This is a genomic window from Cytobacillus sp. Hm23, from assembly GCF_051842895.1.
Taxonomy (GTDB): Bacteria; Bacillota; Bacilli; order Bacillales; family SM2101; genus Nanhaiella.
The window spans coordinates 1-57,671 of sequence record NZ_JBPXRQ010000009.1 but is presented as its reverse complement, the minus strand read 5'-3'; the positions used below and the strand labels follow the sequence as shown (position 1 = coordinate 57,671).

35 protein-coding genes (1 of these 35 running past the window's edge) are annotated in these 57,671 nt (G+C 36.5%); 22 read left to right on the top strand and 13 right to left on the bottom strand.

Going from position 1 to position 57,671, the window contains the following annotated elements:
* On the bottom strand, nucleotides 1-884 hold the 5' portion of the coding sequence (locus ACSVDA_RS07405) for a nucleoside/nucleotide kinase family protein (protein ID WP_485882089.1). 70 nt of this gene lie to the left of the window's left edge; 884 of the gene's 954 nt are visible here — the first part of the coding sequence; the start codon lies at nucleotides 882-884; its stop codon lies off the left edge, out of view.
* A 298-nt stretch (nucleotides 885-1,182) separates the two neighbouring features.
* A complete protein-coding gene (locus ACSVDA_RS07400; RefSeq protein ID WP_485882087.1) occupies nucleotides 1,183-2,724 on the bottom strand; it encodes a right-handed parallel beta-helix repeat-containing protein in 1,542 nt (513 codons plus the stop codon).
* A gap of 183 nt (nucleotides 2,725-2,907) precedes the next feature.
* Between ACSVDA_RS07400 and ACSVDA_RS07395 the strand changes: the two genes are divergently transcribed.
* The 3 genes from ACSVDA_RS07395 to ACSVDA_RS07385 all read left to right on the top strand — a co-directional run bounded on the left by ACSVDA_RS07395 (nucleotide 2,908) and on the right by ACSVDA_RS07385 (nucleotide 6,731).
* Nucleotides 2,908-4,272, top strand: coding sequence for a flippase (locus ACSVDA_RS07395; RefSeq protein ID WP_485882086.1), 1,365 nt, complete (start codon nucleotides 2,908-2,910; stop codon nucleotides 4,270-4,272).
* Between the two features lie 1,000 nt (nucleotides 4,273-5,272).
* Nucleotides 5,273-6,049, top strand: a complete 777-nt coding sequence (locus ACSVDA_RS07390) for a YveK family protein (protein WP_485882084.1) — start codon at nucleotides 5,273-5,275, stop codon at nucleotides 6,047-6,049.
* On the top strand, nucleotides 6,039-6,731 hold the full coding sequence (locus tag ACSVDA_RS07385; protein ID WP_485882082.1) for a CpsD/CapB family tyrosine-protein kinase: 693 nt from the start codon (nucleotides 6,039-6,041) through the stop codon (nucleotides 6,729-6,731). The genes ACSVDA_RS07390 and ACSVDA_RS07385 overlap by 11 nt, the downstream gene beginning before the upstream one ends.
* Before the next feature lie 201 nt (nucleotides 6,732-6,932).
* On the opposite strand, the gene ACSVDA_RS07380 is transcribed toward ACSVDA_RS07385, so the two are convergent.
* Entirely contained in the window at nucleotides 6,933-7,298 is a 366-nt protein-coding gene (locus ACSVDA_RS07380; protein ID WP_485882080.1) for a carboxymuconolactone decarboxylase family protein, read from the bottom strand.
* A 222-nt stretch (nucleotides 7,299-7,520) separates the two neighbouring features.
* Between ACSVDA_RS07380 and ACSVDA_RS07375 the strand changes: the two genes are divergently transcribed.
* Nucleotides 7,521-8,531, top strand: coding sequence for an NAD-dependent epimerase (locus ACSVDA_RS07375; protein ID WP_485882078.1), 1,011 nt, complete (start codon nucleotides 7,521-7,523; stop codon nucleotides 8,529-8,531).
* A 185-nt stretch (nucleotides 8,532-8,716) separates the two neighbouring features.
* Here the strand turns inward: ACSVDA_RS07375 and ACSVDA_RS07370 are convergent, their stop codons facing one another.
* Nucleotides 8,717-9,982 carry a methyl-accepting chemotaxis protein gene (locus ACSVDA_RS07370; RefSeq protein ID WP_485882076.1) on the bottom strand — a complete coding sequence of 422 codons (1,266 nt, stop codon included), beginning with the start codon at nucleotides 9,980-9,982 and terminating at the stop codon, nucleotides 8,717-8,719.
* 332 nt (nucleotides 9,983-10,314) lie between these two features.
* Nucleotides 10,315-10,749 (bottom strand): GNAT family N-acetyltransferase, encoded by a 435-nt coding sequence (locus ACSVDA_RS07365; RefSeq protein WP_485882075.1) that lies wholly within the window; start codon nucleotides 10,747-10,749, stop codon nucleotides 10,315-10,317.
* Between the two features lie 821 nt (nucleotides 10,750-11,570).
* Between ACSVDA_RS07365 and ACSVDA_RS07360 the strand changes: the two genes are divergently transcribed.
* The 3 genes from ACSVDA_RS07360 to ACSVDA_RS07350 all read left to right on the top strand — a co-directional run bounded on the left by ACSVDA_RS07360 (nucleotide 11,571) and on the right by ACSVDA_RS07350 (nucleotide 13,239).
* Nucleotides 11,571-11,729, top strand: coding sequence for a YwzD family small protein (locus ACSVDA_RS07360; RefSeq protein ID WP_320207470.1), 159 nt, complete (start codon nucleotides 11,571-11,573; stop codon nucleotides 11,727-11,729).
* A gap of 343 nt (nucleotides 11,730-12,072) precedes the next feature.
* Nucleotides 12,073-12,591: a VanZ family protein gene (locus ACSVDA_RS07355; protein WP_485882073.1), complete on the top strand. Its 519-nt coding sequence runs from the start codon at nucleotides 12,073-12,075 to the stop codon at nucleotides 12,589-12,591.
* A 453-nt stretch (nucleotides 12,592-13,044) separates the two neighbouring features.
* On the top strand, nucleotides 13,045-13,239 hold the full coding sequence (locus tag ACSVDA_RS07350) for a hypothetical protein (RefSeq protein WP_485882071.1): 195 nt from the start codon (nucleotides 13,045-13,047) through the stop codon (nucleotides 13,237-13,239).
* Between the two features lie 423 nt (nucleotides 13,240-13,662).
* Here ACSVDA_RS07350 and ACSVDA_RS07345 read toward each other — a convergent pair whose 3' ends face one another.
* Together ACSVDA_RS07345 and ACSVDA_RS07340 are read right to left on the bottom strand one after the other, a co-directional pair.
* The gene (locus ACSVDA_RS07345) at nucleotides 13,663-16,506 is read right to left on the bottom strand and encodes a DEAD/DEAH box helicase (RefSeq protein WP_485882070.1); all 2,844 of its coding nucleotides are present in this window, start codon (nucleotides 16,504-16,506) and stop codon (nucleotides 13,663-13,665) included.
* Entirely contained in the window at nucleotides 16,499-18,127 is a 1,629-nt protein-coding gene (locus ACSVDA_RS07340) for an SWIM zinc finger family protein (protein ID WP_485882068.1), read from the bottom strand. Before ACSVDA_RS07340 ends, ACSVDA_RS07345 begins: the two co-directional genes overlap by 8 nt.
* A gap of 219 nt (nucleotides 18,128-18,346) precedes the next feature.
* Here ACSVDA_RS07340 and ACSVDA_RS07335 point away from each other — a divergent pair, with 219 nt between their 5' ends.
* From ACSVDA_RS07335 to ACSVDA_RS07325, 3 genes are all read left to right on the top strand, one after another.
* Nucleotides 18,347-18,673 (top strand): hypothetical protein, encoded by a 327-nt coding sequence (locus tag ACSVDA_RS07335; RefSeq protein WP_485882066.1) that lies wholly within the window; start codon nucleotides 18,347-18,349, stop codon nucleotides 18,671-18,673.
* 125 nt (nucleotides 18,674-18,798) lie between these two features.
* Nucleotides 18,799-20,073: a nucleotide sugar dehydrogenase gene (locus ACSVDA_RS07330; protein WP_485882065.1), complete on the top strand. Its 1,275-nt coding sequence runs from the start codon at nucleotides 18,799-18,801 to the stop codon at nucleotides 20,071-20,073.
* A gap of 349 nt (nucleotides 20,074-20,422) precedes the next feature.
* On the top strand, nucleotides 20,423-21,130 hold the full coding sequence (locus ACSVDA_RS07325) for a WecB/TagA/CpsF family glycosyltransferase (RefSeq protein ID WP_485882063.1): 708 nt from the start codon (nucleotides 20,423-20,425) through the stop codon (nucleotides 21,128-21,130).
* A gap of 580 nt (nucleotides 21,131-21,710) precedes the next feature.
* Here ACSVDA_RS07325 and ACSVDA_RS07320 read toward each other — a convergent pair.
* Together ACSVDA_RS07320 and secA2 are read right to left on the bottom strand one after the other, a co-directional pair.
* Nucleotides 21,711-22,601: an accessory Sec system S-layer assembly protein gene (locus ACSVDA_RS07320; protein ID WP_485882061.1), complete on the bottom strand. Its 891-nt coding sequence runs from the start codon at nucleotides 22,599-22,601 to the stop codon at nucleotides 21,711-21,713.
* A 45-nt stretch (nucleotides 22,602-22,646) separates the two neighbouring features.
* Nucleotides 22,647-25,007, bottom strand: coding sequence for an accessory Sec system translocase SecA2 (gene secA2, locus ACSVDA_RS07315; protein WP_485882060.1), 2,361 nt, complete (start codon nucleotides 25,005-25,007; stop codon nucleotides 22,647-22,649).
* A gap of 677 nt (nucleotides 25,008-25,684) precedes the next feature.
* Between secA2 and ACSVDA_RS07310 the strand changes: the two genes are divergently transcribed.
* From ACSVDA_RS07310 to ACSVDA_RS07295, 4 genes are all read left to right on the top strand, one after another.
* A complete protein-coding gene (locus ACSVDA_RS07310) occupies nucleotides 25,685-29,212 on the top strand; it encodes a S8 family peptidase (protein WP_485882058.1) in 3,528 nt (1,175 codons plus the stop codon).
* Between the two features lie 214 nt (nucleotides 29,213-29,426).
* A complete protein-coding gene (locus ACSVDA_RS07305; protein WP_485882056.1) occupies nucleotides 29,427-32,963 on the top strand; it encodes a S8 family peptidase in 3,537 nt (1,178 codons plus the stop codon).
* Between the two features lie 202 nt (nucleotides 32,964-33,165).
* Nucleotides 33,166-34,620 carry an S-layer homology domain-containing protein gene (locus tag ACSVDA_RS07300; protein ID WP_485882055.1) on the top strand — a complete coding sequence of 485 codons (1,455 nt, stop codon included), beginning with the start codon at nucleotides 33,166-33,168 and terminating at the stop codon, nucleotides 34,618-34,620.
* A gap of 606 nt (nucleotides 34,621-35,226) precedes the next feature.
* Complete coding sequence (locus tag ACSVDA_RS07295) at nucleotides 35,227-37,686, top strand: S-layer homology domain-containing protein (RefSeq protein ID WP_485882053.1); 2,460 nt, start codon at nucleotides 35,227-35,229, stop codon at nucleotides 37,684-37,686.
* Between the two features lie 377 nt (nucleotides 37,687-38,063).
* Here ACSVDA_RS07295 and ACSVDA_RS07290 read toward each other — a convergent pair whose 3' ends face one another.
* On the bottom strand, nucleotides 38,064-39,062 hold the full coding sequence (locus ACSVDA_RS07290) for a C40 family peptidase (protein ID WP_485882052.1): 999 nt from the start codon (nucleotides 39,060-39,062) through the stop codon (nucleotides 38,064-38,066).
* Between the two features lie 620 nt (nucleotides 39,063-39,682).
* Between ACSVDA_RS07290 and ACSVDA_RS07285 the strand changes: the two genes are divergently transcribed.
* The 4 genes from ACSVDA_RS07285 to ACSVDA_RS07270 all read left to right on the top strand — a co-directional run bounded on the left by ACSVDA_RS07285 (nucleotide 39,683) and on the right by ACSVDA_RS07270 (nucleotide 46,197).
* Entirely contained in the window at nucleotides 39,683-43,225 is a 3,543-nt protein-coding gene (locus tag ACSVDA_RS07285) for an S-layer homology domain-containing protein (protein ID WP_485882050.1), read from the top strand.
* Between the two features lie 855 nt (nucleotides 43,226-44,080).
* Nucleotides 44,081-44,464, top strand: coding sequence for a hypothetical protein (locus ACSVDA_RS07280; protein WP_485882048.1), 384 nt, complete (start codon nucleotides 44,081-44,083; stop codon nucleotides 44,462-44,464).
* A 307-nt stretch (nucleotides 44,465-44,771) separates the two neighbouring features.
* Nucleotides 44,772-45,623, top strand: a complete 852-nt coding sequence (locus ACSVDA_RS07275) for a hypothetical protein (protein WP_485882046.1) — start codon at nucleotides 44,772-44,774, stop codon at nucleotides 45,621-45,623.
* Between the two features lie 232 nt (nucleotides 45,624-45,855).
* A complete protein-coding gene (locus ACSVDA_RS07270) occupies nucleotides 45,856-46,197 on the top strand; it encodes a hypothetical protein (protein WP_485882044.1) in 342 nt (113 codons plus the stop codon).
* 446 nt (nucleotides 46,198-46,643) lie between these two features.
* Here the strand turns inward: ACSVDA_RS07270 and ACSVDA_RS07265 are convergent, their stop codons facing one another.
* The 3 genes from ACSVDA_RS07265 to ACSVDA_RS07255 form a co-directional block, all read right to left on the bottom strand.
* Nucleotides 46,644-49,838, bottom strand: coding sequence for an S-layer homology domain-containing protein (locus ACSVDA_RS07265; protein ID WP_485882042.1), 3,195 nt, complete (start codon nucleotides 49,836-49,838; stop codon nucleotides 46,644-46,646).
* A gap of 123 nt (nucleotides 49,839-49,961) precedes the next feature.
* The gene (locus ACSVDA_RS07260) at nucleotides 49,962-50,459 is read right to left on the bottom strand and encodes a competence protein ComK (protein WP_485882040.1); all 498 of its coding nucleotides are present in this window, start codon (nucleotides 50,457-50,459) and stop codon (nucleotides 49,962-49,964) included.
* A 91-nt stretch (nucleotides 50,460-50,550) separates the two neighbouring features.
* Complete coding sequence (locus ACSVDA_RS07255) at nucleotides 50,551-50,808, bottom strand: helix-turn-helix domain-containing protein (RefSeq protein ID WP_485882038.1); 258 nt, start codon at nucleotides 50,806-50,808, stop codon at nucleotides 50,551-50,553.
* A gap of 583 nt (nucleotides 50,809-51,391) precedes the next feature.
* Between ACSVDA_RS07255 and ACSVDA_RS07250 the strand changes: the two genes are divergently transcribed.
* From ACSVDA_RS07250 to ACSVDA_RS07235, 4 genes are all read left to right on the top strand, one after another.
* Nucleotides 51,392-52,672, top strand: coding sequence for an MFS transporter (locus tag ACSVDA_RS07250; protein ID WP_485882036.1), 1,281 nt, complete (start codon nucleotides 51,392-51,394; stop codon nucleotides 52,670-52,672).
* Complete coding sequence (locus ACSVDA_RS07245) at nucleotides 52,629-53,246, top strand: TetR/AcrR family transcriptional regulator (RefSeq protein ID WP_485882035.1); 618 nt, start codon at nucleotides 52,629-52,631, stop codon at nucleotides 53,244-53,246. Before ACSVDA_RS07250 ends, ACSVDA_RS07245 begins: the two co-directional genes overlap by 44 nt.
* A gap of 271 nt (nucleotides 53,247-53,517) precedes the next feature.
* Complete coding sequence (locus ACSVDA_RS07240; protein WP_485882033.1) at nucleotides 53,518-54,015, top strand: hypothetical protein; 498 nt, start codon at nucleotides 53,518-53,520, stop codon at nucleotides 54,013-54,015.
* Nucleotides 54,016-54,671: 656 nt separating this feature from the next.
* Entirely contained in the window at nucleotides 54,672-57,368 is a 2,697-nt protein-coding gene (locus tag ACSVDA_RS07235; protein ID WP_485882032.1) for a M4 family metallopeptidase, read from the top strand.
* Nucleotides 57,369-57,671 lie beyond the last annotated feature (303 nt).

Genomic DNA, 57,671 nt, shown 5'->3' with positions numbered 1-57,671 from the left:
TCTATAACTGTTGCTTTTTCATTAAATTTTAATGAACTAATGTCTTTGACCCTCTTTTGAAACTCCTCAAACTTCATATCTTTTTTTCTTTGAAATGCGATATCAGCTGAGACATTTAATCTAACAATGAGATCAGGCGGCTTCATATGTGCCTCTTTATAAGTTCTACTTTCCCATCTAGCCAAATACTGAATGATTTTATTCTTATGTTGTATCCAATCATGTAAGAGCGGTCCATCATTACGACCCATAATTTGATATTGAGGATAGCGGTCTGTAATGATAACGTAGCCAAGGCTCCTTAGCTTTCGAATTTTTTTCAACTTTTTTCTTTTTTCGAATGAAAGTGTTAAAGCCCATGTAAACTTTGCAAGGGCGATTAGTTTGCTGCGAAATTTTCTTACATGTAGGTGTTCTTGTGTGAGTGGTTGTCCTTTTTTTGCATGTCGTTTATCTGTCCATTGCTTTAGTACCTTTAATGGATATCTAATGAGAGAGCTTGTACCATCACCACTCCCTAAATACATGTTATAAGTGTCTATTTTACTAGATAAAAAAGAGGTTACTTCTGATGTAATAGTAGATTTTCCAGATCCATCACAGCCAATAAAGGAGATAATTAAACCACCAGCTGGCAGTGTTACTCTACTAGGAGTAGTTGTTACCCTTGAAGTTGTGCTAGTGACAGAGTTATAAGGTGTACCAACGTGTAAATGCTGGTCTAGCGTTTTCTTGTTTTTTAAGCTTGTTAATAACTCATGCGTACGGAGAAGTGGACTATCGTTGTATAATTCGTCAAAGAAGATATTATCGGCTACTAATGAATTGTGGATAGGTGTTAATTGCTTATATTCTTGATGTGTAAACAGCCCTTTTAATTTCAAAGAATCATTGCTTCTAGTTAGTTTATGTAATGGCTGTGTCCTAGTCAGATTCTTTATCCTATACCCGTTGCTTTGAAGTTTACCGTATATAATGTTTTCATGGTCGTGTATTTTGAGACACCCCTTTCTGTAGTATTCTACAATCTTAATGAGCAAAAGTTCTACCTTAATCAAACTCCCCAATTTTATCTACTAGATTACTTATAAATATGCTGACCTTTCATACTATGATAGAATTGTAAAAGTTATTACTTTTGAATCAAAATGATAAGTTTGGGGAGTTAAATTGAACTAGAGATTATATGCCGGTAATGATTAATTGCCCGTTATTATCAACACTTATTGTGAATCTACTGCCGTCAGGTGATTTAAGGATGTAAGCATTCTCTCCTAAATCATGTTCGCTCGGCATTGGAAATGAACTCATGTCGAATGCACCTTCAACTACTTTTACACCCCCAATCCAAAAGGTTCCAGACCCTTCTCTTGATCTGATCCGTAATGAACCTGTTGGATTACCTCCGGTCGTAAATTGAAAAGCTAAAAACCTCATATAAGGACTAGGATAAATATCTTGATCTGCTATTCTGTTATTATCCGGATCTTGAAGAAATACTCTAATTTCATTTTTTAAAAATATACCTATTGTATAGGTAGTGTTTGGTTTAAATGTAGCAGTGCTATTAATTCCCTGATAGGTTGAAGTCATGGTAATTTCCTGAACATATTCTCCTATTGCTTCAGTATTTGAAGGTAATAGTTGTGCTTCACCGACTCCTTTATCGACATCAGGAATCCAATTTTCAGCGATGCCTGGATAACTTCCTTCCTCGTTGAAAAAACCATATCCATCAAGTACATCTTGATCAGGTTTACGGTCTCTTAGAAAATAAACTTTAGATAGATCCTCAATGACCATAGGTACTGATTCAATGGCACCAACAACAATATCTTCACAGTCTTCGGTAATCCATACTCCAACATTTCCATACTTATCCCAACCATATGACCCTAATGCTCCACCTGCTTGTCTTCCTGTTAACCCACTTAGCTGTATGTTTCTTGAGCTTCTAATCATCAGCCCAATATCTATATTTTTAAGGGCATCTTGACCACTTAAATGAACTCCATTCGTATCTTCAACTAAAATATGATAAACATTTCCAGCTGAAGGATCGCTATAATTACCTTTTCCTTCAAAATAATTTCCAGCAACACTAACCCCTGCACTGCCAACATATATACCACAATACTCATTAGATTCAAGTGTACAACCATGTACGAATGATTCTACAGCTGCTACTACACCACAGTTTCCATTGGAGAGTGCCCAACAATTCAACACATTGGTAGTTTGAGATTCAGAGCCTGCATGAAATCCGTTTTGATCATTTTGATTTGACATACATGCAATGAAGATTCCCTTCCATGATTTTTCATGATAAAAACCATGCCTCCCACATTGGTCAACAATAATATTTTGAATCACCCATTGATGCACGTCTACGATATGGATACCGTCTCTTGGTGCATTTTGAACACGAAAATCGGACCATGTAAAATTGTCAGTTCTTGATCCATTAGACAAATAAATTAAATCCTCATTACCTGTGTTTGATGTTTCCTTCCATATTAATTTTGAATATTCTTTTCCATCCCCGACTATATTAATTGATCCCTCAACTAGTAACGAATCATAGATGGAATAATTTCCATTTGGAATATATACTGTTTTAACATCTCCGCTGACAGCAGCGTCAAAAGCAGACTGTATTGCTCCAGTTGAATCGCTGTTACCAGTAGGATCAGCACCATAATCTAAAATGTTAACAACATTCATTTTTTTATCATCCTTTTTTTGTTATTTATATATTCTGTGTAACACTTACTTAAAATGATTGGACAAAATTACTATTTTTAATAAATATCAACGTCTAATCAGCTCTAAAAAAATTGGAATACAAGATTCATATAAACATAGGATGTAATAGTGTAGGTAGATTAATCAAAAGGGAAGGAATCTATGAGAGTATTTCAAATCAAGTTTGGATCAAAAATCAGTCATTACACAAAGAACAGGGATTATTTAGAGTTAATAAAGGGTTCTAGTATGACATTTATATTGCGCCTTTTGTCATTTATTCTGTTATATGTATTAAACTTTATGATTGCAAAAGTTTATGGCGCTGAAGCATTAGGTATATACACGTTGTCATTTACCTTATTAACGATCTGTCTTACGCTCGTTTTACTTGGAACAGATACAGCAATCATTAGATTAATCACAGAATATCGTAGTCAATATTCTATGAAGCAAGCAAATATCGTTTTTACTAAAGTTATGAAATTGCTAATACCACTCTCTGTTTTATTTAGTGTTTTACTTTTTATCTTAGCTGAGCCAATTGCTATCCTATTATTTCAAGAACAACTGCTCATACAACCATTTAGAGTAGTCTCCATCGTCTTACCCTTTATGGTTATGACAAGAATGTATTCAAAAGCATTTAGAGCGATCAAATCTATCACAAAATCTATATATTTTGAAATTATTGGAATACGTTTTGGGAACCTTTTAATATTAGTTTTTTTCCTGCTTTTATTTACAAAAGACTTCATGCATATCATATATGCGCTTTCAATCGCTATTACGATCACCGCATTTATGAGTATGTTTTCTTGGCATAAGTACATTCGAAAAGATGAGGAAAATCAGCAGCTTTTATTTAATCAAATAGAAACGAAAGGTTTAAAGGAAATACTTCAAATTTCAATTCCAATGTATTTAACGTCAGCTATGTCACTCATCTTAAATTGGACAGATGTCGTTATGCTTGGTATTTTTCAAAGTACTAGTGTTGTAGGGATTTATAGTATCGTTCTAAAACTATCACTGTTAATTAGCTTTTCATTATCTTCTATTAACATGATTATTTTGCCTAAATTTTCTGAGCTATACTGGGAAGGGCGAAAGGATGATTTAATAAAGATTTTTCATTTTTCATCTAGACTCATCGTTTGGACTTCAATTCCACTGTTATTTATAATTATTCTTTTCGCACCGGTTCTTTTGGCTATTTTTGGAGAGGTCTATATCGAAGGGGTAATCCCACTCATCATTTTATGTATTGGTCAGTGTATAAATGCATGTGCTGGTAGTGTAATGCAACTGCTGAATATGACAGGGAATGAAAAATTAGCTAGGAATGCAATTGTTATTTCTGCAGCTACGAATGTATTGGGAAACTTAATTTTAATACCTATCTTTGGAATGATCGGTGCAGCTGTTGCTACATCTTTAAGTATCATTATTCGAGAAACGATGGCTTCCATTTATGCTTATAAAAAATTTAGCTTTCGTACATGGTACATTCCATTCGTGAAATAAAATGAACACGTCGTTGAAAAATCTTTAATGTCCAACTTAGGAGCCAATTATTGATTTAAATAGTTTTTAAGTATATAAGCTCAAATATTTTAGATGGCGGTTTTCTCATATTGTTGCTTTTCGTTCAAAAATATAAGCACGTATACATCTAGCGTTCGTGGCATCTTTTCGTCAAATTGTTCATTGTTAATAAAATAGTTTAGATAGAAGAGTTTATGTGGAAGGTTACTAATAAGAGCTTTTATTCTAAACGATTTTCTAGTAATAATGAGTAGGTTATTATTTAAAACACTCGCAATTCCAATAATTGCTATTTTACTAATCGATATAGTAGAGAAGGTTTTATGAAAATCTTATTGTAAAGTAGCAAAAGTGCCACGCACTCTAGTTAAATTGATAAATATTTATGTAGTATAAAAACAATCAAAGTGAAAATAGAGATAGTAGGAATATTTAAAAGTTATGAACATAGAATCTAATATCAACAAATACATGTAAAACAACAGTGCTTTTGTAAAAAATACTGTTCATAAGTTTTTTGTTTTCGCTACTGCATTAGAACTAAAAGGTATGTAAGTAATAGTTTTTAAAGAGGACAAGGTGTCATGAACATTCATTGTATTGCCTTAGTACGAAAAAATAGGATAACAGTAAAAAAGTAATAGTTTCTTCAGTACGTACATGTACAAGGTTTCACCGAGGTAGAGACAGACTGTTGATTGGTGGAAATTTTCGATTGTTACAAGTAAAGTGATGTGTGTAATTGATTATGGTTTGGAGATGTATTTTTTAACAAAGGCTGTTTTTGCATAGATGTGCGAATAACACGACATCTATCCCTTCTAGTTTAGGGAAGATAGCAACATAGTTTTAAAAAAAGAGCAATTAGCATAGCTAACTAATGTACGGTCATGGGTGGTAGAGTAAGAGATCATTTATTCGAGAAAGGATTTTTAATAGTTTACTAGTTTATAAATTGTACAAGTTATTGGCAATAGTGATGAAAAAAATGCAAGTAAATATATTATTGGAGGAAGAGATGGAAGCAGAAATCGATTTTAAACAAATACTTTATATCGTTATTAAAAAAATATGGATTGTAATCTTCATGATGATAGTAGCCATTGTTATTAGTGGATTAATCAGTTTTTATGTTCTCACTCCTACCTATAAATCATCTGCACAAATACTAGTTTCACCGACTAATTCTCAAGTACAGCCATTCAGTTCAAATGACATACGACTTAGCATAGAGTTAATAAATACTTATAGCGAAATTATAAAAAGTCCGTTTATTTTAGAACAAGTAGTGGAGGAACTAGAATTAAATGACTCTATTTCAAGTTTGAATAAGTCGATTACAATTCAAACGGAAAGTCAATCACAAGTCTTTTCAATAGAAGTGACTAATGAGGATAATGAAATGGCTGCTCAAATTACAAATACCATTGTGCAAGTTTTCAAAGAAGATATTTACGAGTTAATGAATGTAAACAATGTAACAATCTTAGCTGAAGCTAAGACATCAAGTAATCCCATTAAACCTAAACCATATCTTATTATTGCACTCTCCGCTGTAGCTTCCATTTTAGTTTCACTAGTACTCATTTTTTTAATAGAGTTTCTTGATAATTCTGTTAAATCTGAACAAGATATTGATGATTTAGGCATGAATATATTAGGTACTGTGAATAAAATAAAAAAGGTAAAAGTCAAGAAAGCTCTAGTAAAACTGGAAGTTCAACAAGAAAGGGGAGTTAATAACCTTGAGGTCTGAAAAAGGAAAAGCAAAAAGTAGATTGCGAGGTATGGAGGCTTATTTAAAGCCAAAAACAATCGTATCCGAACAGTATCGATCTATACGGACAAACATACAATTTAGTATGAATACTCACGCCAAGCAATCGATCGTTGTTACATCTTCGATACCTAATGAAGGAAAGTCTACTACTATTACTAATTTATCAATCTCATTTGCACAACAAGGAAAACGCATATTAATTGTTGATGCTGATCTCCGAAAACCAACATTGCACAATATATTTAGAATCTCTCAAGTGAATGGACTAACAAATTATTTAGCTGGATTTTATTCTTCAATAGAGGATATCATCTATAATACTGACATAGATCATTTATCTATCGTACCGTGTGGCCCAGTCCCAAATAATCCTGCTGAACTACTTAGCTCAAAGCGGATGAATGATTTTATGGAAGAAGCCATCCAAAAATTTGATCTTGTTTTGTTAGATACTCCTCCTGTTTTAGCAGTTACTGATGCACAAATTGTTTCCAATTTATGTGGTGGTGTTCTTCTTGTAGTAAAAAGCGGGAAAACAGATAAAAAACAAGTGAAAAAAGCTAAAGAATTACTGGAGCAAACGAATGCAAATATTTTAGGAGCAGTACTAAATCAAAAGATAGCATCTAAAAATAAGGACTTTCATTATGTTAAATAACATCAAATTCCTTATGGGTGTATAATTAAGTAAAATTGTATCTGTTTTTAAAAAAAATGGACAAGATATATCCGAGCTCCATCTTTTACCCATATATGTTTATAATCAATTGATAGCAATTTAAGTGGGAAAAATATTTATGATTATTTCATATGATTTGAAAAAGGCACAATTTATTAACTGTGCCTTTTTTAGTGTATATTAATGTTCCAATTGATTTAACTCCTGTATACACTCTTGGACAAGGGTGACAGCTTGACTCATTGAAGCTCCGCCTCCAAACGCTGCAGTCACTCCACAAGCTTCTAGTATTTCTTGTTCAGAGCACCCTTGATCCAAACACCCTTTTATATGGTATATAATACAATATTCATCTTGAGCATATAAACTAATACCTAATGCAATCAATTGCTTTTCCTTCTGTGATAAGCTGCCTTCCTTAAAACATTCTTCAGTAAAAGAAATATACTCTTTAGCTAGATTGGGCATCTTTTCAGTAAATAAACCGAGTCCAGCCTTATAATGATGAAGTGATGCTTCCGTTGAATTTCTAGCTTCAAACTCCATTCCTTATCAACTCCATTTCTAATTTGCAAAGGTCAAAAGTTATTATAAGCTAATTGATAAGTAATTAAACGAAAGAAGATGACTATTTTCTTTTTAGTTATGGTTGGTTTAAAATAGAATATCTAATATAAAGAGCTTAGACCTTTGAACGAACTAGGTATTATTGTACATCCATTTACGATCCTAATGGTGAGTGAGTGTGATGAAAGGAGGGTGAGATGATTGAAAACTATTCTAGTAACTGGAGCTGCTGGCTTTATAGGAGCACATGTATCAAGAAGGTTATTACAAGATGGCTATGATGTTGTAGGGGTAGATAATTTAAACGATTACTACAATGTTTCGTTAAAAAAAGATAGATTAAAATTTTTGGAACATAAAAATTTCTTGTTTAAGAAGTGCAGCATTACTGACGAACATGCGATCATGAATGTGTTTCGTGAATATGAGCCAACTGTAGTCATTCATCTAGCTGCTCAACCAGGTGTGCGGTATAGCTTAGAAAACCCTCATGCCTATATTAACTCTAACATCGTTGGATTCGTTAATATACTTGAAGCTTGCCGCCATCATGCTATAGAACAGCTAATTTATGCTTCATCAAGCTCGGTTTATGGTGCTAATACGAAGCAACCATTTTCTGTGCACGATAATGTCGATCATCCTGTAAGTTTATATGCAGCAACAAAAAAAGCTAATGAGTTAATGGCACATACGTATAGCCACCTATACAACCTTCCAACAACAGGTTTACGATTCTTCACTGTATATGGGCCGTGGGGTCGTCCTGATATGGCACCATTTTTATTTACTGAAGCAATTTTGAATGGTGAACCTATTGATGTTTATAATAAAGGGAATATGAAGCGAGACTTTACATATATTGATGATATTGTAGAAAGCATAAGTAGATTATTACATAAAATACCTGAGCCAAATGAACATTGGTCTGGAAACAATCCTGATCCTGGTACGAGCTACGTACCATACAAAGTTTTTAATATTGGCAATAATAACCCGATTAATTTGACTGATTTTATTCAAGCTATTGAACAAAAGTTAGGTATGACGGCAAAAAAGAATTTTTTGCCTCTACAATCAGGGGATGTTGTAGAAACATATGCGGATGTAGAGGATTTAATAAATGAGATCGGCTTTAAACCACAAACATCGCTTAAAGATGGAGTAAGTAAATTCATTGATTGGTATTTAACATATACAAATAAAGATTAAGGCATTTGGACATCAGGTGAAGAATATACTCCACCTGATTGCTCATTTCTTGCATGTACATTTTGGTTGTTGCTTTTCGTTTTAGGCACGTACATCTAACGTTCATTGCATCTTTGCTACTTTTACAATGGTTGAGCTCTCATAAAACTCATCAACTGTCCATTTTTAGTGAAAACGAATAGAAACTACACTTTAAAACGCCCAACCATACCTTGTAATTCTGCTGCGGTATTTGCAAGAACTACTGTCGCATGAGAGATGTCTTCCATCGTTGCGCTTTGTTCCTCTGTAAGTGCAGCGACGTTTTGTGTATTTGCTGAAGAGTGCTCTGCGATGTTAACAATTTCTTCCGAAGCTAATACAATATTATTAGCGCTTGCATTTACATGCTCAACGGTTGTTAATACCTCTTTTGATTGTGTAGCTATTTCTTCAATCATTTTGGTGATCTCTTTGAAAGCTTGTCCAGTCTGGTTAATTAATAAAAGACCGTCCGTAACATCTGTCTTGCCTTCAATCATCGATTGCACTGCTTTATCTGCTTCTGATTGAATTTCTTCAATAAGCTTTCGAATGTCTTCTGTAGCACTACCAGATTGTTCAGCTAACTTTTTCACCTCATCTGCTACAACAGCAAACCCTTTCCCATGCTCACCAGCCCTTGCTGCTTCTATAGCTGCATTTAATGCTAATAAGTTTGTTTGTTCAGCAATTTCAGTAATGAGTGTAACAATCTTGCCAATCGCTTTTGATTTTTCCCCGAATTTGTTAACAATTTCTGAAGCGAAAACTGCTTGCTGTTGGATTTGAGTCATTTGTGCTGCTGTTTTTGTGACAGCATCAGTTCCTAAGTTTGCTTGTTTGCTAGTAGTTTCTGTTAAACTCGCTACTGACTGGATAGATGAAGCAACTTGGTTAATGCCTGATGAAACGTCTGACATGAATTGTGATGTAGAGGCTGTTTTTGATAGTTGATTTTCTGTTCCTGATGCGACGCCTTGAAGAGCGAGGGCGAGTTGCTCAGTTGCTTTGTTGTTCATTTCGGTGCTTGAAGACAATTCCTTTGAACGCTCTGATACTTGAATTGATACATCATAGACTTTTTTAATAAGCTGGTGCCATTCATCACTCATTTCATTTATTGATAGGGCAATTGGCTTTAAGCTTCCGGTTCGGCTTTCATCTAGACGAGATGTTAAGTCACCTTCTGCAAGCCGATTCGTATGTTTAATGATCATTGTCATTGGACGGAAAAACTTTTGATAATTTAAAAAGCTAATGAGTGAACCGATGATTGCACCTCCAATGATAACACCAACTACATTAGTAACAAAAAGGGTACGTTCTAAGCCCATCATGTAACTTAATGATATACCTAATATTGAAGTACCGATTGCAGCAAACAAAATGGTCCGAATTAAGTACCTTGCAAGTGAAACAGGACTGGACATACGCTGTTCTCCTCTCGAAAATATATATATATTTTACATATTATACTAATATTTGCTTGGTTTGTCATGAATTAATTGAATATTTGAACTGATAGATCAAGAAGGATAGTCGTATGCTCATTGATAATATTTAGCACGTAAAACATCAATTCAATGCATAGAAAGGAGGCGGTTTTTTATAGGAGTATAAGACTTCTGTATAAAGAATGTGTTCACAGTATTTGTTGCTTTCGTAAAAGAGGCTAAATACCAATATTGCCAATGTCTGAGGCATTTTTCTTCTACTATAAAATATCGTATTATACACTCAAAGTTTCCGATAAGAGCCTTTATTAAAGCTTGATATGCATTGTGTGAATGAGATCTTCAAAACCAAACTCCTCATAAAGATTTTTGGCGGGGTTTTTAGCAAAAACATTTAGTTGAACGTATTTATAACCATGTTGCTTACATTTATTTAAGCCAGCTTGTAATAATTTATTTCCGATACCTTTTTTGCGATGTTCTTCAAGCACATATAAGTCTGCAATATAGCCGATATACGTATTTTTAATTGAATCTATCGTCCCTGTAACGAGTACCCAGCCTAATAGTTTTTGGTCTTCCTTTGCAACTAAATAATAGCCATTACTTAGGGCCATTCTGATGCCATTCACAGCATGCTGTTCATGACCTTTTGCGTAGCCCATCGTGCTTTCGACAGCTACTTTCTTCGCATACCGAAATATTGTTTGCACATCACTATTTGACGCTTTCACTATTTTCATTTTGACTCTCCTCGCACCTTAAGTTATTTACTGTATATTCACCGTAAATTTGAAAGTGCATGTCACGGCCCTAAAAACGTCAGAAATCATGCTAGTATATAAAATGGTATTTTTTGTGAATGTACTGGTTATTATTTGAATTTGATAGAGTAATAGTATATAAAGATAGAAAGGGTTAAGAGTGATATTGTGGCTATCACGACTAAAATGACAGCAAAATAAGTAGGGTTTAGTTTATGAAGCTGTTATCATTCTATTGAAGAAAGGGTGGCAAGAATACGAGTTATATACGTATTCTTCCTGCGTTCCAAAAGTACCAATCACCCTTAATGAATGGGGGCAGTTAGTGAAGGTTTCTTGCGATTGTCATCGCTGTTAACATTGGATAGCTTGAAAGCTAATTTGTATTCGACTATATTTTTTAGCAAGGGCTATTTTCACAAACTTTGTTGCCATAGTTCATAAATTAATAAGGCTCTTTTCGTAACCTCTGTTGCGATTGTTATCAAATTAGTACATAAAAAGTGATTTTATATGTTAGCGATCTTTGTACAGAAGAAAAGATGCCACGAATGTTAGATATTACGTACTTATACCTTAGAACGAAAAGCAACAATTAATGCGAAAACAGCCATTAATAATAAAGTTGTCAGTTTTACTCAACAGTCAGCATTTTAAAGAAGCAATGGTGGCTTCCCTACTAGTTGTTGAATACAATAGAAAGAAAAGGCTTCGCAATTGCGAAATATCTAGCGAGCTACTCTGTAACTGTAATCATTGCTTAATGATGAATTGGAAATAAGACTTATGGAAGGTGTATCATGTTGAAAACAGAAGGAATAAAACCGATCATTTCTACACAACAATTTCTAGACATTTTAAAGTATGCACACCAACAAGGCAACAGCTCTGAAACGATAACAGCGAAGGAATTAGTTAGTAAATTATCAGCAAAAATAACAGGAGAAGGTGTAAAATAACAACTCCCATAGAATTTAAAGGTGGGAATAACTTATCTCGCTTGTTAAACTGTCAAGAACACGTTATGACTAAACGGTGTCATAGGACTTAGTGAAATGAGTATAATGAAGAAAGATATAATTTTTCAACATTTTGGCTATAAATGGTATTTGAATAACTTTTAATGAAGGATGGAAAAGTTCAGGGTGAGGAAGTTCAATGCACTAAGGAAGGGCAACTGTAAATAGCAAAACTGGATGGTGAAAACCCCACGCATGTATGGGGGCGGCACTTCCTCTGTCGGTTGTTTCCCACGCTTGTTACCAACCTTTTTAAGGATATGCATATAGAAGGGGATTATGAATGAAACAAAAAGCTGTACTTATACTCATTTGGCTGTCTGTTATTAGTTGTGCCGCCGTCATTTTTTACTTTTCATCACAACCATATTCACAGCAAGACTTAAGACCACAACTAGCAAAATATATCGACAAGCAATGGATTATCGATCATTTTTCACATATACAATTTACTTATAGTGGGTCAGAAATTAGTGTTGCAAGTAAGGGACCTTATTCATTTCTTGAGTTTTTCATCCGTAAAGGTGCTCACTTTTTTATTTATTTTTTATTAGGCTTTTTAACATTCAATGCGCTTGCGATGATTTTCCGAAATAAATGGAAATGCATGGTCTATGCGATGTCATTTATCATTATTTATGCTGCAAGCGATGAAATTCACCAAATGTTTACAGGCAGTCGTTCCCCACTTATAGCTGATGTCCTTTTAGATAGCTTTGGTGGTTTAGTAGGAATCGTAATAGCTGTAGTATTTTTCAGAAAATCTGTGAAAATAACGGGTTTCTATGTCTTCAAGAAATAATTATCGTTCAGTTCTAAGTTTTTTAGATGATGTACATAGGGAAAGTAGCAAACGATTCACCACTTGGTTGAATCGTTTTAATTATGCGATTCATTAAAGATGTCATGTTAAAATGGTGCTATTAAGTATATGTGGTTATATTTTACAGTGTAAGGAGTTGTCTTTTCCTCAGGCTCTTTTCGTAAACTATGTTGTTATGACAATAACTTATAAAACCAAAGCGAGATAATTCGGATTGAAGGGCGCACACCAACTATTCTGAAAGGTAAGATAGGGGACATGGGCTATAGAAAATGCAATATAGAAAAAATAGTTACTATAATTGAAAGCCCTTTGCAATAGAAGGCTATGCATCAATCTGTTGGTCAATGGATAGATCCATAATTGTAGGGACATAATCAGGAAATATCCAGCATTGTATAAATAATTCGTTAATAGAAAGAGGGTGAGTGCTTGGACAAGCATATGCCACCAGCATTTTATTTATTTACTGGAATTGGATTATTGTTTATTGGTATCGGGAATTCAAGCCGTTTTATCCAACCTCAAGGAATACTTGATTATATTGTGGGGTTCTTTGGTATAGTAGCAATATGTTGTTCAATATTCTTGTTAATGCAATTCAAAAAGGTGAATGGTCGTCATTGAATAAGTTTAAGAAATAGAAACGAATAAAAGAAAGACTTGTAGATTGTCAATTAACTCTCGTACTGATGATAAGGTATATGTAAGGCAAATACTTAGTCATTGTTTTTCTTTCCTATCATACGTCACTTCTTTAGTTTCTTCTCCACTAATTGTAATAATTGCTGCCACTGTTCAGCTTTTCCCTCGTGTTTTGGGTTTACTTTAGTTTTCTTTCTTCCTCTCGTTCGTTTAGGCTTTTCCAACCTTCCTACCTCCTTGATTGATGTTTAAGTCAGCTATCAGATGGGGCTCCCCTATATACCAAAGTAGGGGGGCTATTTATAAGGAGCAGCCAATGGTAAACTGGTCGCCCCTATATCTACAATAGCTCATTAGGTGAAGCAACTTTATAGCTGGTTAGTTAAGCATATACAGTTCACCAACTTACAGGAGCAAGTTTTGCAGTTCTTCTGTAGATAGTTCTGTAATCCATGCTTCAGTTTGAATAATCTGATCGTTTAGCGCTTGTTTTTGCTCAAGCATTTGATCAATTTTTTCTTCAAGCGTACCTGTCGAGATAAATTTGTGGACGTGCACGAAGCGTTTTTGCCCTATTCGGTGTGCCCGATCAGTTGCTTGATTTTCTACTGCAGGATTCCACCAACGGTCAAAATGAATGACGTGATTAGCAGCAGTTAAGTTTAAGCCGGTTCCACCAGCTTTTAATGATAATATCATGATGTTTACTTCTTTGTTTTGAAAGCGTGCGATCATTTGATCACGCTTTGTTTTAGCTAAGCTACCGTTCAAGAATAATATTTCTTCGCCGAGCTCATCTTCTAACAATTTTTTAATCATATTACCCATACCAATATATTGTGTGAAAATGAGACAACTTTCATCACTTTCACGAATATTGTCGATAAGCTCTCGTAGCTTACCAAGCTTTGTAGATCGATTCAGTACATCAAGCGGTTGCTCCTCTTTTAAATAGAGAGCAGGGTGATTACATAGCTGTTTCAATTTACTGAGCATAGTTAATATTAAGCCTTTGCGTTTGATCCCTGTTTCTTGCTCAATCTTTGTAAGCGTGTCTTGAACGAGCTGTTCATATAATGATGCTTGCTCAACAGTAAGCGGGCAATATTCCTTCTGCTCCTGTTTATCAGGTAAATTCAGTGCTACATCTTTATCGGTTTTTGTGCGGCGCAATAAGAAGGGACGAATTAATTTTTGCAGCTTATTGATTTGTTGCTCAGATTGATCCTTTTCAATCGGGTTCACATAGTCTTTTTGGAACTTACCTAGGCTCCCTAAATAACCTGGGTTACTAAAATCAAATATTGACCATAATTCCGATAGTCGATTTTCCATTGGTGTACCTGTTAACGCAATATGGTGCTGACCTACTAATTGGCGAATCGCTTTAGACTGTTTCGTATCCGCATTTTTAATGTTTTGTGCTTCATCGATGCAAACCGTTCCCCACTGTACACTTGAAAGATCTTCAAAATCAAGGTGTGACAATCCATATGAAGTGATCACAACATCGGCATTGTGAACAGTAGGCTCAAACTTGTCACCCTTTGCACGGTGAGAACCATAGTGCAAATGAATACGTAACGAAGGTGCAAACTTTTCAAGTTCTTTTTGCCAGTTTCCTAATACGGAAGTTGGACAAATTAATAAAGAGGGCCTATGGTTGTTTTCTTCCTCTTTAACCTTTAACAAATAAGCAATCATTTGAATCGTTTTGCCGAGTCCCATATCATCAGCTAAACATGCACCAAAGCCGAATTTACGTAAAAATAACAGCCAATCAACACCTTGATGCTGATAAGGGCGCAGCTCACCACAAAATGTAGCTGGAATAGTTGCTGAAGGAATTTCTTGAATTTCATTTAGCTGCTTTAACATGTTTTTTAAATGACGATTCAATTCAATTTGGATCATTGCGAATGGTCGGTCATCTGCAGAGGATTGACCGTCCGTTAACTCATCTCGTAATAGCTCTTGTTCAAGAATGTCACGAAAATGCAAGCCTTCTTTGTTTGCTTTCTCAAGAACGCTTTGTACTCTTCTAATAAATTCTGGATCAAGCTTTACCCATTTTCCCCGTATGTTGACAAGACGTCGTTTCTGGTCGACGAGTGTCAAAAATTCGTCTTCAGATAAATCGATACCATTTGTCGAAAATCGCCAATCGAAATCTATTAGCTGTGTTAAGCCGACAAAAGATTTTCTACCGTTGGATGATGTCGATTTAACCTTCGCTTTCATCGAGAGGTTCGTATCTTTTAATGCTTGCCACCATGATGGCAGCAAAATTTCAACACCTGCTGAGAGCAATGTTTCACTTGCTTCGGTTAAAAATTCCCATGCATGCTGCTCTGTTAGCTTTGCCAATAATCCTCTTTCTGTTTGTAGCCAAGGAATAAGTTTTCCCCACAATGTTTGTTCTCTTTCTATGCGATCAATATATGGGCTCCATTTGGTTGGCAGTTGATCTTCATTCAAAATAATGAGCTCATCTTTATTGTCCTTTGAGCGCAAAAACGTTTCTAACTGCCAGATTCCATCATCATGTTCTGGTTCATCAAGCCGTAACCCAACAGTAAAGGGTGTTGTATCTAATTTCCAACCGATTTTTTCTAACCAGTCATCTTCACTAAAGATGATCGTCTGAGGGTGATTTTGATCATGATTTGGGTCGATTTCACTAGGCTGAAGGCTTTGATGTTCTGTTTGTGCGTAGAGGCTAATGAGCGGGAATGTTTGTTCAATTTCATTCCATACTTCTTTTAGTTCATCATCTGATTGTAGCCAATTTGTTAAAGCACTAGAGAACCATGCTATAGCAATACTTTCGTGCTCTTCATTATGATTGACAGCTTCCTTGATCTTCGTATGCCAATCATCAGTTAGTTTCCACCTAAATTGTTGATGAAGCTTCCACGTATGATAGTCTGGTAAAAAGTCCGTATCCGTAAGAGCTTCTTTTAGCAGAGGTGCAATTTTTCTATATAGTTGGCTTTCCTCACTCCATCCGACATGTATAAATGAGTTATGAACATCCTTAGCAAAAAAGTCGAGTGCTTCCCAAGGAGAAAGAATAACTCCTTTCACGTCTTTTACAGTTTGCATTTTAAGAAATGATCCATAAAAAGAGGCTTCATGCCAGAGAAATAGCTTCTCATAATCGTTGTCCTCAACGACGGAACGATCGTATATAAAAAACTGATCTTCAACTATTAACGTGTCGATGTGCAACGCTAATGTACTATTCATGAAGCAACTTTCCTTTCCTTAGCTCTTCCTGAAATGCACGCAGTCTTTTATTGGACGTGGCGAGCTTGTTTATATATATATTCCAATCATTTTCTCGCTTAAGTTTACGATAATGTGCGCGCAGCTTTTTTAAAAATTTTATAGCTTGCTTATAGCTTTGACGATTTTTCAGCTTCACCATTTTCATGATGGAATAGTGATAGTAGGGGAGTAGCACTTCGCGATCCTTTTCCTCAATTTCCTTTAACGTATATCTGTCATGCTCATCAACAGCGAAACCTACTAAAATTTGTAGATCTACCCATTTCTTATATTGTTCATGAGTGTACAAATAATCATCATATTCATAGTAGCTATAAGGTAACAGCTTTTCCATCGCTTCTACATATTCATCGTCTTTATTAGACTCTGAGCTGTACTCAGCAAGTAAATGTAATATTTTTCTTGTCATCGTTCGACTATGGTCATATGAGTGGGAAGAGGCTATATACTCATCTAGCTTTGTTAACATGTCGTTAACCCAGGGATCCATTCTTGCCCATGCTTTTTTATCAGCTAACTGTATGAGCCAGGTAAAGCTGTAAGGTAAGGCAGCAGGGTCATCAAGCTGTGAATATAAGCTAATTGCATCCTTATCGTTTTTGTCTAGAAATGCCATATGTGCAAGGGCTATCACATATAAATCAGCTTTCGTATCCTCATTTTCTCGCTCGTCTAGTCGTGTTTGTAGCCATAATCTTTCTATGTCAACCCATTGTTTTTTCTGCAATAGCTTAGACCAAATGACACGATAAACAGTCATTCGATCATATTTAAAATGATTTATTGGAATAAAGAGCGTATGAACCCTTTCAATGCTCTCTTGTAATAAAGAATCAAAAATAAATGGTAAAGTAACGTTACCAAGTAGTTCTGCTTGTTCTATGATGTCATCAACGAGGTGGTGTATATATGGAGTTACATAGTTATCCATGCCGTAACTTGACATACTAATGTCGATTAAATGTTCGTTCATCTTTGCCAAAGTTGTTAATCCTGCATGCATGGTGAATAAGCGCTTTAATTCTAGTTGTGTCGGTGCTTCGCTTTTTAAGTTAGCGTAATAACGATGATAAAGGCTAGCAAAAAAATAATTGTCGTCATGTGTACGCTGCTGTAGAAACGAAGTATATTCTTTTTCAAAGAAGTCAATCCAACTAGCAATAGATTTTTCTTCATATTTCGCAATGATTTTGGTATTTGGCGTGCGTATAGCTATATTTTCGACACTCTTTGTTCTACTTCTCTTCCATTCCTCTAAGAAGCTACCTACACGATCGACGGCAGCATAAACAGAAAAAAAGACAGCAAGCTGATGTCTACAAAACCCTTCAGCTGTACAAGTACATTCACTGAATTGCATAAAATCCATATCAAGGCTGACGTCAAAGGGTGTGACATCTTGCACTCGTGCATTGACTACGTCCTCTTCGACGTTGACGTTATATACGTTTCCTTGGCGATAAAGTAGAAGACCTTTATTCACTAAAATTCTGTCCTTCTCGTTGTCAGGGGCAAGTAAATCTTTAATTTTTTCTGCACAATTTACAACTTGCTCCTTAGCAAGCACATCCTGAAGCATACAAACCCTCCATTATGACAAATTCACACCGTAAAACACCATATCCTATCATTGTAAACTACCTCATACAGCACTGTCGACCACTTTTAGTAAAGCAAAAGTATTTGGGCTTTTATTCACCAATTAACGCATGGGGAGATAGTTTTCGTTACGTTAAAGTTGTGAGGAAGCTAGGTTTCATATGTACAATGTTAGTATTTCAGAAGCTCCATTTTTATTATGACCGAGTGGGCTAATATAACACAATTTCGACTAGCAGAGGGTGTGAAGCTAAAGGAACACCTTCCCATCATGATGAGAGGAATTGTTATGTTATTAATGACATTCTTGAATCAAATAAGTATTATCGGAACAAGACTATTACGGGATTTCCAAACTCCGTCATTTACTATACAAACTCTGTCATTTACTGTCCAAAGTAAGTGGTTTACTGTCCAAAGGACGTGTTTTACTATCCAAACTCCATCTTTTACTATAAATAAAGGTCTAACTAAACAGTTTGTAAAAAAATTGTCTAATCTTCATATAGGGATTTACTTATTTTAGCTTTTTTAGCAAAATATTATTGTTACAATTTCATTATTGATTTGTTTCAAGCTATCATCATTTTACATTTTTCGATATAATAAATGTTAACGTGTTATTGATTATGTAAAGGAGCAATTTTTGACATGACGAAAAAGCTATGTGTAGTAGGCTTAGGATATATTGGATTACCAACAGCTGTGATGTTTGCCAATCATGGCGTTCGTGTTCATGGTGTAGATATAAATGAAACAGCTATATCCATGATACAAAATAAACAGTTACATATTGAAGAAGAAGGGTTACAAGAACGTTTAAACGAGGCGATTGACAGTGGGAACTTTACTGCTTCAACAACACCCGAAGAAGCAGATGTATTTATTATTGCAGTTCCTTCCCCTATAAATGACGATAAGACAGCGAATTTAGATTATGTAAGGGCAGCAACGAAGTCAATCGTTCCTTACGTGAAAAAGGGTAACTTAGTTATTTTAGAATCGACAGTGCCTCCTAGAACTGTTGAGGATGTGATGATTCCCGTATTAGAAGAAACGAATTTACATATCGGTAATGAACTATATATCTCACATTCTCCTGAAAGAGTTATTCCAGGAAGAGTATTTGAAGAGCTAACGAATAACGATCGTATCGTCGGTGGTATTAACGACGAATCAAGTCGCTTGACTGTTGAGCTATACGAGGTTTTTGTAAAAGGGACACTCCATGTAACAGATGCAACGACTGCGGAATTGGTTAAGGTCATTGAAAATACTTACCGTGATGTGAATATTGCATTTGCGAACGAATTAGCGAAAATTAGTGAAAATCTAGGGGTAAATGCGTGGGAAGCCATTAAGCTAGCGAACTACCATCCGCGTGTAAATATCCACTTCCCAGGACCGGGTGTAGGAGGGCATTGTATCGCTGTTGATCCTTGGTTTTTAGCTGAGTTAGAGCCAGATCTTGCGAAACTAATTACACTTGCTCGTCAAACGAATGATGGCATGCCGCAGCATACAGCCAAGAGAGTAAAAGATATCATCAGCCAACAAGGAATCCAACACGGTCGCGTAGCAGTGTTTGGTCTTGCTTTCAAAGGGAATATTGATGATATGAGAGAAAGTCCGTCATTGGAAGTTATCCATCATTTACGTGAATTAGGTCTCGATTGTTCAGCGTATGATCCTCATATTAAAGAGAATAAATTGGACATTCAAACGCAAAGCATTGAAGAAGCAGTTGAACATGCTGATATCATTCTTATTTTAACAGATCATAATGAATTTAAAGCTATCCAACCGGACTTGTTTGCAGAGCGACTACGTACGAAAATAATACTCGACACAAAAAACTGTATTCAAGAACAAGCATGGAAAGACCAAGGCTTTGATGTATACCGTTTAGGTGATTCAAAAAACTAATTCATTTTTTTCGAAGACACTGATTGTTAGGCTCTTTTTTGACAACTTTGTTACTAGAACTTCTTACGAAGTACAATAATCGATGTGACAACAGTACTAAAGCTTCTTTCATCGTTGTACAGAAGAAAAGAGGCTAACGTATTGTACGAAATACAACAATCCATCTAATAAACTGGCTAGTTAAAAAAACTAAAAAGCTCAAAGATTATGCTTGTCTATTGTGCGTTGTAAACGAATGTCGGTAATAGCATGAATTAGTATGTTGGACGTATTGCCATCTTGTATTATTAATATATAGATTGATAGGGGAGAGCATTTCTTTCCGAACTTCATATATAAAGGTGATAACATGAAAGAAACCATTTTAGGTATAGACGTATGTACGCACACGTACGAACAGCTTATTAATGAATTAATGTACAACATAGATCAAAACAAAAAATCGTTTATCGTTGCGATTAACCCTGAGAAAATTATGAAAGCTCAAAGCGACCAATCGTTACAAGAATTATTGAATCATGCCACATATCAAATTCCTGATGGCATTGGTGTTGTTCTTGCTTCGAAAATTAGAGGTGGCCGCATTAAGGATCGAGTAACAGGTATAGATATGATGCTGAAGCTGTGTCAGGAAGCAACTGAGCAACGTAAAAACATATTTTTATATGGTGCGAAGCCAGGGGTTGCTGATCAAGCAAAGGAGAAACTAGAGGCTAAATTTCCTGGAATCCAAATTGCGGGTACACTTCATGGTTATGAAAAGGATGAAGAGGTCATTATTAAAGCAATTAATGATTCAAAGGCAGATATCGTATTTGTTGCACTAGGCAGCCCAGCACAAGAAAACTGGATCGTTAAACATATGAATGATCTTCATCCAACAGTGTTTCAAGGAGTAGGTGGTTCTTATGATGTTATATCAGGTAACATCAAACGTGCCCCTAGCACTTTTCAGAAACTTGGGTTAGAATGGTTTTATCGTCTATTGAAGGAGCCATGGAGAATAAAGCGTCAATTATTGTTGCCAATGTTTTTATTAAAGGCGGTAAAAAAGTAATTTTTTGTAGAATTTTTTTGATTCTTGACTACTTAAATTATTTCATAAAAAAAGCGTGAAACTAGGACAAAAATCATTTGTTATTGAAGCGTTCGAGTGGTAATATATACTTGTAGGATCTATTTGTTCCTTTTGCTTTTGAGAATATAATATCTCGGTTGGTAGCCCAGTGAGAAAAGCGCCTATCCTCGGATGGGCGTTTTTCTTTTCAGCAAGTAATTGATCCCTTAATTTGTTAAGCTGGTTAGATATGAGTTTACATGGGTCATAACATCCGAGAATGCTTCACCCCAAATGCACTTTAACATGGCTTAGCTTGTTGTTATTGTTACTAAGAACGCTCATTGTAGGCGTGATTAGGAAAAACAACAATCATACACGAGCCAGCCTTTGTCATTTGGGGTTTTATATTTATAGAAGGTTATCCATACTGACAGTTGGATGAGTTTTATGATAGCTTAATTTTTATATGCATGGACGCTATGTGTATACGTGTTTATATATGAACGAGAAGCAGCAATCCAACATGATAGAAAAAAGTTCACCGTCGCTTTTAATAGGCGACGGTGAATGTTAGTTGTTATTTATTTTGTTGAGGGATGTATGCCTTCCATGAACTTAAATCGATGTCTTCTTTTAATAAAAGTGATGAAGGGAAGATAAATGTCCACGGCTTACTCGTATTCGCTTTAACTTGAAACGAATCTAGTTCAAAGCCTCCTTTGGCAATAACTTCGCCTGAAGCGTCTTCAACGATCAATGGCATCTTTTGAAAGGTTACGTCCTTGTTGCTACCATTTCGGATCAGCATAGTCACGTGCAAGCTATTGTCCTCTGTCTGTCTTCCTTGTAATGACATGAAATTAACTTCACCTTCTTTTGGAGCAGGCGTTTGTTTAATTAGTTGTTGAAGCTTCTCTTTATCTTCATCTGCTAAGCTTTTTTCCCAGCTTTCTTCTAAATCTAGTGCATGTGGCTTTTTAATTTCAAATGCTAGCTTCCAACCAACACTAGGTAACTCTGAAGCTGTAATAAAACTATCTTCGAAGATAAATTTCCACGGTCTACTACTCTTTGCAGGGATTGCTCCTAATGCGCTGAGGTCAAACACTTTGCGAGCAAGGTTTTCACCATTTGGCCCAAGTAATAATAAAGGCATGTCCTTCAAATCGATCGGTCTGTTTAAGCTATTGCGGACAAATGCAGTAACAGCAGTACCTTTCTCCTCTTTTTTTAACTCTATTCCCGATATTGATACTTGATTTTCCTTTAATGGTGGCAGCTCATTATTAAGGAACTGAAAATAGTATTTTTCTTCTACACCGATATTTGATAAAGGATGAAAGCTTAGTTCCGTTGTCACTGCAACTCCTGCTTGAGAAGTGACGTTACCACCAAGCACATCACCTGCATTAACCGTACTGTCTTTACCTTTTTTCTCTGGTTTACCCTTCTTCTTAAAAAAAGCCATATTATTTATTCCTCCTAATTGCTTTATCACTTAAAGCGATGGGGGTCAGACCCCCTTAGCGACTTCGATGATGAGCTGGCCAAATTGGTGACTCATGTTACGTTCCAGTTTGTGGAACATGATCGTAAATAGTTCAAGACCTTCACGTTGGTATTGGCGCATTGGGTCTTCTTGACTATAATGTCGTAACCCGACACCTTCCTTCAAGCGTTCCATTGTATCAATATGCTCTAGCCAAAAGTGGTCTGTGACAGAAAGAAGCGTTCTTTGGACAACAAATCTTAGCTTTATGTTGTCTTTATGATCTTCAAGTGACTGAACAAAGGCTTCATACGCTTCGTTAACGATGTCACTTACTTCACTACGGTCAGAGATGTCCTGTGGGAATGATACGACATTTTCACCAAATACGACGTTTAAGTCAGCTGCAAGCTTAGATAACTCCCATTCCTCAGGCACTATATCTTCTATACATGTTTGCTCAATTTCATGCTCAATATAAGAAGAGATCATTGGAAGTGTGAGCGATATTGGATCATCTGTATGAAGAATTTGATCTCGCAGATCGTACACTGTATTACGCTGCTCATTCATAATGTTATCTAGCTTTAAATTATATTCTCTAATTGAAAAGTTACTACCTTCGCATATGCGTTGAACACGCTCAACGAACTCATCAACCTTTTTATTCGTGAGTAAGCCGTCCTGATCAGCATCCACAGCTTTTTGTAATTTCTCTAGCTCTTTCTTGGCAAAGCGATTGAACATATCATCCTCTAATGATAGGAAGAACTGTGAACAGCCTGGGTCACCTTGACGCCCAGAACGACCTTTGAGCTGATTATCTATGCGGCGTGCTTCATGCTTCTCTGTACCAAGTACATATAATCCGCCTAGCTCTTCAACACCTTCGCCGAGCATGATGTCTGTACCACGTCCAGCCATGTTCGTTGCAATCGTTATTTGATCTTTTTGCCCTGCTAACGAGATGAGTTGAATCTCTTGCTCAATACTCTTAGCATTCAGTAGCTGGAAGTCTAAGCCTTCCTCTTTCAAAAAGTCAGCAACCTTTTCTGATTGTAAAATGGATGTCGTACCTACTAAGATTGGTTGCCCTGTTTGATGGATGCGTTTCACTTCGTTTGCAACAGCACTGTATTTATCATTAAGTGTTGCATACACTTTATCTGATAAGTCTTGACGTTGGATCGGTTTGTTCGTTGGAATTTGGACAACGTCCATACCATATAAATCTTGAAATTCCTTTTCTTCTGTTTTTGCTGTACCCGTCATGCCTGACATTGTTGGGTAGAGCCTGAAATAGTTTTGGATCGTTACAGAGGCTTGAGTTTTGTTCTCTTCAGTGACCTCTAACCCTTCCTTCGCCTCAATAGCTTGATGAAGTCCGTTGCTCAAGGAGCGTCCTTCCATTGGGCGACCTGTAAACATATCAACTAATAAAATTTTGCCTTCTTTGACGATGTAGTCAACATCTCGCGTAAACATTACAGAAGCGCGTAATGCTTGGATGACATAATGATAAAGTGTTTGATGCTCAAGGTCATACAAATTGTCAATGCCGAAGCCTTGTTCAATTTTTGAGATGCCATCATCAGATAAATTGGCTGTATTCGTTTCTTCATCAAATACAAAATCAACATCTCGTACAAATGTTTTGACGATGCGAGCACACAAATAGCTAAGGTCTGAGCTCACACCAGTTTTCCCTGCAATGATCAGTGGGGTTTTCGCTTCATCAATTAACACGCTATCTACTTCATCGATAATGGCATAATGGTGCGGTCGCTGCACACGTTGAACAATATCAAAAACCATATTATCACGGAGGCTATCGAAACCAAATTCGCTACCAACACCGTAAGTGATATCTGCTTCATAAGCTGATAGTTTTTGATCAGGAGTGATCGTCGGTACATTTAAGCCAACGGTAAGACCGAGAAACTCATGGATTTTTCCTATTTGATTTTGGTCACGTCTAGCTAAATATTCGTTAACAGTGATGACGTGAACACCTTTACCTTCTAATGCGCGAAGATAACTAGGAAGTGAGGCAACTAACGTTTTACCCTCACCTGTAGCCATTTCAGCTATGTTTCCTTCAGTAAGAACAAGTCCACCGATTAACTGAACATCGTAGTGGCGAAAGCCAAGTACGCGCTTGGCAGCCTCTCTTACAGTAGCAAATGCTTCAACCTGAATGTCATAAATCGTTTTGCCATCAGCAAGCTGGGATTTAAATTCAGCTGTTTTTGCCTTTAGCTCTTCGTCTGTTAAAGCTTCAAAATCGCTTTCTAACGCATTTATTTGTTCAACTAATTGATAGTATTTTTTCAACTGCTTTTCTTGTTTATTATTTCCAAGTACTTTTTTTAAGTACGTTAACATGTAATCTCTCCTTAACCTCTAGCTCAATATTTATGAAGGGTATAAGACTACCAACATGATGAGTGGATTTCTGAGGAATCTTCTAATGTTTAACTATATTTTGTTAGAGTTGAATTTTCACATTAAATGTTTGAGAAAATTTTCACTAGAAACAGTATATCATTGTTTTCTTATACTTTCATCTCATGAATTATACATGTTTTAACAATGTTTTCCTTATAGTGGCTGTTCGAAAAGTCCATGAAAAATGACTATATGCATAAGCTTGACACGGTACTCTGATCCCACGTTGACGATTGGACGCGTCACAAGCTAACAATATTTCCTTGCATAGAAGTGCTGATTTAATATGCGTATGATATACAACACTATTCAGAAATGTATCAAGATTACTCAGGTCACTTTGTGAATATCTAACCGACTTGTTTTGAACTTTTTCCATCTAAAACTTCTATTTAACGGAAATGCTTAATAGTTTAGTAGTGTTGATAATAAAAATATGGCTGTTTTCGTATTGTTGTTGTTTTGCGTACTAAGATATGTGCACGTATACATCTAGCGTTCTTAGCATCTTTTCTACTTTCATAATGATTAAGTTCTCATAAAACATTGTTAGTAAAAATAGCAACAAAGTTTACGAAAAGAGCCAAAAATATTTACAAGGGGGAAAAGAAACAATGAAAAAATGGCAACAACAAGCGTTGTCACTTGGGCTGGCATCAACCTTGCTCATGCCAAGTCTAGCTTCCGCTTCTACGACGGTAGATAGCGGACAAGCAATGACAGCTAAACAGCCGGTAGACGTATTTAGTCACTTAAATGGTACAGAGAAAGAACAGCGTATGCTGGCATATGAGCAGCAACAAGCGCAAGAGCAAATGAGTGATGATACACTAGTTATCAAATATAAGAATAAGCTATCTGACAAGGTACATAGTCGTGCGGGAACGAGGGTGACACGATCGATTCCTTCGCTTGGCTATGATGTCGTAAAGTTGAAAAAGGGACAACTTCTTGAGGATACGATGAATTTCTATGCCTCTCAACAAGGGGTAGTAAGTGTATCGCCAAGTTATAAATATGAAACACTGAGCAATGATGTAGATCCGAAAGTGAGCAATATGTATCATCTCTCACTGCTACAAATGGACAAAGCATTAAGCCTAGCTGGTGAACACGATGTAACTGTAGCAGTTGTAGATGCTGGAATTGATGTGAATCACCCAGAGCTAATAAACCAAATATTAGCACCATACAATGCTGTCGATCCAGCTAATCAAGGTGTGACAGACATCCATGGCACACATGTATCAGGCATTATTGCAGCTGAAAAAAATAATGGCATTGGAGGCTACGGGATAAACCCTCGCGCGACGCTTATGCCTATTGATGTGTTCGGTGGAGAGTTTTTTGGCAGTGATTACATTATTGCTGAAGGCATCTTGTATGCGGTGGAAAACGGAGCAGATGTTATTAATATGAGCTTAGGTGGCTATATGTCAAGCCCGATTATGGAGGAAGCTATCGAGAAGGCAATTGATGCAGGGATCGTAGTCGTTGCAGCCGCTGGTAACAGTGCGACTGACGAGTATCATTATCCTTCAGCAATCGATGGTGTCATTAGTGTTGGAGCAACAAATAGCGCAAATGAGCTCGCTGATTTTTCAAATTATGGGCCTTCTGTAGATATTGTTGCGCCAGGGGAAGGTATTTATAACTCAATCTATGATGCAGCTAAGAACGGTTCTTCCTTTGCCGCATTAGATGGTACATCGATGGCATCACCGATTGTGGCAGGAGTTGCTTCACTTATTTTGTCAAAGCATCCAGACTTAAAGCCATACGAGGTTGAAGCAATTCTTGAGCGCACAGCGATTGACTTAGGGACGGAAGGCTATGATGCAACGTTTGCTCATGGCTTGGTCAACCCTGTAGCAGCATTGCAATACGATATAAGCCACTTACCATCCCTAAGTGAATGGGATAACGCCAAAGTGTTAGCAGAAGGTGAAGCGTTAGCAGTTACTGAAGAAGGGGTGACGATAAATGGTGCGCTCACTTCACCTGAGGAAATAGATTGGTTCAAGCTAGATGTTCAAGCTGGACAATCGGTACAAACGACGTTAACGATTCAAGAAGACTATGATTACGAGCTTCAATTACGCTTCTATTCAGCAAATAGTACAGAGGCTACTGACATGATTGAAGTGAATGACGTATTAGCTGGTGGAACAGAGGGTGAGTTATTTACGGCGAGTGAGAATGGTACGTTGGCAATAGGAATTACAGACGTAAACGGGAATTACAGCCTACAAGGTAAATCCGCATACGAAGTGACAGTTCAGCGCTACAATGAATTACATGAAGATGGCGTGACACAAGATCAACCAATCACTATAGCATCGCTTCCTTTTAATAGTAGTGAAGAGGAAGTTGCGCCATTTACGTTCTTACCAGAACTAGATGCTGACGGTGACATGACGGCTGATCAAGACTATTTTGCATTTTCCGTTACAGAACCACAAATTATAAATGTAGAACTGTCAGCTTTAGCAGGCATAGATTCCTCTATTAGTGTATACTTTGCAGATGATTTTAACCGAGAAATTCCAGCAGGTGTTCCAGAAGAAGAGTATGGTTATTATGAGCCATGGCCATTTGAGACAGCAAACGAAGGACGTACAGGCGATGGAGAAATCCTTACATTTGAAGCGATGCCAAATATAGCATATATAATAGAAGCTTCTAGTGAAGCGAGGTTTAATTATTTCTACTTTGACCCATTCTTCTTTGAACAAACGAGTGAGGACGTTCCTGCCTCTGCGCTGCCTTATAACATTACAGTCGAAACGCTTGAACTACCAGCTGATGAAGATCAATATCCGATCATGTATGACATAGAATTTTTCGGAATAGAAGCAACGACTTCAGAAGAAATGAATGAAATGAAGAAAAATGAAATAGAAAAAGATCTCATTATAGTATACGAGGATGAATGGCGAGAATTTGCTGAGGAAGATGTTGATTATTTATTGGCGTCTGCACTTCCTTTCAGTATGAATGATATTACAGAAGGATACTTCCAATCTAGCTTTGATCAAGATTTCTACTCATTTACAGCTGAAAAAGATGCTGTATATCAATTTGCGGTTAATCAAACAAAGTCAATGATGCCTCGCACGATCATTTATGAATATGATGAAGAAGATCACGACCTTTTTCGCATAGGATCATCGATGTACAGTACAAATGGTATGCCTGAAACGAAAACGACGATTGCACTAGAAGGTGGGAAGCAATACTTCATCAGTGTACAAAATAGAATGTATCGCCCAGCTAAGGATGCATATGAATTATCAGCAAAAGTGTTAGTCGAAGTTCCGTTTGATGCAAATGAAAAAAATGATGAAACGATACAAGCGACAGTATTACAACAAAATGAGCCAGTTCGTGGACATTTCATTTTGCCGAATGATATTGACACATATTATTATAAGCATCGTAGCCCAGATGAAATCCTAGGCTTTACATTGCAAGCGAACCCATTATCTATGGAAGAAAAAAAGAACTTACCGATGGAATTACAAAATCCATTAATGGTGTATGCTGAAATTGTTGAAGATACGAATGGCAATATGTTTATTGATGAAGAAGAGATAAGAAAGTCACGCTCCTATTGGCCTTATTTCTTTGCAGATACAAATTTAACAGGTTCATTCAAAGCGCGAGAAAATGTAGGCTATTTTATCCTTACAATGAATGATAGCTGGTTCGGCTTATCAGTGAAGTCATATGATGTGTCACTTAACAATTTAAATAGTCAAGATGAAGATGCACATTCTGTTGTCACGAATAACATCCCTTCAAAACCGCTTGCTTTAACGAAGCATGAACAAGCATATGAAGCAACAGGCTATTTTAACACAGGTGTCGACTTCGGTGATAAGGACTTCTACGAATTTAACGTAGCAAACGACGCAAACTTTGATATGTCACTCAAAATACCAAAAGGCATTGATGGTGTTATGACGATTTACAACAGCAACGGAGCCACTGTTGCGGAATTTGATCATTACGGTGATGGTGACGAAGAACTGTCAACTGTTTCGTTGCAACAAGGAATATACTATGTTGAAGTGAAGGATGTACACTCAAGGTATAGCAATGAACCATATACACTGCGTATAGTAGAAGCAAAAAACTAACGAAAAAAGAGCTGGCTCTTAATTTAGGGTCAGTTCTTTTTTGTAAACAAAGTGGAAAATCATGCAAATTCATAGAGTCATATGTTATAGTAATATATGTATAATAATGGCACTATATATAATTCATAGATTTATTACTAGATTTATGAAACTTTTCTATTCTATTTGTCGTAGTATTTAAAGAAGGAACACTTCAAAAGGAGGAAAAATCTATATGAAAAAATGGAAAAAATCAGCATTGTCAATAGGGTTGGCTGCAACGCTAGTCATGCCTAGCTTTGCAGCAGCCTCGACGACTGTTGATCATGTACAAGCTTTCAAAGATAGAGAACCGATTAATGTCCTTAATCAATTGAATCTTACTGACAAAGAACAGCGCTTACTAGCATTAGAGCAGCAAAAGGATGCTAATGATCTAGTAAGTGAGGATACACTCATCATTAAATATAGCGAAAAGCTATCTAGTAAACTACATAATCGAGCGGGGATGCAAGTTGTACGTTCATTCCCATCACTAGGCTATGATGTAGTGAAGCTAAAAAAAGGTCGCAGCATGGAGGAAGCATTACGTTCCTATTCATCTGAAGCTGCTGTAGTCGGTGTGACGCCAAGTGTTTCATTCGAATACCAAGAAATAGCAACTACTGACCCGAAAAAAGATAGTATGTATCATTTATCATTGCTTGAAATTGATGAAGCGTTAAGTCTTGCTGGAGAGCACGAAGTGACGGTTGCGGTAGTAGATTCAGCTATCGATGTCGATCATCCAGAATTAAAATCGAAAATATTACCTCCATACACTGTTGGTGATCCTGCTACAATAGCAACACCATATGTTCATGCTACACATGTTGGTGGAATTGTTGCAGGTGAAGCGAACAATGGTGTTGGTGGCCATGGAATTAATCCAAATGCAACGATTATGCCTGTAGATGTATCTCAGTTAACTGATTATGCGATTGCTGAAGGTATTTTATATGCGGTTGATAATGGAGCAGATGTCATTAATTTAAGCTTAGGGTTCTTTTACCCAAGTCCAATCGTAAAGGATGCTGTTGAGCGAGCAATTGAGGCAGATGTTGTTGTCGTTGCTGCGGCTGGTAATTACAGTACAGATGAGTACTTTTATCCGGCAGCATTCGAAGGGGTCATTGGAGTAGGTGCAACAAATGATCAAAATAAACTTGCAAGCTTTTCGAACTATGGCCCATCAGTTGATATTGTTGCTCCAGGGGAAGATGTTTATAACTCAACATTTGACCTTATCAAAGGTTCTTCTTTTGGTAATTTAAGTGGTACATCCATGTCATCACCTGTTGTAGCTGGTGTCGCGTCACTTATTTTATCTAAATATCCAGATTTGAAGCCTTACGAAGTAGAGGCAATCTTAGAAAGAACAGCGCTAGACTTAGGTGATGTAGGCTATGATACAAAGTTTGCACATGGGTTAGTGAACCCAGTAGCTGCATTGAAATATGATATTAGTCAATTGCCAGAGCTTAATGAATGGAACGATGAAAAGATCTTAGCAGAAGGTGAAGTTGTTGCCTTAGTTGAAGAAACCTTTATGAAAAAAGGGAAGCTGACATCGCCTAAGCAAGTTGATTGGCTAAAGGTAGATTTAGAAGCCGGTCAATCATTGCAAACTGTACTAGATATTTCAGCGGATTATGATTATAAAATGGAGCTTCGATTCTATCCAGAAGGAGCTATGGAAGCTAGCGAAACGCTTGATGTAAATGCATTATTTGCTGGTGGTGCAGAAGCGAAGCTATTTACAGCAAGTGAAAAAGGAACACTTGCAATAGGAATTTCGGATGTTAATGACAATTATAGCTTAGGAGGAAAATCCTCTTACGAGTTAACAATGCAACTTTTTAATGAACTTTATGAGGATGGTGTGACAAAATACAGTCCAGTAGCCATCACATCACTTCCGTTTAATAGTAATAAAGTTGATGTAGCACCGCTTACATTTTTACATGTTGATGAAAATGGTGAACAAGTAGCTGATAAGGATTATTTCTCTTTTTCAGTTGAAGAACCTCAAATGATCAATATTGCATTGTCTGGTGTAGCGGGCATAAATTCTTCATTAAATGTTTATTTTGCTGAAAATTTCTACATGGAGATTCCGCCAGATGTGCCAGTGGAAGAATATTTCTTCTATGAGCCGTATCCAGTGGAGTTTGCAAATGAAGGCCTTGCGGGAGATGGTGAATCATTAACGTTTGAAGCAATGCCAGGTATGGAATATGTAATTGAAGTATCAAGTGAACCACGCTCAATGTTTTCTATCTATGACATCTTGTTTGGATTTGGGGTAATGTTAAATGAAAGCACAGACGTACCAGCGTCGGCACTTCCATATGAAGTGACGATGAAAACTGTCGAGATACCTGCAGATGAGGACGGCTATCCGATGATCCCGCAGTTTGACGAAGCGCTAGCAGTAGCTATCTCAGAGGGTACGGAAGACATCGACCTCAATCAATATTTAGAAAATAAACAAGCAGCTATTGAAGATGAGTTATTCTATATGTTCGGAGGCTCGTTTAGTTATTTTTCTGAAGAAGAGGTAGACCAAATTTTAGCATCAGCATTACCATATAGCATTGGTGACAAAGCATCAGGCTATTTCCAATCTAGCTTTGACCAAGATTTCTATACGATAACACCTGAAAAAGACGCGATATATCAATTTTCATTTGATGACGCGAATACAATAAGACCTATGTTAGAAATTTTCGAATATGATGAAGAAGCGCATGAGCTATACCCACTAAATATTTTTGGTTTTGGTTTTGGTATGGAAGAATCAGGTACAACGATTGCACTAGAAAGTGGCAACACGTATTATGTTAGTGCGCGAAATGGAATGTATCGTCCTAGTGAAGAAGCATATAAGCTCATTTCAAAAGAAATATTAGAAGTACCTTATGATGAAAATGAAAAGAACGATGAATTAATTCAAGCAACAGTGTTACAGCCAAACAGTCCTGTAAGAGGCCAATTTATTCTGTCTGGTGATGTTGATATGTATTATTACAAGCATCGTAGTGCAGATGTGAATTTAGGGTTTGATTTAACAATCAATCCATTATCTAACGAATTAGAGAGTACATTACCTACTTCTGTGAAGAACCCGTTAATTGTATTAGCTCAAATTGTTGAAGATACAGATGGAAATATGTCCATAGATGATGATGAAATTAGTAGGTCTATTCCATATTATCCGTATTCATTTGAGGGATTATCTGGTTCCTTCGAAGCAAAAGAAGATGTTGGCTATTTTATCGTAACGATGAATGATAGTTGGTACGGCCTATCAGCTCAATCATATGATATTTCGGTCAATCAATTGAACAGCCAAGATGAAGACGTAGCAACAGTTGTAACGAACAATATTCCGTCAGAGCCACTTCAATTGACGAAAAGTGACCAAGGGTACGAAGCGACAGGTTACTTTAATGCAAATGTTGACTTTGGTGATAAAGACTACTATGAATTGAACGTCGAAAGTGATGCAACATTTGATGTCACTCTTGACATGCCTGAAGGAATAGACGGTGTCGTAACTATCTATAATAGTGATGGCTTAGTTGTCAAAACGCTTGATAACTACGGTGCTGGTGACCAAGAGATGGCTACAGTTTCACTATCGACTGGCAAATATTATTTTGAGGTGAAGGAATTTAGCTTCAAATATAGCAATGAACCGTATACGCTACGCGTATCGATGGGTGAATAATACTGTATAACGAGGAAAGCCTAGTTTACTAGGCTTTCTTTTGATATTAACAATATTGTTTTTTCAAACGGTTAGTTAATCAATTTAGTAGCGTGAGTAAACAAATGCTCGAGTAAATACATAGTTTCAAAGATAAAGAGATTAGTACATATTGCTTTAATACATTAATGCGTTGGGGGTCAGACCTCAGGAGGTATAAGGAATGAAAAAATTAGTGTCGGCTGTTTGTGTTTCTTCATTAATATTAGGTGCATGCTCACAAGTGACTACGTCTGCACAGACGATGCCGTCAGAAGCGAATAACACAGGTGTTGAAGAAGTAGCTGAAGTGAATGGACCATCAATTGTTGAAATGAAGAAGCTTCTATGGGAGGTAGCTGTTGAGAAAGGCATTCCACCTGAAATATTGAAGGCAGTTGCCCAAACTGAATCAGCGATGAAGCAGTTTAATGCTGATGGTAGTCCTTTTATTTCACCTGATGGTGGTATTGGACTTATGCAAATTACGTTAACAACGGCTCAAATCGATCAAGGTCTTTATGATATGGAACGGTTAAAGATTGATACGCGCTACAATATTGAAGTAGGTGCAGATATCTTATTAGAGAAAAAGAGCTTTGATCTACCTCTTATTAATGAGAACGATCCAACAACAATTGAAAGCTGGTATTTTGCAGTAATGGCATATAACGGCTTATCGAAGCGCAATGATCCACAAGAGGGCAAGAGCGCCTATCAAGAAAGAGTGTTTGATGAGATTCGAAATCGTAGTGGGCTGTATTTGCTAGAAACACCTGCTGTTGAAATTAATTATCCAGACCCTGATCGCCCTGAGCTGATGAGCTTTCCAGATAAATCTTATCAATGGGATGGAATGTCAACACAATCCACTCAGCTTTTAAGCAAAGGTGATACAGCTTATACATATAATCATGTATATACGTATTCGAATATGCGTGATGCTGCTGATGGGGAGGTAAGTGGCAAAGCTCTTCACTACACACCGTTACAAATTGTTGATGGACCGTTTGAAAGTACGAATGAAGCAAATCATTACGTGTTTTATCAAGTAAAAGGCAACGGCATTGAAGGGTTTATTTCTTCTGGTAACCTTATAAAAGGTGATGTCATGATTTTTCCAGATATCGAAGACCCTGATACGGCAGCTGCAGTAGCGTTTTTACAACAGCGACAAATTATTAATGGCTATCCTGATGGTACGTTTAAGCCAACGAATCAATTAACGCGTGGGCAAGCTGCAGCGATGTTAACGAGAGCACTTGACCTTCCACTACCAGAAGGCTATGTGATGAAAGCGACAGATATGAGCCAAGGTAGTGACTATTACGATGAAATGTTACTTATGGAAGCACATGGCTTAATGGGTAAGGGTGGAGAGCTTCGACCGAACGAGTCATTAAAACGAGCACAAATTGCTTCCATCCTTGCACGTGCGTATGACCATGTTTACGGTGAGGCAGCCACAAATATAGATTTCTCAGATGTGAACGAAGCTGAAGAAGCATATGCTTCTATTAACCTCTTAGCGAATAACGACATAGTTGATGCAGGAGCGTTTCGTCCGTGGGAGAATGTTACACGAGCTGAGTTTTCGTTATTTGTTAAACGCACAATTGAAAAAGAGGAGCGTAAATAGTTTAGCGTTAATTAAAACATAAGTACCATAGTACTCACAAAGTCTAGTTGAAATTTACTAGGCTTTTTCTATTATTTTCGTATCATGTGAAAGTGTAGTAGAATAATAGCAACTACATATGAATGTTCAAAAGGTCTAGGAAAAATGATTGTGGAATAAACTTGAACAGGGTGTTCGGATCTGGACGTTTACTATTGACGTTGCAGCTATTAGTAGGACTACTTGCACACACATTGCTGATCCTATGTTTGCATTAATGTAGCGGAACTTAGTAGGACTTCCTTAATACGTTGTACTCGAATGTATTAGACATAGGAGTAAATTCCTCGATACAAAGGAGCGATTTTGCTTCGCTGTATAGTCATCTGACTCCAATGGTCAAATAACTACGCCGCTTTTTTGTCCTCCTTGTTGAACAAAAATTAACAAAGGCTGTTTTTGCATACGTTGTTGTTTTCAAACTAAGACATAAATACATATATATACAGTACGTGGGATCTTTTCGTCTGTAAAATGCTTAGCATGTTATAAAACTATGTATATATGATCTAATATCGTAAAGATAGCAACTAAGTATGAAAGAGCCTTTTAAAAAAAGAGGGTGTAATGAAGTTGAAGAAGCTACTAAGAATCACGTTCGTGTCATCACTATTAATGATCTTCATGACAGTACATGCGGAAGCAAAAGTATTTGATGAGACGACGACTACAACAGCAGCACAATTTCAATATGAAGACTACTATACGATTATCCAAAGGTATGAAGGAGCTAGCGGAGTTACAATTGAGAGCTACAGTCCGAAATGGAAATCTGTCGATCAGTTACGTCAAGTCGAACAAGAGCTACTTCGTAATAAGCACGGGGAAGAGTTTGAGCTATTAGAAAAGATCGTTATTTATCCAGATTATCCTGCTGGTGTAGATGTAGTCGGCCAATATTACGCTCAGTATCAATGGGGTACGGAATGGAAGCTACTACCAGAGCGTAAAATCGAATTGTATGGTGGAGATGATTACACTACGGTTAGTGACATCGCCCATACGTTATCACATGAATACGGACATCATTTCAGCTTTTATCATTTAATAGAAGGAGAAAATGAAAAACCTGCAAATTGGAAAAATAGTTCGTATGCAGAAGCACGTCAGTTATCTAAAAATTCAAACGCCCATTCTGATGGGGTTGGAGAATACATTTGGAGTTTAGCAGAAATCTTTGCTGAAGATTATGTGCAGCTGTTTGGTTCTGAGCTTGCGATTAAAAACCATGCGCAAATGAATGGACTTATTGACACACCCTTTGACCAAATTGCAGCACAACAATATTGGGTCGATAGGCTAGATGAAAGCGAGTATAGTGTTCGTGAACCTATTCAACTAGATTTATTAAACTATGAAGAAAATACATTTGACTCTGCCTATTACAATATGGAAATGCTCGTATCGTCACAAGGAGAGCAAAATATTTATTTAATTGGTCAAGATCGAAACGGGGAGTACATCCCTGTCACTGTTGATGAGATCGGAAATGATTCACAACTGCCTACATGGTATGACCCTTTTGAGCTAGAACCAGAGCAGTCATGGGTATTTGATAGTTATACATTTGATGAAGTGAAATTTTTCGCACGACAGCATGAGCAACAAGGATTTAATCGGGGCTCAGAAACACTGTATATTACGTACAATAATATAGAAGAAAGTAGAACGACACCAGAGCAGCTAAACATACAAAAAGTGTTATCAACAGCAAAAATTAAAGAATTACTTACTGAAGCTGCAACGAAATATGGCATTCCTCCTGAAATTTTAAAGGCGATGGCATATGTTGATACAGGCATGAAGCAATTTGATGATGAAGGCAATCCGCTTGTCGGTGAAGATGATGGCATTGGTCTTATGCAAGTGGTGCTTTCTGAGGATGAGATGATTGCAAAAGGTATTGATCGTTCAAAGTTAGAAACAGATACGCAATACAATATCGATATCGCTGCACAGCTACTGAAGGAAAAATGGGAATCAGCAAATATACCGACCATTAACGATCATGATCCAGCAGTCATCGAACATTGGTATTTTGCGTTAATGGCTTATAACGGCTTGTCACAACGAAATGATCCAAGCATTAAACATCAACAAGCACCGTATCAAGAACGTGTATTTGATGTTATTCGTCAAAATAGTTTAGTAAACGTCCAGGATATCCCTTCAATTGAAGTAGAATATGAAAATCCAGATGAACCAGATGAACTGAGTTTCCTAGCTCAGCATTATGAATGGGAAGGGTTGGAGACAAAATCAATGCAACAATTTGAGGTATATGATTTTGTGTATACGTACCAAGACGATTTAACTAACACAACTATTTTTGATGAAGTAGATGGAGAAGTTATTGCCGAGCTTACGAACTATTTTCCGTTACAAATTATTGAAGGTCCTTTTGAAAATAGTGATCCGTCCGACCATACTTCCTATTATGCGACATACGGAAATATAATTTATGGATATGTATCATCATCGCATATTAAACAAGGCGAAGTGTCTGTATACCCAGATATTTTTGACATGGAAATTGCATCTGCAGTAGGACATTTACAGCTAAACAACATTATTAATGGTTATACAGATGGAACGTATAAACCAGATGAATCATTACTACGTAGGCATGCGGCAGCTATCTTTGTCCGAGCGTTAGGTTTGACGCTACCAGATGGCTACGAAGTGCAAGCGACTGATATGCAGCAAGGAGATATCGGTTATGAGGACATGGTGATAGCTGAAGCTCACGGCTTAATGGGTGTAGGTGGCGCACTTCGTCCAAATGAACTATTAACGAGGTCACAAATTGCATCTATGCTCGCACGTGCATACAATGAATTATATATACCTGTTACGGACAATATGCCGTTTACAGATATTGATGCAGCTTATTGGAACTATGAAGATATTAATCTGTTAGCATTTAACGGTATTATTAACGATCCGACATTCCGTCCAACTGACTTTGTAACACGTGCTGAATTTGCGTTGTTGTTAAGTAGGACATTATTAATAGAAGAAAAGTAACTGACTTATCATAAATCCTCGCTCGAAATGAGCGAGGATTTATTTTTTTGCATAATTGAAGACGAGACTCATATACTAGTACAAATTGTACAACCTTATGTGAAATAGTTACATAGACAGAAAGGTTTGTGTTGTTACAACAAAGGCTGTTTTCGTACTGAGATATAAACAGATACACAACTAGAGTTCGTGGTATCTTTTTTCTTTTCTAAAATGATGACCAACCTATAAAACTGTTTCTATAGCTACATAGTATACGAAAAGAGCTATAACAAAAAAGCGATACTCTCGGTCAAGTATCGCTTACAAGCTTTTAAAAATATGTAGTAGTTAACTAAATGGTAGCATGTCGTGTTTTTTATGTCTGAACACTTTGATTAGTATAATGCTCGATATAGAAATGCCGCAAACTGTGCACGGTCAATTTCTTCAGTTGGACGGAAGTTATTATTCTCGTCCCCTGTGGAGATACCTGCAGCAGCTAGACGTTGAATTTGGTCATATGCCCAGTATGAGCTATCTACATCTGCAAATTCAACAGGCGTTGATGCTTCCTCTAATGAGAAGGCTTTTGTAAACCAAACGGCTAATTGCTCTCTCGTAAGTGCAGCATTAGGTTGAAAGTTATTTGCGTCATCGCCAGTAATATAGCCTTTGTCCTTAAGTGCATTAATTGCACCAAGTGCCCAATGCTCTGTAGACACATCATCAAAACCTTTTTTACGGTTATTCATGTCTAGCTTCAATGAAACTGCTAATAGTCCTGCAACCTCTGCTTTAGTAATGACTTGGTCTGGATGAAAATAACTATCTTCCATACCTAACAATAAATTATCATCTGCTAATGTTTTAATTTCTTCATACGCCCAAAATGATGAAGGAATGTCTTGGAAGATGCCAACTTCTTTTTCATAAGAAAGCATTCGCTTTGCACCTAAATATCGTGGGCCCCAGTAATATGGATCTTCTAATGAAGAAACTGAAATACCGTTTGTGGAATCAGCGTGAATAAATTTGCTGTTTCCTATGTATATACCAGAATGAGAAGCACCAGGCTTATATGTTTCAAAAAAGACCATGTCACCTATACGAAGGTTTTCCTTTGCAACGGCTGTACCAGTGTTATATTGCTCAGCAGTCGTTCGTGGTAATGAAACGTTAACTTGGTTAAACACGTGTCGTACAAATCCAGAGCAATCAAAGCCACTTGCATCTGTGCCACCGAACTTATACGGGACACCGATATATTTCTTTGCTGCTGGCATGAGTACATCGTAGTTTTGCTTATCTGCTGCAAAAGAAGTTAAAGAATTTGCAAAAAATACGAAAATAAATGTAACTATTACGAAAAAGGAACGTCTAATAATATAAATCACCTCATTAATGGTAAATTCTTGTCCGATTGATAAATTTCTACACTAAATTCAGATTATCATATATATCTACTGATTTACTTTACAGTTTTGTAACAAAATAAGAGAATATGTCCGGCAATTGTTACATATAGTAAGAGATCAAGAGAGAAACCATAAATTACTAGTATACGTGAATTGGAGGAAATCATACTATAAACTGTCATTCTCTATACAATAGAATAAAACTCCTTTTTTAAGCTTTCTTCCTCTAATAAACTTAAACCAACCTCATACCTTAAGAAATGGTAATAAGTAAAACTTACTAAAGATATATTATAGAACATAGAGAACATTGTAGTAAAAATTGGTAGCAAATTTACATTTTATTTTCAAAAAACGCTAAAAACTGTTGCAAAATGTGACAAGTCTTGTAAAATAGTAGTTGGGAGATTGTTCTCCTAAACAGGAAAAAAATGTTGGCAGGAATTCGTTGACATTTGTTCCTGAAATAATTATACTAGTAGTTGTTTATGATTAAGTTTAAGAGGATTACATATTAATAGCTTACTATTGTACATATTCTCTTGGATTTAATTACTATTAATTTGAACTTTAAGTAGCAAAAGGGAGGAAATTATTCAATGGCTTACCAACCAAAATCTTATCGTAAGTTTTTAGCCGGTTCTGTTTCAGCTGCATTAGTAGCAACTGCAATCGGACCAGTAGCAGCTAGCGCTGCAAATGATTTCTCTGATGTTAGCTCTAGTTATTGGGCTCATGATGAGATTTCTGCATTAGCAAATGAAGGTATTATTAACGGGTTCCCTAACGGAACTTTCGGACCAGACTTAACATTAACTCGCGGTCAAGCTGCGAAATTATTCCAACGTGCTTTAGGCCTTGAAGTACCTGCAGATCTTAACTCTTTCTCTGATTTAGAAGGACATTCAGATCAAGAGCTTTTAGCAGCAGCTGCTGCAGTTAAAGCTGCTGGCATCTTCAAAGGAAGCAACGGTGAGTTCGGAGCTGAGGACGTATTAACTCGTGCTCAAATGGCTTCAGTTATCGTTCGTGCTTTCGGTTTAGAAGCTAACGACGTTGACGTTACATTAACTGACCTTGACACAATTGACGTTTCTCACAGAGATAACGTATCAGTATTATTCCAAAACGGAATTACTACTGGAAGAGATAACGGTACAATCTTTGACGGCGCTGACAGCGTAACTCGCGCTCAATTCGCTACATTCTTATACCGTGCATTAGGATATGATGTTGACCTAAGCGCTTCAGTAAAAGCAATCAACACTACTACTGTTGAAGTAATGTTTGAAGATGGTATTGAAGATATCGATGCTTTAGACTTCGCTATCGAAGGCTTAGAAGTTGAAAACGCAGCAATCAAACAAACTAACAGCAAAGTAGCTGTATTAACTACATCACCTCAAGAAGGTGGAGATGTATACACAGTAACAGTTAACGGCGAAGAAGTAGGAAGCTTCGAAGGTGTATCTGCAGTCGTTCCTACTGACATCGAAGTAGTATCTCACTCTATTCAAGGTATCGTAGGTAAAGAAGTAACTGTTGCAGCTGAAGTAACTGTAGCTGATGGAGAATCAAAAGCTGGTATTCCTGTTACATTCAACATCGCAGCTGATGGTAAATTCAACGATGCTCAAGTAGTGGAAGTATTCACTAACGAAGATGGTATTGCTGAATATTCTTACACTCAATACTCTGGTGGAGAAGACTACGTAACTGCTTACGCAACTGGTAACGCAGACCTTCGTTCTACAAGCGGAATGGTTTACTGGGGTGTAACAGAGCGCTTATCTATTACAGAGGTTAAAGAAGGTAACGCTTTAGATAACGGTGCTAAAAAAGTTTACAAAGTAAAAGCAACTACACCAAGTGGTGGTGCAGAAGCTGGTGAATATGTAAACATTACATTTGCTGAGAATGTAAATGTACATCCAGACGAAGCTGTTCGCTCAGTAACGGTTACTGACGCTTCTGTTGGAAAGAATTCATACCCTTACCAATATGTAGATGGTAAAGTAAATGAAGTACGTGTAAAACTTGATAGTAAAGGTGAAGCTACATTTACTATCACTGGTGACGACGCTGAAGTTACTCCTATCGTATTCTTTGATGGTGATTACGATGCAGACAATGATTGGACTGGAAACGATCGTTTAGATGCTACTGAGCTTCAAGCCGAAGCAGCAACTGTTACATTTGCTCATGAAGATGATGTTGAGTTGACTGTTGAATCTATCGGAACGAAATATGCATCAGAAAAATCTTTAGAAGGTGACGGTGGACGTGACTACAAAGTAACTGTCAAAGATGAAGATGGTGAGATTGTACCTAAAGGCACAAAAGTTTATGTTACTTTAGAAAAATTCGATGGTAACATTTGGATTAATGATGAAAAGTTTGATGAAGATGACAATCCTTATGTTAGACTAGTAACTGATGAAGATGGTGTAGCTGAATTCACATTAACTGGTAACCACGATAAGAGTAATGAAGAAGCTTATGCTGTCCCAACGGTTTATCTAGATAACGGTAAAGATGCATTTGAACTTGATTCAAGTGATTCTCAAGCTGAAGGTGAAATCGTATACTTCGGTGACGCAGTAATTGAAAATGCATCGTTAACAATTGACGGTTTTGATGAAGGTGATGTACTACCAACAGGAACGGAAGTTACTTTCGTATATACAGCATTAGATCAAAACAACAAACCTTATTTTGACGATGATACTGAGGATTTCATTGCTACATTTGATTTACACACAAACTTAAGTGGTTTTACAGTTGATGGACACGATTATACAGTAGGTCGTGAATCTGTTGATAAAGAAGCTGTTAATGGTGTGGCTAAAATTAAAGTAGTTGTAGATAGCCCAACTGATTTAGATGTATATGCATCAGCATCTCAAGTTTCATTACCGGATGATTCTACTTTTGTTGAATTTACTGATGAAAGACCACTTGGTGCTGTTCATACAGGTGTAGTTACAAAAGATGCATTTGATACAGATTACAACACTATTACATTTGATGGATATGATGCAGCACAGTATTCAGTAACTGGACTTTACTTCTTAGATAGCGGTGTTTATTTAGCAATAGATGAAGATGAGTTAATTGAGGTACTTGAAAATATCGATCCTGAAGATGAAATTACTGTAACTGCACGTGATGAAGATGAAGGTGTTTATGACCTTTACATCCAAGGAATTGATGATATCGTACCACCAACTCCAGATCCAGCAGCTGCATTTACTTCAGTAGTAGCTACAGATGACTCTGGTGATGGAGAAGTAGATACAGTTACTGTTACTTTCAATCATGAAGTAAAGGATAGCTCTGTATCAATTACAGACTTTGAAATTGAAAATGCAACTGTAACAAACTATTCAACTGGAGCAACTCCTAATGACGATACTGTAGTGTTAACAATCACTCCAGATGCAGGTTTTGAAACAGCTGCTTTAGGAACACTTACTATCGCTGATGGTGAATCTGTTGAATTTGATAACGGTGACCTTTTAGATGACACTGTAGATGCTGTAAATGTGGCTGATGATGTAAACCCATTATTTGAATCTGTTGCTTTATCAAGTTCAGTAGCTGCTACTTCATCTATTACTGGAGTTGGTAACGGCAATCTTGACCTTGTTCTTACTGATGCAAGTGTGGCTGGTGCATTTGGAAATAGTGTCACTTGGGAAATAACTGACTCAAGTTCAGGTGGTTTAACTGTAGCATTCGCTTCAGGAGTATTGTCAATTGACTTAGGTGGAGATACACCTACTTTCATTGACTTAGCTGCTGCAATTGATGCAACAGGAAGTGTTGATGCAGTTCTTAATGGTCAAACTGGTGACATTGTGAATGCTGCTGCTACTGGAACATTCTCTGGTGGATCAGACGTATTAACGTTAGCATTCTCTGAAAATGTAACTGTTGCAGATAATGGATTATCATTCGAAAATGGATCAGCTATTACTGTAACAGGATCTGTTACTGGTGGTAATGGTACTGATACAGTTCAATACACAATTACTGATGCGGATGCATTAGTTGAAACTGGAACTCCAGTAACTGTAACTGCTACTGATGTTGAAGATGCTGCAGGTAATGACGCTTCTGATACTCTAGATTTACAGTAATAAATACATTATTATTAAGTTTACTTGAAACAAGGAGCCTAAAGGCTCCTTGTTTTTTTATGCTATCTGGTTAATAATCACAAGAATGGATACAGTTTCTCAGTACTACTATTTATTATCAATTATACAAATATGGTTTAAATTTATAATGTTTTGGTAATAAGATGTTTACATAAAGGTGTACAAAACTAGGAATAGTATTTACAAGTACACATGGAAGTTGTATAAGGGATAAAAAGCAAAATCAAGGCTTCAAGTTAGAAATAAATGTCTAAATAGAAACGTTTTGAACTTTGCCTCTGAATAAGAAGGGAAACAATGGCAGAATAAATCGAAACTTAAATCATTTAAAAGAAATTGAACTTATTTTAGAAATATAAGTTTATACTGTAAGCAAAAAGAATGACCTTAAAAAGTGATATTTACAAAAATCATAAGTAATGTTTGATGAGAAAGAATAGAAAGTAATAGAGATAACGAATGATATCTCTTTTAAATTAGTTTATTACTTAACTACATAAGGTTGTCTAATGATTTTTTTTCTAAAATGACCTATTAAATAGTGCAAATACTATATCTCAAAAAATTTTAACACTCATTTTACTCTGATATCTTACTGCTATATCTAGATAATAATTCTGTTATGATCTATATAAGACTAATATTTTTACTATAGTTAGAATCTGAATGCAACTCAAATTCTAAAAACTTAAGTATTAAAATACATAAGTGGAATTTTATTACATAAAAAAAGTATCGGTTTTGAAATAATTTTGTATATCCTTCGTAACTCTATCGTAAAATATTCATGCTACAATCATAAAAATAACGAATATATATGAGGAGTCGAATCATATGAAAAAAAATTTCATTTTGATTTTTGCTATAATTCTTATTTTGTTCTCCATCCTTACAGCATGCTCAGGAAATAATACAAGCGACAAACTAGAGGGGGTAGATAATAGTGTAAAGGACATGCTTTTAAATCATGAAGCATCAAGTGGCGAAGATTTTCTTGCTCTTTTTGACAAAAACTTTGCTACTGTCTCAGCAGAACAAGCAAATGAAGAAGGCACTGTTTGGCGCCTGACTGGGAACTACGAGGGAAAAGATTATCAATTTATATTAAGTGAAGAAGAACTCAAGCTAGAAAAAAGTAAGGATGAACAGGCTGAGGCTTGGAGTCCAGTAACAGAAGAAGACTACGATCTCTTGTTAAATCAATTTACATCAGAATAACTCCATCAAAAGAAGGAAGCACAGAGGGGAAAACTCTCTGTGTTTTTTATGCTGACTAGGTCAATAAACCTAACGATCATGCCTTTTGGCTCATATTACTTCATATACATTGCCATCATAGGAAAACTTTGCTACTCTATTAATAATGGAGTGGATTCTCCAATTCATCCATTAGCCAGTATTAAACAGACAACCTTTAGTCAAATGTATTTTTTATTAGTAAGTTTAATTAATAGATTAGTAATTAGTCTTTTACTTATACCTTATATATAAAACATAGTTACTGTTCGATAGGGGGATTAACTAGATGGTCATGTTTTCATCAGCACCTTTAGATGGTGTCATATCTAATAATGGAATGTATGTAAGCAGTAATGAAAACAGTACAGGGCAAACAGAATGGAAGCAAGTCTTTGATGATGAGGCGCGTAAGATTAACCCGCTGTTTGATGTAAAGGTGCAGCGTAATGATTTAATACTAGACTCTATTCAAAATAACGATTGGTCTAAGTACTATGATTTTCAAGCTAAGCAACATCCAGCTTGGTATGAAACGGTGAATGGACAGGCTACACCAAACAAAGTTTATTATGGGATGCTTATAGAAAATAATATACAAACGATAAAGGAAGCAGAATTAGCTGGAGATAGAGAAAAGGCTGCTAACTTTCAAAAGAATTTAGAAGAAAATATAGAAAAGTTTAATAATGCACCAGGTGTCGTACCATACATCGTTGGCTTAAACAACACTAGCTATATAGCCTCTAAATACGGTGTTGCTGAACCGAGTGATGATTTCTTTGATAGCAAATGGAATTCCCCGCTCGTCGTATCACAAGGTAAGTTTGAACAAAATATGTGGTATGATAATGCGTATATTGCTGAGAACACGGAAATGAAAAATCATCTAGAAACATTGGTTGCAGGAACATTTCCTACAAGCCAAGGTATTACTGAGCCAGCAGAAATAATTGCAGCTAGCGTAACGGAAACAGACTTAGTTAATTCTCAACCTGTTGAAGATGATGTAGAATTATCACCTGTAGATATTATTGAAGATACAACTGAAGAAGTAGTATTACAAAATTTATTACAACAAAAGCTACAATACAAGCCGAGCTTTGATTACGTCAAGGAACTTTACGAGCAAGGAATATAGTAAATCTCTAATAAATTGAATGAGAATATGGAAAGATAGAGGGGTTCTGCCTTCTATCTTTTTTTATTATAAATACTACTTATAAGCAAGGATGTGTACTATGTGCTTTTATTACTAGCAAATAGTCTGAAAGGTCCTTGAAATTCCATTAATATGAATAAATTGTAAAAATAGAACTACAAAAACTCTAAAATATGGTAAATTATATATATACTATATAAGGAGGTAAACGATGAGTAGATTAACTGAAATGATTTTAGGTATTCTTGGTGGATTACTAGGGTTTGGCGGTGCATTTTTAGCTTTGTTCATTGGAACAGTAGACGAAGTAGTTTCTGGATCTAGTGAAATTAGTAGTTTAGGTGTTAGTGCATTTTTGTTTAGTGCGCTTGCAATTATTGGTGCAATTGTCGTAAAATTTAAAGCAAAATTGGGCGGAGGCCTCATGTTAATTAGTGGAATTGCAATTTTAGTTTCTATTAGTTTATTTGGAGTTATTCCAGCTTTATTTCTTATTCCTGCAGGCTTAATGGGTATTTTAAGAAAATCAAAAAGTCCAAATGTAGCTGTATAAGATACATACAATTAACAAACTATTATCAACTTCACAAATGTTAGTTCTTCAATCTTAGAATCTACATAAAACTCTCCTATGTCTAAACAACTTAGACTCCGTTTCTATATCTAATTAGTGTTCTAATTCTTTCATAGTAACTAGTTAATATTATATATTTACAAAGCGAATTTTATAAGCGTAGAAGTATTTGTTTATAGGTCCTCTATTGATGTGTTCGTATTGATTCCAATCTGCAAAAGTTATGGGATTTGGATAATGATACGAAAATATTGATTGATGAGACCTTTTTCTTGTGAAAAATGTCAATTTTAGCGATATTAGTATTCTATGATTTTGAAAGCCGCAAGATGAAAGATTGTATCCAAAGTTTATTAATATATGAAAAACACCCTAGAACAAGGCTAAACCTCACATACTAGGGTGTTGCTCATTACTTACCAGTATTAAGAAATGTCGTCAGTGCTCTTCTGACCTTTCTCATCTTCAATTACTACTTCAATATTATTAATTGTGTTGTTATTTTTATCAGTGATTGGGTTTGTTTGCTCCACAAATTCACCTATAAGCTCCACAGGGTCGTTTCCGTCGAATTTAACAACGAGGTAAACTACTTCGTCAACGACTGAAGCCGACTCGACCTCGTATTTTCCTCCACCAACTTCAAATGATAACCTAGATAGTGTGTCTTCGTCCATATTCTCAGTGAAGGTCATGCTAATGATAGCCTTGTTATTATGACCTTGATAATCATGAACATACACTTCTGCTTTATCATCATCAAATGCTATTTCAGGTGATATGCGATCCTGGACGAGCTCATCATTAATTTCTATCGTTTGTCCGAAACGGTTTGTTGTGTAAGGATCATCAATCGTTGTAATATAGATTTTATCATCATCAATTTTGGCATCATGATCCAACTTATCATAATCTTCTAACATAATCGTTAACACCGTTTCATCATCTTCCATCTCGATGTCGTAATCATCGATATCAAGAATTTCGCTTGCATCAGCATTATGATTTCCATTCTTATCTACATATATTTCAAAGTCATATATGTCAAAGTCATAGAGTGGTTCATCAAATGTCACTTGAATCGTGTCAGTCTTTAGCGCGACAATTTCTTCATTACCAGTAGAAAAGCTCTCTTCAGAATCCAACTCAATTTCGTTGGTTAAGCTTGCTGTCCGTACACCATTATTATTTGCGACCATGGCAACAGATAACGTAACTTTATTGACATAGTTCATATAAATATCGTCAAATATGTCATCTAAAAAGTTTTCATACGCCTCTGATAATATCCCTGTTCTTTTAATTACAATTTCCAGCATTTTGCCACTATCATAAGGGTTTGTGCTTATTTTTACATTGCTCTCATCATCTAAATCATCTAATAGCACAGAATCGTTATTATACGCTAATTCGTATTTGCTTAAATCTTCAATTGAGTATTGTCCTGTTGTAGCCATTCTTTCATTGAAATCAATGACGAAGTATAGCGCATCATCATCTACGAATACATTTGCTGTAAAGTCTTCTGGTGGCACTTCACTGCCAGCTTCAAACGTATATTTGTTTTCATCTAATTCATTTTCAAATAAATCTTCAATATCGTAAGCTTTTAACGTGTATTCAGCTTTCGGTAATTCTCCGTAGCGAGTATCTAACGTAATGATAAACGTTTGATCATCATATGCATCTTCTTCAACTTCAACCCTCTTAATGAATAAATCATTGTCATCATCATCATAAATTGAGAAGTTCTCCGTGTCTAAAGCTGTGTCTGTATTTACTGGTTCAGAGAACGTAACGAGTAACTGGACGTAGCTAGTAGAAGCTTCCTCTTCACTAATCATCTTTACATTCTCGATAATAGGTGATGTTTCATCATCACTTAATGAAATTGACTCAACAATAGAACCATTCGGATTGCCCCATAAGTCATAAATGGCATATGAATCAACGAAGATTTCTGTGTCACCTTCAATTAAATCATTCTGACCAAAGATGACGACAATTTCTCTTTCATTTTTTTGATAGACTGTTTGTGCTTCGTGTGAACGATTCGTATGGTAGAAGCTTTCTTCGAAGTCTCTGTCTTCATCATCAAGCTGGATGTCTTTGTTAAAGACAAGTGTAAATTGGTTAGGCTGAATATTCGTCACTCGCTCTAATGTAGGGTCTGTATTGTCATAATCAACGTCAAACTCAAATGTTGAGCTTTTTACTTGATACTTCCCATAATCAAATAATTGATCAACTAGTGTTAACGTATGATCGCCTTCTTTAATCGTTGAATATAGCTCGATATTGACAGCTTTACCATGATCAGTAACGGTCATCGACTTTATTGAATATTTGTCATCGTCAATTTCAAATGCTGATTTGATGTCTCTGTTAGTAATCTCTTCTCCATGCAATGCATCAAAATCCATTGCTTCAGAGAAGCTCACTTTAATGTTTCGTTTGCTGATGGCAGTCACGTCAACAACTTCAGGTACCGTTGTGTCTAGAAACTCAACTCTTTCTCCATGTTCTTCTCCTGTAATCGTTTCATCAACAGTGACGTAAACGTCTGAGTTATTTTGTTGTACCTCGTCAAGCGTAATAATAATTTTGTCTTTATCAGCTCTAATTTGAGCGATCTCAATGTTATCATCCCGGTCATCAACGATGTCGTAATAACGCATATTTTCCACGATGTCACTATTATATCGATCATGATTTAAATCGATTTCTATTTGGCGTAAATTCGGTGCAGTAATATCTTTAATTGCTAACGGACCATCTTCAATAACAACCGTTGTATAGACCTTTTTATCGACGCCTGACACTGAACCAATTAGTTCGTAGACTCCTGGTTTCGTAAAGTCAAAGTCTTTGTCATTCCAACTAACTGCTGCTTCTTCTGTTTTACCGTCATAGTATGAAACTTGAACAGTGTCTGGTAAGACGACTTCTTCACTAATATCAAACGTCATGTCAGGTACAGCTTCTACAGATTCTATTCTGAACATGGAACGATACATAAATGCTGCAAATTGTCCACGTTTAACGGCTTCTGCAGGAGCGTATCTACCATCATCTTTACCTGTCGTAATGCCATTTTGGAACAGCACTTTAACAGCGTCAACGTATTCTGAACCGACTGTATGTAAATCTGTTAACGTAACATTGACATCAGGAATTGACTTTAAATTAAACGCCTTCACAAGCCACATCGCCATTACATCTCTCGTTAGCGGTGCACCTGCGTTAAATACGTTATCTCCATCCTCTTTTAAGAGGTTAGCACTTTTCATAGCTGCGACATAATCTGCGAATTCAGAGCCTGGCTGAATATCTGTATAGTCTGCAATTAGCTCGTCGACATTATTAGGAATATCGATGTCGAGCGCGCGGGTGAAAAGCTTTGCTGCTTGTCCTCTTGATAACGATTGATATGGCTTAAATGTACCATCAGGATAGCCTGTAATGATTCCTTTTTCGACAAATGTTTGGACTTCTGTGTAAAAGGTTTCTCCTGCTTTTAAATCAGTAAAGTTTGTTTTGGCATGTATAGCAGCTGGAGTCGCTACACTTGCGACAAGGGCAGCAGAAATAGCTGAAGCGAGAAATTTCTTATTATTCAAATGGAAATACCTCCTTATATTTCGTTATAAACTATTAATTACCAATTTAAGAATACTATAAATCTAGCATGAATAAAAGGAATCTCATAGGTTTTTAGACAAAATTCTAGTGCTTTTTAGCCGTTAAAAATGTCGCATGCTGTCACGGTGCTGACTAGTGAATTGAAAAATACACATGGCTGTTCGATGCATTTGTTTTTCTAGTATATAATGTGACTCTTTCATCTGTAGCTGCTGGTCATTCGTAAACGTAATAATCGACTGAATATCAGTTTTTGTGGATGATGTATAAGGTTGGATTTGTTTGATGTAGTGGTGAAAAATCCAGCTGTTTTCAAAGCGTTGTGGGGATTGCGTAGGAAAAGCGAATATATGTTTTTGCGGGTTAACTGGTATTGGAACCTTTTGCCTTGAGCCAGTGAGATGTGTCATAGCGGTACGTCTTCCTTCATAAGTAGCACCTCCGTCTAAGCAGGCTGCTTTGACGAGCTGTAATGGTGTTTTAGCGATAACTATTTGTCGCTGTTGCTCGTAAACAATGGTGTCATAGTCACAATGAGTAGCTGGTAATAGTACCATTGTACTTTGATTGATCTCATAATCTAGCAATACTTTTTCCATAGGAAATGACACTCCTTTATTGAGGATAATAGTAGATAGGGGAAAATGCACGAGTTTAATCATGTGGACAGAGTGGGGAGGACGGGGATGGTTACTTCTTATTTTGCTTTATCGCTTTTAGTTCTTCAGTAACTTGTTCAAAAAGGCTGTCAACACTCATATCTAGACCTTTATGAAGCTTATAAAGGGTAAATGTCGTCGGAATCTTTTCACCACGTTCTATTTTTCCTAGATTTTTATCATCAAGGCCTGTAATTTCCGCTAGATCCTCTAGTGTTAACTTCTTACTAAATCTTCTTAATCTAACATACTTACCAACAGCTTTTCCAAAAATCTCTCGTTCTTCCAAGTGCTTCTCTCCTTTTTTAAAACTATTATCAAATGGAAAAATGAGAGAGTACACTTCCTGTAAGACTCTAAATGTAAATAACTAGGAAAAAGAGAAATGTTTTTTTATCAAGGTTGTTTTTGCATTGCTGGTTGTTACTCGTATGAAGAAAAATGCACGTATAGCGTTCACGACATACATCCATTCTCCTTAAAAACATATAGTACAAATTTGTTAAAAATAGCAAGACTTATAAAAAGCTGTTTTGGCTTTGTTGTTTTCCTAAAAAACCTAACCACAAATCTTTTCTTCTTTAAGACTATGACAGTCATATAAAACACCTCGGGTACTTAAATAAAAGTGAAGAAAGCAATGAAGTTTACAAAATGAGCCTTTATAAATGGATAAAAGGCTCCTCGTTAATATGCATTAAAACGTGGTTTAAAGCGATTTTTAGCGTTTTAATATATGTCTGAGTAAAAAAATAACAAAAAATTGAAAAATATACTTGAAAGTGACGGTATTGTCACTTATAATAAATGACAAGGTTGTCACTTAGTGACGGTGTTGTCACTTTATAATAAATATTAGGGGGATTTTAACAATGGAAGCTACAAAGCAAAACAGTTTGTTAAAAAATAAGCAATACGTATATTTGATTGCGTCACAGCTCGTATCAAGCTTTGGGGACTGGTTAGACGTTCTTGCGTTAATGGCTTTAGTCGGATTGAAGTGGGAGGTATCACCATTACAAATGGCTGGTGTCATGCTCAGTATGGCATTGCCGATGATCTTGTTCGGTCCATTAGCTGGTGTGTTCGCAGATCGTTTTGACCGGAAGAAAATGATGATAATATCAGATATCGTTCGCTGTCTCGTTGTCATTGGTTTCGTCTTTGTTACAAGTCTTTGGCAAGTATATGTTTTATTATTTATTAAAGGGGCTTTTAGTAGTTTATTTGTACCAGCGAAAAACGGTAAGCTGAAGGAAATTGTAGATGATGAACAAATGCAGCAGGCAATGGGGATTAGTGGCATGATTGATAATGGAAGTAAAATTGTTGGACCGATGATCAGTGGTGTTCTTGTGTCAACGGCTGGTATCTACTGGGCATTTTATATTGATGCGGCAACATTTATTGTATCTGCATTATTACTTATCGGTATCAAAAAAAGTACTTACGAGAAGGTTGAAGCTAAGCCTGCTGAACAAAAGGTTGCGTTTTTCAGCCAACTGAAGGAAGGTTTCCAATTTCTAAAAGGTTTTCCAAGTTTGTTATTTGGTCTAATCGTGCTAAGTCTGTCACTATTCGTGCTACAAATTGCAGATTCGCAGCTCGTCATTTTATTTCGCGATATAGATGGTAATACGATTGATCTACTAGGCTATTGTATGGCTGCGAGTGGAGCGGGAATGTTCATCGTATCAGCGATTCTTACGCGGAAAAAGAAGTCATTACCGATCAATTTTGCGATTGCAATAGGTGCGACTATTCTGGGCTTATGCTTTGCAGTGCTTCCGTTACTCATTCATTTACCAGCATCAATGATTATGGTTATCTTTCCGATCTTATTCTTTATTGCTGGTACATCAGCAGGAATCATTATCATTTCATTTAACGTTGGCGCTCAAAAAGCGACTCCTGTACAATTAAGTGGTAGAGTGTTTGGAACGATTAATAGTATGACGACGTTTGCCGCACTCATCGGTATGGCTATGGGTGGGCTGTTAGCTGAAGCATTTGGTGTAGTTAGTGCAATTCTTCTGTCAGGAAGCCTATTAACAGTTGTAGGAATCGCGACATTTATCATAACAAGATTTTTAGAAAGAGGGGATCGAGTTGCCAAAGGTCACGGACGATTACAAGGAGAGACGACGTCGTGAAATATTGGACGTAGCAGAAAAGGTATTTTGTGAAAAAGGGTTTGGGTCAACGACGATGACTGATATCGTTAATGAGACGGAATTTAGTCGCGGAGGAGTATATAAATATTTTTCTAGCACTGATGAAATGTTCCAAGCCATTATGGACGACAGAGATAAGAGATTTAGCGCATACGTTAATCAACTTGCAAGTGACAATGAAACGATATGGCAAGCTCTGTGCAATTATCTAAATGAGTTCGAAGGCAATTTGAAAAGTCTTAAAAGCGAATTCGGCATGGTTCAATCTGAGTATTTTATTATGAGCTCGAGATACAAGGAAAGAGGCCCATTTTTACAAATAAGAGTGGATAGAAATATGAAAGTGTTAGAAGACTTTTTACAAATAGGTGTCGACGCAGGTGAATTCAAACCAATACAACCTTTACAGGCAATTGTACTCTTTCTTAGCAATATTACAGACGGCTTATACTTAAATACACATATGGTTGGCTATGAAAGAGCACATATCGTTGAGCAATTTGAAGGCTTGAAAATGTATCTTACACAAGCGTTAGGAGTTACGAAGAACTAGTTTGGGTACTGGGAAGTGTTATTGTCACTAACCGAGGAGATCGAATATAAGTAAAATATTTCGGGAATTCATGAAGAAAATGATATAAATGGTGAAGCTAAGAGCAATGTGAATAGGCATATGCTCTTTTTCGCGTGTTCTACTGAATGATGGTTAAATAAAGGTATGCGGGTAATTGTTAATATGCATATACTGGTAAAAACTGTTTATATATATGTGGAACTTTTCTATATTCTTGACGTCTAATCATTGTAGGTAGGGAGTGAATGATGTGCGGAAATTACTTGTTTCTGGAATATTGATGTTATTATTATTCGGTTGCAACAACATAGAGGATGGCATGAACGTGATAGCAAGTGAAAAGGTTTTACCAACAAATTTTCAAGAAATTGCTTTTGAAAGACAAGAAACGCCTTACAGTGATTATTTAGTGAGCAAAGTCGTTAATGAATCAGACTTTGAAGAAGCATGGGATTTATTTAATTTTGAAGATGATATGCCACTTGTAGACTTTAACGAGAAGGCGGTTTTTTTCATTGGACTTCATGAGTCTGGTTCTTGTCCATACAACATAAAAAGAATGAAGCAAAGCTCTAATAACAAATCGATCACAGTTTCTTTATCTTCAATGAAGGGGCCTTGTACGAGTGATGCAACTCCGAGAACATTTGTTATTGAAATTGATAAAGAAATCGCAAAAGAATTAGAGAGTGTTATTATTGTTGAAGGTAGAGTAGAAACAAACGTACCATTAACAAAAAACTTATAAAAAAAAAGATTTATGACCGTAAAGTAGCGTAGTGCTTTTTCACTGGCCATAAGTCTATTATCACACATCCATTATGTTGAAATAATAGTATGTGGAAATTCAAGCAATGCGTTCACATCATTTTGCTACAATCAAAAGGATGCTACATAAATAGATTTAATTTATCATGAAACGACAAAAAACTTCAATAAGGTCGTTCATTGACGAGAGCAGTGCTATTATGGCGATTGCTCTCTTTTTGTTTGCTTTGAGAAACTACTTTTACACTTTGGTGCGTTAACACAATAATGTTGTGAATGAGAGAAATAATGAATTTATATACAAAGATAGAATGGGTTAATCACCTTGTTTTGAAGGATCAAAACGTTTGTCCAGTATATCTATTATTGATCTAGTATCAAACTATTTGACTATAAAAATAACACGGAAAAATGTATATTCATGTCTTTATAGGAGGAATTATTCAATTATGGCAAAATGTATTGAACTAATATTTTGAATTTTGTAAAGTTTACATGTGGGCTAATTTTGTAGAAAGTTTTACAACTTTTTATGGTTCCAGATACGCTTGCAACTTTTATTCATATTTTTCACATTTGATTACTTTGTAAAATCCTTTGAAGGGGCTCACTAAAAAAAGAGAAAAGAGGAGAAAAATGAAAAAGAACAGAAAAATTGTTTCATCAGCACTAGCAACAGGATTAGCACTAAGTACGTTACTCGTTCCAGCAACAGGCACTGCATCAGTAGAGGTAAAATCAGAAAAAGTGTCTAAAGAACAGAAGGAGAAGACAAAGCAGCAACAGAAGCTAGATAAGCTACGTGAAAAAACAACAAAACAAAACGGGAAATTTAAAGTGTCATGGGATGAAAAGAAAGGCATTCCACGCCACGTATCTGGTAAACTATCAGATAAAAATGCCGATATTTCAAGTTTCCTCGAAGAGAATAAGGATGTATTTAATGTCGAGGCTGGGGAGTTTAATATTAACGATGTAGCAACAGATGATATTGGGATGACTCATTATCGTACACAGCTAACTGTTGACGGTATTCCTGTATATGGGGCAGAGCTTCTCGTTCATACTGATGCTAACGGTGTTGTCACAGCTATGAATGGGCAAGTTGAGCCAAAGCTTGAGAATAAAAAATGGAGTAATTCTGTTAAACTTTCACAAGCTGATGCCATTCAGGTAGCTGAAGCAAGCTTAAGCTTCACACCTGATGCAAATACGTATACGACTGAACCAGCTTCCGACCTTTATGTATATAAGCATGAAAACAAATGGATGCCAGTTTATATAGTAGAATTACAGTTCCTTGAGCCATATATTGGACGTGAATTTTTCTTCATTGATGCGAAGAAAGGTGATGTGTTGAGGTCGTTTAACCAAATACAACATGCAGAAACGACTGGCACAGGAACAGGTGTATTAGGTGATACGAAAACAATTAATACGTTTGAACAGAATGGAACATATTATCTATCTGATCGCACGAAGGCAAGTGGCAGAATTGAAACGTATGATGCTGGGGATCAATGGGCGACTGGTACACTTGTATCAGATAGTGATAACAATTTCAACTCCTCTCGTCAAAAAGCAGCAGTAGATGCACATTTTTATGCTGGCGTTGTCTATGATTACTTTAAGAATGAGCATAACCGTAACAGCTACGACGATCAAGGTAGTGATGTTATTTCAAGTGTTCACGTTCGTGACCCAGATGCATTAAATCGACCGTGGAATAATGCGGCATGGGTTGGTACTCAAATGGTGTACGGAGATGGAGATGGCACAACATTTACAGCGCTGTCAGGATCATTAGACGTCGTTGCCCATGAGTTAACACATGCGGTAACTGATTTTTCAGCTGATTTAGTATATGAGTTTGAGCCTGGTGCTTTAAACGAATCATTCTCTGATGTGTTTGGTGTTATTGTCGAGGCTGGTTATGAAGGCTCAGTAGACTGGTTATTAGGTGAGGATGTATATACGCCTAATATAAGTGGCGATGCGTTAAGAAGTATTTCAAATCCTACGCTATACAATCAGCCTGCTCACTATGATGATTTCGTCGTTTTACCAAATACTCCACAAGGCGACTGGGGTGGCGTTCACATCAATAGTGGAATCCCTAACAAAGCCTTCTATAATATAGCGACAACGATAGGACTTGATAAATCAGGAGATATTTATTACCGTGCGTTAACAAGATATTTAACGTCACAATCTCAGTTTATCGATGCGCGTAACGCATTGTTACAATCAGCTGCTGACTTATTCGGTGAGGGTGGTACAGAATATAACGCAGTTGCTGATGGCTTTTCAGCAGTTGGAATCGGCGGCGATATTATTGTAGACCCTGATGACACATTTGAACCAAATGATTCATTAAGTGAGGCTCACAGCATAGTAAGTGGTGACACATACACTTCTTATATTTCTTCAGCAAATGACGAAGATTTCTATACGTTCACAACTGGTGGTGCTGGAGACATCACTGTTGACTTAACGAATGTTCCTAAGGATTACGATTTGTATTTACTAAATGCTAGCGGTTCAACTGTAGCTCAATCTGAAAACGCTAGAACATCAAACGAGAATATTACCTTCTCAGCTTCTGGAGCTGAAACATTCTATGTGAAAGTCATTGGTTACAACGGCGCGAATAGCACAAGCCCGTATTCATTAAGTGCAACATTCCCAGGAGATACGACTTCTCAAGGTGAATGGTTCTATGAAAATATGAGCTACGATACACCACATCCATATTCAAACAATTTCACAGATACATTTACGTATCAAAAAGCGGGTGCTGAACAAGTAGCCATCCACTTCTCAGCATTTGAAACAGAAGCAAGATATGATTTTGTTCATATTACAGACGGAACTGGTGCAACTGTAGCATCATATGACGGTGCGCAAAATGCATTTTGGGTTGTAGTTGATGGTGATGAAATTAATGCAACATTAGATACAGATTTCAGTATTACGGCGTACGGCTATACAATTGATCAAGTTGGTTACTTCAGCGACACACCACTAGTACAAGGATTTGACCAAGAAGCAACAGAAGCATTTTATGATGAAATAGAAGAAGCAGATAAGCCTGATCCAGATGCTTACGTTGCGCCTGTACGTGAGGAAAAAGAAGAAATAAGTGAAGGCGAAGAAAGTGGCGAAGATACTGGTGAAGAGAGCAGTGAAGAAGTAGGAAATGAAAATAGCGAGGAAGAAGAAAGCAGTGAAGAAGTAGGCAACGAAGATGAAGAGGGAACAGAGGAAGAAGAGGAAGAAGAGGAAGAAGGAGCAGATGAAGGCGCAGGAGAAGGAACTGGCGGAGGAAACTAAGGTTAATAAAAATAGAGCTAGGTATATACCTTTTCTACTATTGACAACTTGAATAAGTTGGCGGTTGGTAAGCCGTTTACTCAAAGAGGCTGGGACATAACTAGCCTCAAAAAGTGAAAAAGGTGAATTTGAGCGAGCTCAGATTCACCTTTTTCTATTTAGAGTGGTAGTGCCTCTATTATCTTATTTGTTGGCAGTGAGTTTTCTTAGATTCACTGCCATTAACGCGAGGCCAATTTCGTTTTCTACCTTCGATTTTCCACGTACAGAAAATCGAGAGAAACACAAATTCGCCTTCAAAAA

Excerpts from the sequence above, each read along its gene's own strand:
- ACSVDA_RS07400 (WP_485882087.1), bottom strand. The coding sequence starts at position 2,724 with ATGAATGTTGTTAACATTTTAGATTATGGTGCTGATCCTACTGGTAAC.
- ACSVDA_RS07395 (WP_485882086.1), top strand. The coding sequence starts at position 2,908 with ATGAGAGTATTTCAAATCAAGTTTGGATCAAAAATCAGTCATTACACA.
- ACSVDA_RS07390 (WP_485882084.1), top strand. The coding sequence starts at position 5,273 with ATGAAAAAAATGCAAGTAAATATATTATTGGAGGAAGAGATGGAAGCA.
- ACSVDA_RS07380 (WP_485882080.1), bottom strand. The coding sequence starts at position 7,298 with ATGGAGTTTGAAGCTAGAAATTCAACGGAAGCATCACTTCATCATTAT.
- ACSVDA_RS07370 (WP_485882076.1), bottom strand. The coding sequence starts at position 9,982 with ATGTCCAGTCCTGTTTCACTTGCAAGGTACTTAATTCGGACCATTTTG.
- ACSVDA_RS07365 (WP_485882075.1), bottom strand. The coding sequence starts at position 10,749 with ATGAAAATAGTGAAAGCGTCAAATAGTGATGTGCAAACAATATTTCGG.
- ACSVDA_RS07360 (WP_320207470.1), top strand. The coding sequence starts at position 11,571 with ATGTTGAAAACAGAAGGAATAAAACCGATCATTTCTACACAACAATTT.
- ACSVDA_RS07355 (WP_485882073.1), top strand. The coding sequence starts at position 12,073 with ATGAAACAAAAAGCTGTACTTATACTCATTTGGCTGTCTGTTATTAGT.
- ACSVDA_RS07345 (WP_485882070.1), bottom strand. The coding sequence starts at position 16,506 with ATGAATAGTACATTAGCGTTGCACATCGACACGTTAATAGTTGAAGAT.
- ACSVDA_RS07340 (WP_485882068.1), bottom strand. The coding sequence starts at position 18,127 with ATGCTTCAGGATGTGCTTGCTAAGGAGCAAGTTGTAAATTGTGCAGAA.
- ACSVDA_RS07335 (WP_485882066.1), top strand. The coding sequence starts at position 18,347 with ATGACCGAGTGGGCTAATATAACACAATTTCGACTAGCAGAGGGTGTG.
- ACSVDA_RS07330 (WP_485882065.1), top strand. The coding sequence starts at position 18,799 with ATGACGAAAAAGCTATGTGTAGTAGGCTTAGGATATATTGGATTACCA.
- ACSVDA_RS07325 (WP_485882063.1), top strand. The coding sequence starts at position 20,423 with ATGAAAGAAACCATTTTAGGTATAGACGTATGTACGCACACGTACGAA.
- ACSVDA_RS07320 (WP_485882061.1), bottom strand. The coding sequence starts at position 22,601 with ATGGCTTTTTTTAAGAAGAAGGGTAAACCAGAGAAAAAAGGTAAAGAC.
- secA2 (WP_485882060.1), bottom strand. The coding sequence starts at position 25,007 with ATGTTAACGTACTTAAAAAAAGTACTTGGAAATAATAAACAAGAAAAG.
- ACSVDA_RS07310 (WP_485882058.1), top strand. The coding sequence starts at position 25,685 with ATGAAAAAATGGCAACAACAAGCGTTGTCACTTGGGCTGGCATCAACC.
- ACSVDA_RS07305 (WP_485882056.1), top strand. The coding sequence starts at position 29,427 with ATGAAAAAATGGAAAAAATCAGCATTGTCAATAGGGTTGGCTGCAACG.
- ACSVDA_RS07300 (WP_485882055.1), top strand. The coding sequence starts at position 33,166 with ATGAAAAAATTAGTGTCGGCTGTTTGTGTTTCTTCATTAATATTAGGT.
- ACSVDA_RS07295 (WP_485882053.1), top strand. The coding sequence starts at position 35,227 with ATGAAGTTGAAGAAGCTACTAAGAATCACGTTCGTGTCATCACTATTA.
- ACSVDA_RS07285 (WP_485882050.1), top strand. The coding sequence starts at position 39,683 with ATGGCTTACCAACCAAAATCTTATCGTAAGTTTTTAGCCGGTTCTGTT.
- ACSVDA_RS07280 (WP_485882048.1), top strand. The coding sequence starts at position 44,081 with ATGAAAAAAAATTTCATTTTGATTTTTGCTATAATTCTTATTTTGTTC.
- ACSVDA_RS07275 (WP_485882046.1), top strand. The coding sequence starts at position 44,772 with ATGGTCATGTTTTCATCAGCACCTTTAGATGGTGTCATATCTAATAAT.
- ACSVDA_RS07270 (WP_485882044.1), top strand. The coding sequence starts at position 45,856 with ATGAGTAGATTAACTGAAATGATTTTAGGTATTCTTGGTGGATTACTA.
- ACSVDA_RS07260 (WP_485882040.1), bottom strand. The coding sequence starts at position 50,459 with ATGGAAAAAGTATTGCTAGATTATGAGATCAATCAAAGTACAATGGTA.
- ACSVDA_RS07250 (WP_485882036.1), top strand. The coding sequence starts at position 51,392 with ATGGAAGCTACAAAGCAAAACAGTTTGTTAAAAAATAAGCAATACGTA.
- ACSVDA_RS07235 (WP_485882032.1), top strand. The coding sequence starts at position 54,672 with ATGAAAAAGAACAGAAAAATTGTTTCATCAGCACTAGCAACAGGATTA.